58 protein-coding genes, 1 pseudogene and 2 riboswitches (1 of these 61 only partly in view) are annotated in these 54,234 nt (G+C 70.3%); of the genes and pseudogenes, 18 read left to right on the plus strand and 41 right to left on the minus strand.

Features of this window, described 5'->3' with window-relative positions; all coding sequences use genetic code 11:
• The 7 genes from AB4Z01_RS18105 to AB4Z01_RS18135 form a co-directional block, all read right to left on the minus strand.
• A partial coding sequence (locus AB4Z01_RS18105; protein WP_441696002.1) for a DUF6481 family protein occupies window positions 1–124 on the minus strand: 124 nt, incomplete at its 3' end.
• Window positions 125–249: 125 nt separating this feature from the next.
• A complete protein-coding gene (locus AB4Z01_RS18110; RefSeq protein ID WP_441695939.1) occupies window positions 250–852 on the minus strand; it encodes a YdeI/OmpD-associated family protein in 603 nt (200 codons plus the stop codon).
• A gap of 16 nt (window positions 853–868) precedes the next feature.
• Window positions 869–2,719, minus strand: a complete 1,851-nt coding sequence (gene mutL, locus AB4Z01_RS18115) for a DNA mismatch repair endonuclease MutL (protein ID WP_441695940.1) — start codon at window positions 2,717–2,719, stop codon at window positions 869–871.
• 61 nt (window positions 2,720–2,780) lie between these two features.
• A complete protein-coding gene (locus AB4Z01_RS18120; RefSeq protein ID WP_441695941.1) occupies window positions 2,781–3,506 on the minus strand; it encodes an anti-sigma factor in 726 nt (241 codons plus the stop codon).
• Complete coding sequence (locus AB4Z01_RS18125) at window positions 3,503–4,060, minus strand: sigma-70 family RNA polymerase sigma factor (protein WP_441695942.1); 558 nt, start codon at window positions 4,058–4,060, stop codon at window positions 3,503–3,505. The genes AB4Z01_RS18120 and AB4Z01_RS18125 overlap by 4 nt, the downstream gene beginning before the upstream one ends.
• A gap of 107 nt (window positions 4,061–4,167) precedes the next feature.
• A complete protein-coding gene (locus AB4Z01_RS18130) occupies window positions 4,168–4,725 on the minus strand; it encodes a fasciclin domain-containing protein (protein ID WP_441695943.1) in 558 nt (185 codons plus the stop codon).
• Between the two features lie 105 nt (window positions 4,726–4,830).
• Entirely contained in the window at window positions 4,831–5,535 is a 705-nt protein-coding gene (locus AB4Z01_RS18135) for an SDR family NAD(P)-dependent oxidoreductase (RefSeq protein WP_441695944.1), read from the minus strand.
• Window positions 5,536–5,895: 360 nt separating this feature from the next.
• Here AB4Z01_RS18135 and AB4Z01_RS18140 point away from each other — a divergent pair, with 360 nt between their 5' ends.
• The 3 genes from AB4Z01_RS18140 to AB4Z01_RS18150 all read left to right on the plus strand — a co-directional run bounded on the left by AB4Z01_RS18140 (window position 5,896) and on the right by AB4Z01_RS18150 (window position 7,293).
• Window positions 5,896–6,546 carry a helix-turn-helix domain-containing protein gene (locus AB4Z01_RS18140; RefSeq protein WP_441695945.1) on the plus strand — a complete coding sequence of 217 codons (651 nt, stop codon included), beginning with the start codon at window positions 5,896–5,898 and terminating at the stop codon, window positions 6,544–6,546.
• Window positions 6,547–6,699: 153 nt separating this feature from the next.
• Entirely contained in the window at window positions 6,700–6,969 is a 270-nt protein-coding gene (locus AB4Z01_RS18145) for a hypothetical protein (protein ID WP_441695946.1), read from the plus strand.
• 6 nt (window positions 6,970–6,975) lie between these two features.
• Complete coding sequence (locus tag AB4Z01_RS18150; RefSeq protein WP_441695947.1) at window positions 6,976–7,293, plus strand: hypothetical protein; 318 nt, start codon at window positions 6,976–6,978, stop codon at window positions 7,291–7,293.
• On the opposite strand, the gene AB4Z01_RS18155 is transcribed toward AB4Z01_RS18150, so the two are convergent.
• The 7 genes from AB4Z01_RS18155 to ileS form a co-directional block, all read right to left on the minus strand.
• Entirely contained in the window at window positions 7,266–8,078 is an 813-nt protein-coding gene (locus tag AB4Z01_RS18155; RefSeq protein ID WP_441695948.1) for an MBL fold metallo-hydrolase, read from the minus strand. The two genes, AB4Z01_RS18150 and AB4Z01_RS18155, sit on opposite strands and share 28 nt — an antisense overlap.
• Window positions 8,079–8,109: 31 nt before the next feature.
• The gene (locus tag AB4Z01_RS18160) at window positions 8,110–8,253 is read right to left on the minus strand and encodes a hypothetical protein (RefSeq protein WP_441695949.1); all 144 of its coding nucleotides are present in this window, start codon (window positions 8,251–8,253) and stop codon (window positions 8,110–8,112) included.
• 63 nt (window positions 8,254–8,316) lie between these two features.
• Entirely contained in the window at window positions 8,317–9,123 is an 807-nt protein-coding gene (tam, locus tag AB4Z01_RS18165; RefSeq protein ID WP_441695950.1) for a trans-aconitate 2-methyltransferase, read from the minus strand.
• 115 nt (window positions 9,124–9,238) lie between these two features.
• Entirely contained in the window at window positions 9,239–10,879 is a 1,641-nt protein-coding gene (pgi, locus tag AB4Z01_RS18170; RefSeq protein WP_441695951.1) for a glucose-6-phosphate isomerase, read from the minus strand.
• Between the two features lie 76 nt (window positions 10,880–10,955).
• Window positions 10,956–11,597: a DUF3035 domain-containing protein gene (locus AB4Z01_RS18175; RefSeq protein ID WP_441695952.1), complete on the minus strand. Its 642-nt coding sequence runs from the start codon at window positions 11,595–11,597 to the stop codon at window positions 10,956–10,958.
• Complete coding sequence (gene lspA, locus AB4Z01_RS18180) at window positions 11,594–12,130, minus strand: signal peptidase II (RefSeq protein WP_441695953.1); 537 nt, start codon at window positions 12,128–12,130, stop codon at window positions 11,594–11,596. Before lspA ends, AB4Z01_RS18175 begins: the two co-directional genes overlap by 4 nt.
• Window positions 12,127–15,015 carry an isoleucine--tRNA ligase gene (gene ileS, locus AB4Z01_RS18185; protein ID WP_441695954.1) on the minus strand — a complete coding sequence of 963 codons (2,889 nt, stop codon included), beginning with the start codon at window positions 15,013–15,015 and terminating at the stop codon, window positions 12,127–12,129. The genes lspA and ileS overlap by 4 nt, the downstream gene beginning before the upstream one ends.
• A 284-nt stretch (window positions 15,016–15,299) precedes the next feature.
• Between ileS and AB4Z01_RS18190 the strand changes: the two genes are divergently transcribed.
• Together AB4Z01_RS18190 and AB4Z01_RS18195 are read left to right on the plus strand one after the other, a co-directional pair.
• Window positions 15,300–15,569, plus strand: coding sequence for a CopG family ribbon-helix-helix protein (locus AB4Z01_RS18190; RefSeq protein WP_441695955.1), 270 nt, complete (start codon window positions 15,300–15,302; stop codon window positions 15,567–15,569).
• Window positions 15,566–15,874 (plus strand): type II toxin-antitoxin system RelE/ParE family toxin, encoded by a 309-nt coding sequence (locus AB4Z01_RS18195; protein WP_441695956.1) that lies wholly within the window; start codon window positions 15,566–15,568, stop codon window positions 15,872–15,874. The genes AB4Z01_RS18190 and AB4Z01_RS18195 overlap by 4 nt, the downstream gene beginning before the upstream one ends.
• Before the next feature lie 12 nt (window positions 15,875–15,886).
• Here the strand turns inward: AB4Z01_RS18195 and AB4Z01_RS18200 are convergent, their stop codons facing one another.
• From AB4Z01_RS18200 to AB4Z01_RS18230, 7 genes and pseudogenes are all read right to left on the minus strand, one after another.
• Window positions 15,887–16,075: a riboflavin kinase gene (locus AB4Z01_RS18200; RefSeq protein ID WP_441695957.1), complete on the minus strand. Its 189-nt coding sequence runs from the start codon at window positions 16,073–16,075 to the stop codon at window positions 15,887–15,889.
• Window positions 16,076–16,088: 13 nt separating this feature from the next.
• On the minus strand, window positions 16,089–18,353 hold the full coding sequence (locus AB4Z01_RS18205) for a hypothetical protein (protein WP_441695958.1): 2,265 nt from the start codon (window positions 18,351–18,353) through the stop codon (window positions 16,089–16,091).
• Between the two features lie 96 nt (window positions 18,354–18,449).
• Window positions 18,450–18,839 (minus strand): M10 family metallopeptidase C-terminal domain-containing protein, encoded by a 390-nt coding sequence (locus AB4Z01_RS18210; RefSeq protein WP_441695959.1) that lies wholly within the window; start codon window positions 18,837–18,839, stop codon window positions 18,450–18,452.
• 199 nt (window positions 18,840–19,038) lie between these two features.
• A pseudogene (locus AB4Z01_RS18215) lies at window positions 19,039–20,271 on the minus strand (calcium-binding protein); the annotation flags it as partial.
• Window positions 20,175–21,113: a bifunctional riboflavin kinase/FAD synthetase gene (locus AB4Z01_RS18220; protein ID WP_441695960.1), complete on the minus strand. Its 939-nt coding sequence runs from the start codon at window positions 21,111–21,113 to the stop codon at window positions 20,175–20,177. The pseudogene AB4Z01_RS18215 and the gene AB4Z01_RS18220, both read right to left, overlap by 97 nt.
• 95 nt (window positions 21,114–21,208) lie before the next feature.
• Window positions 21,209–21,832, minus strand: a complete 624-nt coding sequence (locus AB4Z01_RS18225; protein WP_441695961.1) for a hypothetical protein — start codon at window positions 21,830–21,832, stop codon at window positions 21,209–21,211.
• Entirely contained in the window at window positions 21,829–22,377 is a 549-nt protein-coding gene (locus tag AB4Z01_RS18230; protein WP_441695962.1) for a hypothetical protein, read from the minus strand. The genes AB4Z01_RS18225 and AB4Z01_RS18230 overlap by 4 nt, the downstream gene beginning before the upstream one ends.
• 220 nt (window positions 22,378–22,597) lie before the next feature.
• Between AB4Z01_RS18230 and AB4Z01_RS18235 the strand changes: the two genes are divergently transcribed.
• The 3 genes from AB4Z01_RS18235 to AB4Z01_RS18245 all read left to right on the plus strand — a co-directional run bounded on the left by AB4Z01_RS18235 (window position 22,598) and on the right by AB4Z01_RS18245 (window position 25,450).
• Window positions 22,598–23,680, plus strand: coding sequence for an MGH1-like glycoside hydrolase domain-containing protein (locus AB4Z01_RS18235; RefSeq protein WP_441695963.1), 1,083 nt, complete (start codon window positions 22,598–22,600; stop codon window positions 23,678–23,680).
• Between the two features lie 15 nt (window positions 23,681–23,695).
• Entirely contained in the window at window positions 23,696–24,730 is a 1,035-nt protein-coding gene (locus AB4Z01_RS18240) for a LacI family DNA-binding transcriptional regulator (protein WP_441695964.1), read from the plus strand.
• Window positions 24,731–24,823: 93 nt separating this feature from the next.
• Window positions 24,824–25,450: a hypothetical protein gene (locus AB4Z01_RS18245; protein ID WP_441695965.1), complete on the plus strand. Its 627-nt coding sequence runs from the start codon at window positions 24,824–24,826 to the stop codon at window positions 25,448–25,450.
• A gap of 444 nt (window positions 25,451–25,894) precedes the next feature.
• Here the strand turns inward: AB4Z01_RS18245 and folK are convergent, their stop codons facing one another.
• Entirely contained in the window at window positions 25,895–26,389 is a 495-nt protein-coding gene (gene folK / locus AB4Z01_RS18250; RefSeq protein ID WP_441695966.1) for a 2-amino-4-hydroxy-6-hydroxymethyldihydropteridine diphosphokinase, read from the minus strand.
• A 159-nt stretch (window positions 26,390–26,548) separates the two neighbouring features.
• Between folK and AB4Z01_RS18255 the strand changes: the two genes are divergently transcribed.
• The 3 genes from AB4Z01_RS18255 (at window position 26,549) to AB4Z01_RS18265 (ending at window position 29,495) form a co-directional block, all read left to right on the plus strand.
• Window positions 26,549–27,403, plus strand: coding sequence for a bifunctional 5,10-methylenetetrahydrofolate dehydrogenase/5,10-methenyltetrahydrofolate cyclohydrolase (locus AB4Z01_RS18255; protein ID WP_441695967.1), 855 nt, complete (start codon window positions 26,549–26,551; stop codon window positions 27,401–27,403).
• Entirely contained in the window at window positions 27,403–28,041 is a 639-nt protein-coding gene (locus AB4Z01_RS18260; RefSeq protein ID WP_441695968.1) for a cyclodeaminase/cyclohydrolase family protein, read from the plus strand. Before AB4Z01_RS18255 ends, AB4Z01_RS18260 begins: the two co-directional genes overlap by 1 nt.
• 461 nt (window positions 28,042–28,502) lie before the next feature.
• Window positions 28,503–29,495, plus strand: a complete 993-nt coding sequence (locus AB4Z01_RS18265) for an OmpA family protein (RefSeq protein ID WP_441695969.1) — start codon at window positions 28,503–28,505, stop codon at window positions 29,493–29,495.
• A gap of 189 nt (window positions 29,496–29,684) precedes the next feature.
• On the opposite strand, the gene cysQ is transcribed toward AB4Z01_RS18265, so the two are convergent.
• The 4 genes from cysQ to AB4Z01_RS18285 form a co-directional block, all read right to left on the minus strand.
• Entirely contained in the window at window positions 29,685–30,461 is a 777-nt protein-coding gene (gene cysQ, locus AB4Z01_RS18270) for a 3'(2'),5'-bisphosphate nucleotidase CysQ (protein ID WP_441695970.1), read from the minus strand.
• Window positions 30,461–31,834 carry an aminotransferase gene (locus AB4Z01_RS18275; RefSeq protein ID WP_441695971.1) on the minus strand — a complete coding sequence of 458 codons (1,374 nt, stop codon included), beginning with the start codon at window positions 31,832–31,834 and terminating at the stop codon, window positions 30,461–30,463. Before AB4Z01_RS18275 ends, cysQ begins: the two co-directional genes overlap by 1 nt.
• A 115-nt stretch (window positions 31,835–31,949) precedes the next feature.
• Window positions 31,950–33,089: an acyltransferase family protein gene (locus AB4Z01_RS18280; protein WP_441695972.1), complete on the minus strand. Its 1,140-nt coding sequence runs from the start codon at window positions 33,087–33,089 to the stop codon at window positions 31,950–31,952.
• Window positions 33,090–33,292: 203 nt separating this feature from the next.
• Window positions 33,293–34,147: a MurR/RpiR family transcriptional regulator gene (locus AB4Z01_RS18285; protein ID WP_441695973.1), complete on the minus strand. Its 855-nt coding sequence runs from the start codon at window positions 34,145–34,147 to the stop codon at window positions 33,293–33,295.
• 172 nt (window positions 34,148–34,319) lie between these two features.
• Here AB4Z01_RS18285 and AB4Z01_RS18290 point away from each other — a divergent pair, with 172 nt between their 5' ends.
• The 4 genes from AB4Z01_RS18290 (at window position 34,320) to AB4Z01_RS18305 (ending at window position 38,624) form a co-directional block, all read left to right on the plus strand.
• Window positions 34,320–35,213, plus strand: coding sequence for a BadF/BadG/BcrA/BcrD ATPase family protein (locus AB4Z01_RS18290; RefSeq protein ID WP_441695974.1), 894 nt, complete (start codon window positions 34,320–34,322; stop codon window positions 35,211–35,213).
• Entirely contained in the window at window positions 35,210–36,313 is a 1,104-nt protein-coding gene (gene nagA, locus AB4Z01_RS18295) for an N-acetylglucosamine-6-phosphate deacetylase (protein WP_441695975.1), read from the plus strand. The genes AB4Z01_RS18290 and nagA overlap by 4 nt, the downstream gene beginning before the upstream one ends.
• On the plus strand, window positions 36,294–37,316 hold the full coding sequence (locus AB4Z01_RS18300; protein WP_441695976.1) for an SIS domain-containing protein: 1,023 nt from the start codon (window positions 36,294–36,296) through the stop codon (window positions 37,314–37,316). Before nagA ends, AB4Z01_RS18300 begins: the two co-directional genes overlap by 20 nt.
• A gap of 195 nt (window positions 37,317–37,511) precedes the next feature.
• Window positions 37,512–38,624 carry a branched-chain amino acid ABC transporter substrate-binding protein gene (locus tag AB4Z01_RS18305; RefSeq protein ID WP_441695977.1) on the plus strand — a complete coding sequence of 371 codons (1,113 nt, stop codon included), beginning with the start codon at window positions 37,512–37,514 and terminating at the stop codon, window positions 38,622–38,624.
• A 50-nt stretch (window positions 38,625–38,674) separates the two neighbouring features.
• Here AB4Z01_RS18305 and AB4Z01_RS18310 read toward each other — a convergent pair whose 3' ends face one another.
• The 7 genes from AB4Z01_RS18310 to AB4Z01_RS18340 all read right to left on the minus strand — a co-directional run bounded on the left by AB4Z01_RS18310 (window position 38,675) and on the right by AB4Z01_RS18340 (window position 43,803).
• Complete coding sequence (locus AB4Z01_RS18310; RefSeq protein ID WP_441695978.1) at window positions 38,675–39,166, minus strand: DUF3280 domain-containing protein; 492 nt, start codon at window positions 39,164–39,166, stop codon at window positions 38,675–38,677.
• 135 nt (window positions 39,167–39,301) lie between these two features.
• Complete coding sequence (rplS, locus tag AB4Z01_RS18315) at window positions 39,302–39,706, minus strand: 50S ribosomal protein L19 (protein WP_441695979.1); 405 nt, start codon at window positions 39,704–39,706, stop codon at window positions 39,302–39,304.
• Window positions 39,703–40,515 (minus strand): tRNA (guanosine(37)-N1)-methyltransferase TrmD, encoded by an 813-nt coding sequence (gene trmD / locus AB4Z01_RS18320; protein ID WP_441695980.1) that lies wholly within the window; start codon window positions 40,513–40,515, stop codon window positions 39,703–39,705. The genes rplS and trmD overlap by 4 nt, the downstream gene beginning before the upstream one ends.
• A 1-nt stretch (window position 40,516) precedes the next feature.
• Window positions 40,517–41,080, minus strand: coding sequence for a ribosome maturation factor RimM (rimM, locus tag AB4Z01_RS18325; RefSeq protein WP_441695981.1), 564 nt, complete (start codon window positions 41,078–41,080; stop codon window positions 40,517–40,519).
• 144 nt (window positions 41,081–41,224) lie between these two features.
• A complete protein-coding gene (gene rpsP / locus AB4Z01_RS18330; protein WP_441695982.1) occupies window positions 41,225–41,593 on the minus strand; it encodes a 30S ribosomal protein S16 in 369 nt (122 codons plus the stop codon).
• A gap of 61 nt (window positions 41,594–41,654) precedes the next feature.
• Window positions 41,655–43,052 (minus strand): signal recognition particle protein, encoded by a 1,398-nt coding sequence (gene ffh / locus AB4Z01_RS18335; RefSeq protein ID WP_441695983.1) that lies wholly within the window; start codon window positions 43,050–43,052, stop codon window positions 41,655–41,657.
• A gap of 169 nt (window positions 43,053–43,221) precedes the next feature.
• Window positions 43,222–43,803: a GNAT family N-acetyltransferase gene (locus tag AB4Z01_RS18340; protein WP_441695984.1), complete on the minus strand. Its 582-nt coding sequence runs from the start codon at window positions 43,801–43,803 to the stop codon at window positions 43,222–43,224.
• A gap of 87 nt (window positions 43,804–43,890) precedes the next feature.
• Window positions 43,891–44,087, minus strand: a riboswitch (cobalamin riboswitch).
• A 96-nt stretch (window positions 44,088–44,183) separates the two neighbouring features.
• Between AB4Z01_RS18340 and dapF the strand changes: the two genes are divergently transcribed.
• Complete coding sequence (gene dapF / locus AB4Z01_RS18345) at window positions 44,184–45,023, plus strand: diaminopimelate epimerase (protein WP_441695985.1); 840 nt, start codon at window positions 44,184–44,186, stop codon at window positions 45,021–45,023.
• A 24-nt stretch (window positions 45,024–45,047) separates the two neighbouring features.
• Here the strand turns inward: dapF and AB4Z01_RS18350 are convergent, their stop codons facing one another.
• The 8 genes from AB4Z01_RS18350 to AB4Z01_RS18385 all read right to left on the minus strand — a co-directional run bounded on the left by AB4Z01_RS18350 (window position 45,048) and on the right by AB4Z01_RS18385 (window position 52,083).
• Window positions 45,048–47,072: a calcium-binding protein gene (locus AB4Z01_RS18350; protein WP_441695986.1), complete on the minus strand. Its 2,025-nt coding sequence runs from the start codon at window positions 47,070–47,072 to the stop codon at window positions 45,048–45,050.
• Between the two features lie 168 nt (window positions 47,073–47,240).
• Entirely contained in the window at window positions 47,241–48,383 is a 1,143-nt protein-coding gene (locus tag AB4Z01_RS18355; protein ID WP_441695987.1) for a hypothetical protein, read from the minus strand.
• A 67-nt stretch (window positions 48,384–48,450) separates the two neighbouring features.
• Window positions 48,451–49,077: a thiamine phosphate synthase gene (locus tag AB4Z01_RS18360; RefSeq protein WP_441695988.1), complete on the minus strand. Its 627-nt coding sequence runs from the start codon at window positions 49,075–49,077 to the stop codon at window positions 48,451–48,453.
• Between the two features lie 7 nt (window positions 49,078–49,084).
• Window positions 49,085–49,855, minus strand: coding sequence for a thiazole synthase (locus AB4Z01_RS18365; RefSeq protein WP_441695989.1), 771 nt, complete (start codon window positions 49,853–49,855; stop codon window positions 49,085–49,087).
• 12 nt (window positions 49,856–49,867) lie between these two features.
• Window positions 49,868–50,059, minus strand: coding sequence for a sulfur carrier protein ThiS (gene thiS / locus AB4Z01_RS18370; RefSeq protein WP_441695990.1), 192 nt, complete (start codon window positions 50,057–50,059; stop codon window positions 49,868–49,870).
• Window positions 50,060–50,079: 20 nt separating this feature from the next.
• On the minus strand, window positions 50,080–51,282 hold the full coding sequence (gene thiO / locus AB4Z01_RS18375) for a glycine oxidase ThiO (RefSeq protein WP_441695991.1): 1,203 nt from the start codon (window positions 51,280–51,282) through the stop codon (window positions 50,080–50,082).
• Window positions 51,273–51,371, minus strand: a riboswitch (TPP riboswitch). Its footprint overlaps the gene before it by 10 nt.
• 65 nt (window positions 51,372–51,436) lie before the next feature.
• A complete protein-coding gene (locus tag AB4Z01_RS18380) occupies window positions 51,437–51,841 on the minus strand; it encodes a type II toxin-antitoxin system VapC family toxin (RefSeq protein WP_441695992.1) in 405 nt (134 codons plus the stop codon).
• Window positions 51,838–52,083, minus strand: coding sequence for a type II toxin-antitoxin system Phd/YefM family antitoxin (locus tag AB4Z01_RS18385; RefSeq protein WP_441695993.1), 246 nt, complete (start codon window positions 52,081–52,083; stop codon window positions 51,838–51,840). The genes AB4Z01_RS18380 and AB4Z01_RS18385 overlap by 4 nt, the downstream gene beginning before the upstream one ends.
• 164 nt (window positions 52,084–52,247) lie before the next feature.
• Between AB4Z01_RS18385 and ftsY the strand changes: the two genes are divergently transcribed.
• Together ftsY and AB4Z01_RS18395 are read left to right on the plus strand one after the other, a co-directional pair.
• Window positions 52,248–53,207, plus strand: a complete 960-nt coding sequence (gene ftsY, locus AB4Z01_RS18390) for a signal recognition particle-docking protein FtsY (protein WP_441695994.1) — start codon at window positions 52,248–52,250, stop codon at window positions 53,205–53,207.
• Window positions 53,204–54,234: the 5' portion of an AMP nucleosidase gene (locus AB4Z01_RS18395; protein ID WP_441695995.1), read on the plus strand. The gene runs 433 nt beyond the window's last position; the window shows 1,031 of its 1,464 coding nt (coding positions 1–1,031); its start codon is at window positions 53,204–53,206; the stop codon falls past the right edge of the window. The genes ftsY and AB4Z01_RS18395 overlap by 4 nt, the downstream gene beginning before the upstream one ends.

Here is a 54,234-nt window from a genome sequence, read left to right on the forward strand (position 1 = left end):
TGTCCGGCGAGACCTTGGCGCGGAACCGCTCCAGAGCGGCTTTCTTCGCATCCTGAGCGCTGCTCAGCCGGTCCCCGAATCCCTTTTCCTTATAACTGCTCATCGTTCCGTCGACTCGTTGCATGTATCCCCGATTCACCGGCGGGGGATGAATGCCTCCCGCGCGGACGCACTAGATATGCTTCCTCGGCGGCGGTGCCAACAGCCGTTCCGGCATGCCGGTCACGCGGCAAGCCGACGGCGCCGACCTCAATCGCCGTGAATCCGTTCGCCGCGCGCGAGCATGGCGACGAAATCGGCGACCCGGCGGGCGCGGGTCCCGGCCCTCTTCGCGGTCTGCACACGGTACAGCACGGCGTAGCGGTTGCGCGAGTCGAGCGTGGCAAAAAACGCGGCCGCCACGGGATTTTGATCGAGCGCCGCCTGCAGGTCGTCCGGCACGCCGCGGTGGCGGCTGAGGCCGTAGGCCGCCTCCCACCGCCCGTCGCGCCGCGCCGCCTCGACCGCGCCGAGGCCGGCCGGCGCCATCCGCCCGGCGGCGATCAGCGTCTCGACCTTCTCGCGATTGCGCTGCGACCAGGCGCTGCGCGGCCCGCGCGGCGTGAATTTCTGCAGCCAGGCCGCGGCGTCGCCGCCCTGCTTGCGGCCGTCGATCCAGCCATGGCAGAGGGCGATGTCCAGCGCCTGCTCGTAGGTCACCGAGGGCGTGCCGGAGCCGACCCTGGCGATGGTGAGCCAGACACCGCGGGAAGACTCGTGATTCGCCGCCAGCCAGGTTTCCCAGGAAACGGCGTCGGTGAAGCGTAGGAGCGGCAGGCCCTGGTGTTCGCCCAGCTGTTCGCAACCGGTCATGGTCTCGTGATCAGCCTCACCGCCGCTGGAACAGCTTCTCGATGTCGGCGAGCTTGAGCTCGACATAGGTCGGCCGGCCGTGGTTGCACTGGCCGGCATTGGGGGTGACCTCCATGCTGCGCAGCAGGGCGTCCATCTCCGCCGCGTTGAGGCGACGGCCGGCGCGGACGCTGCCATGGCAGGCCATGGTGGCGCAGACATGGGCCAGACGCTCGGTCAGCGGCCTTGCGTCGTCCCATTCCGCCAGGGCGTCGGCGAGATCCTGCATCAGGCCCGGCACGTCGGCCTGGCCGAGCAGCGCCGGCACGCCGCGCACCACCACGGCGCCGGGGCCGAAGGGCTCGAGCTCCAGCCCCAGCTCCGCCAGCTCCGCCTGCCGCGCGCCGAGGCGGTCGACCGAGGCCTCGTTCAGCTCCACCACCTGCGGCAGCAGCAGGCCCTGGCTCCTGACCGTGCCGGACAGCAGCTCGGCCTTCATCCGCTCATAGACGATGCGCTCATGCGCCGCGTGCTGGTCGACGATGACCAGCCCGTCGCCGGTCTGGGCGACAATGTAGGTCGCATGGACCTGCGCCCGGGCGGCGCCGAGCGGATGGTCCGGCGCCGGCTCCGCCACCTCCGCTTCCGCCCGCGCGGAAGGCCGGGCGAGGTCGGTGGCGATCGGCGCCTGCCAGGCGGCGGCCGCCTCGGCCAGGCCGGAGGGCGGGCGCACCGGACCGCGGCTCTGGAACCAGGAGGTCTGGCCGCTGAACCGGGACAGCGGGGCCTGCATCGGCGCCGGCCCGTCCAGCCCGCCCCGGGTCGCGAAGGCCGCCAGGGCGTCGGCGCCGACGCTGGTCGAGGCGCGATGGCCGGCGGCGGCGATGGCATGGCGCAGGGTGCTGACGATCAGCCCGCGCACCAGCGCCGGGTCGCGGAACCGCACCTCGGCCTTGGTCGGATGGACATTGACGTCGACCTCCTCCGGCGGCAGCTCGAGATACAGCGCCAGCACCGGGTGGCGGTCGCGCGGCAGCACATCGGCATAGGCGCCGCGGATGGCGCCGAGCAGCAGCCGATCCCGCACCGGCCGGCCGTTGACGAACAGGTACTGCGCCTGGGCGGTGCCGCGGTTCAGTGTCGGCAGCGACGCATGGCCGGTCAGGCGCACCGCCTCGCGCAACGCCTCGATCGGCAGGGCGTTCTCGGCGAAGTCGCCGCCCAGCACGGCGCCGACGCGGGAAAGGCGCGCATCGAACAGCTCGCCCTGCGCCGCCTCCAGCCGCAGCAGGGTGCGGCTGGCGTCGGCGACGGTGAAGCTGAGGGTGGGATGCGCCATGGCCAGGCGCTCGACCATGTCGACCGCGGCCTGGGTCTCGGCCCGCTCGCCCTTCAGGAACTTCAGCCGCGCCGGGGTGGCGTAGAACAGGTCCCGCACCTCGACCCTTGTGCCCTGGTTCAGCGCCGCCGGCACCGGCGCCGCCACCGCCCCGCCTTCGACCGACAGGCTCCACCCTTCCGCGGCGTTCCGCGGGCGGCTGGCGATGGACAGGCGCGACACCGCCCCGATCGACGGCAGCGCCTCGCCGCGGAACCCCAGGGTCGAGATCCGCACCAGGTCGTCGTCGGGCAGCTTGGAGGTGGCGTGGCGCTCGATCGCCAGCACCAGCTCCTCCGGGTCCATGCCGGCGCCGTCGTCGACGACCGAGATCAGGCTGCGGCCGCCGTCGCGCAGCGCCACGTCGATGCGGCGGGCACCGGCATCGATGGCGTTCTCCACCAGCTCCTTCACCGCCGCGGCCGGGCGTTCGATCACCTCGCCGGCGGCGATCTGGTTCACCAGCGTCGGCGGCAGGCGGCGGATGGTGCGGAGGGACTCGACAGTCATGGCGCCCATCGTAGGACCGGACGGCGCCGGAGGGAATCGCCCGCGAACGGGGACAGCCCTGTCAGGACGGATCGTCGATCAGCGTGCCGGAATACACCACCGGCCCGGTCGGGGCGCCGGTGGGCGAGCCGCCGGCCGGCTCGACGCTGACCGCCAGGGTGCTGCCGGTCAGGGCGGAGCCGCGCAGCGCCTCGGGGATGGCCAGGCGCTTCCGGTCGGCGGCGTCGATCAGGCCGAGCGAGCGCGGTGCGGCGCCGGCGGCGACGAACCAGAGCTCGAGGCTGCGGTCGGCCGGCACCTCGGCCCGCACCGGCCGGACCTGGACCACGCCGGCGCGGGTGTCGACCCGGACGATCAGCGCCGGCAGGTCGCCGCCGCGATTGACCACCGCGACATAGCTGTCCGGGCGAGCGGGAATATCGGCGCGGGGCAGCAGCAGGAAGGCCGCGAGGCCGGCCGCCAGGGCGCCAGCCGCCAGGGCCGCGCTGCGCCACCAGGCGCGGGACCGGAGCAGGCGCGCTTCCGCCGAGAGCCGCAGCACGGCCGGGCCCGCCGGCTTGGGCGGCGCCTCAGGACCGATCGCACGCTCCAGCGCCGCCCAGACCTGGGGGCCGGGCTCGACCGGCGGCACCTGCGCCGCCAGCCCGACCAGGCGCCGCTCCCAGGCCGTGACCTCGGCCTTGAGCGACGGATCGGCCGCCAAGTCCCGCTCGAACGCGGCGCGCTCCTCGGGCGGCAGGGTCCCGAGGACGTATTCGGCGATCCGGGCCTCCTGCTCCTCGGTCACGGTCCGGCTCCATCCATGCAGTGGCGCAGGGCGGCCAGCCCGCGATGCAGCCAGGTCTTGATGGTGTTGACCGGCCGGTCGAAGCGGGCCGCCAGCTCCTCGCGCGAATAACCCTCGTAATAGGCCAGCAGCACGCAGCTGCGGTGGCTGTCGTCCAGCAGGCCGAGACAATGGCCGAGCTGGCGCAGATCGGTGAAGCCGGCGGCCCCGGCCCGCGGGTCGGGGATCGATTCGAGCCAGTCGCGGCCGTCCTCGTCGGGCTCGACCAGCACCTCGCGGCGCTGCCGGGCGACGTCGATGGCGCGGTTGCGGGCGATCGCCGCCATCCAGCCCAGCGGCGAGCCGGTGCCCGCCGAGAAGGATGCGGCGCCGCGCCAGATGCGGAGATAGGCATCCTGCAGCACCTCTTCCGCCGTCGCCCGGTTGCGCAGGATGCGGAGCACGATGCCGAACAGCAGCGGCGACGTCCGGTCGTAGACGGCCTTGAACGCGCGCCGGTCCCCGCGGCCGGTCGCCTGCAGCATCCGGATCAACTCCTCGTCCTCGGCCGGCATCGGTCCCCGCATCATGGATGCCGGGACTGTAGCAGCAGAGCCCCGGCAGACGGACGCGAATTCGCTGGGTGGGGGCGCCGCGGCCGCGACGCCCCCCTCGCCAGCCACTACGGCATCAGCACGGTGTCGACGACGTGGATCACGCCGTTCGACTGCAGCACGTCGGGGATCGTCACCCAGGCGGTGGCGCCCTTGGCGTCGACCAGCTCGAACCGCTCGTGCTTCCATTCGACGGTCAGGTCTTCGCCCTCGACCGTCTTCAGCATGGCCTTGCCGTGGCCAGCCTTGACCGCCGCCGCCAGGTCGGCCGCAGTCAGCCGCCCGGGCACGACGTGATAGGTCAGGATCGTGGTCAGCATCGCCTTGTTCTCGGGCATCACCAGGGTCTCGACCGTGCCCTTGGGCAGCTTGCCGAAGGCGGCGTTGGTCGGGGCGAAGACGGTGAACGGGCCGGCGCCGTTCAGGGTGTCGACCAGCCCGGCCGCCTTGACCGCCGCGACCAGGGTGGTGTGGTCCTTCGAATTGACCGCGTTCTCGACGATGGTCTTGCTCGGGTACATCGCCGCGCCGCCGACCATCACGGTGGCTTCCGCGAGGGCCGGCCCGGCCGCGGCGAGGAACAGGCAGGCGCCGATGGCGCTGGAGGCAAATCGCACGACACGCATCTCGGGTTCTCCCACTCTGGTTGCGTCGCCGGATGACCGGGACGGGGAGCCCTTACGAGGCACATGCCGGGAAAGTTTCAGGATCGGGCCGGAAAAAGATTCCTCCTACCAGGGAAAGGTGCCCAGCTCCGGCTCGCCATAAAAGACCGGCCGGTCCGGCCGGATGCGGTCGACCCAGCCGGCCAGCCGCGCCGCCGCCTCCGGCGCCTCGAGATCGGCGTCGGCACTGGCCATCCTGGTGCGGATCCGGCCGGGATGGACGGCGTAGACGGCCAGGCCGCACGGCCCGAATTCGCGGGCGAGGCAGGCCGTCAGCATGTTCTGCGCCGCCTTGGAGATGCGGGTGGCGTAGGCGATGCCGAGATGGTCGAAATCGCCGGCCGCGACCCGGCCGATCGAGCCGAGCCGGCTGCTGACATTGACGATGGCCGGCCGCTCCGCCGCCAGCAGCGCGTCGATCGCCGCCTGGCTGATGCGCAGCGCCGCCAGGCAGTGGACGTCGAGCGCCTGCTGCACATCCTCGATCCGGATGCCGGCCAGCTGCGCGCCACGGCCGGACATGCCGGCGTTGTTGTAGAGGATGTCCACCGCCGGCGCCCGCTCCGCCAGCACCTGGCGCAGCTGGTCGGCGCAGGCCTGGTCGGTGATGTCGCCGCGGACCAGGATGCCGTCCGGCCCGGCCGCCGCCGTGAAATCAGCCGCGTCGCTGCGGACCACGCCGATCACGGTGTCGCCGCGGGCGGCGTACCACCGCGTCAGCTCCAACCCCAACCCCGCCCCGGCGCCGGTGATCACGATCCTGCGAGCCATGCGTCGTCCCTTATGTCCGATGTAGCGGGCAGGATGCGGCGAAGCGGCCGGAGGGGCAAGCACGTCGACACCGAATTAACGTGTTTAATTTGTATGAACTGCAAATAACACCGCCGCGATATTGACTTTGCCTCCGCAATAACAGATATGACAGTCAGCGGAGGTTGCCATGCCCTTGCCTGCCCGTACATCCAACGTCGTCGACCTTGCCCAGTACCGCGCCCAGCGCGCACGGACGGCCGCGCCTGCGGTCGACCCGACACAGGCGATGGCTTTTCCGGTAATGTGGGTGTGGATGCCGCTGCTGCCGACCTTGCCCGTCGCTTGGCCGACGCAGCCGGCAGGCTGATGAGGATGACCTTGGCCGGGACCGACGCCGACGAGCCCGCCACCGACAAGACCGCCGCCAAGCCTCCCGACGAGGCGAACGGCGCCGACACGGCCCATGACCTGTCGCTGGCCCTCGGCCAGAATCTGCGCCGGCTGAGGACCCGCCAGGGCCTGTCGCTGGAGCGCTTCGCCCAGAAATCCGGAGTCAGCCGGGCCATGCTCGGCCAGATCGAGAACGGCCGCTCGGTCCCCACCATCGGCGTGGTCTGGAAAGTGGCGAAGGCGCTGGACGTGCCCTTCTCCAGCCTGCTGACCGGGCGCGAGGCGCCCGGCACCACGGTGCTGCGGGCGCGCTACGCCAAGGTGCTGACCTCGAATGACGGCAGCTTCGTCTCCCGTGCGCTGTTCCCCTATGAGGGCGAGCGCAAGGTCGAGTTCTACGAGCTGCTGCTGGCGCCGTACCGGCAGGAGGATGCCGAGGCGCATGCGCCGGGCACCACCGAGAACCTGGTGGTGGCGCAGGGCGAGGTCGAGATCACGGTCGGGGCCGAGCGCCACCGGCTGGGCGCCGGCGACGCCATCCTGTTCGAAGCCGACGTGCCGCACAGCTACCGCAACCCCGGCGCCGACAAGGCGGTCATGTACCTGGTGATGACCTATATCGAGTCGGTCGGGTCCTGATGAATCGCTGGCTGCCGGTCAGGGTGGCAGCATGACTGGCCGGAATCGTTAGGGCGGCCGCACCGAAGCGCGCGCCGCCCTTGTTCCCGGACGTGTGACCGGATCGGCGCGGCCGAAGCCGCGCCGGCAGCAGATCAGGCCGCCTTCTCCGGCATGCACACCATCATCGGCATGCCGCCGCAGCTCATCATCATCGGCATGCTGCCCATCATCGCCATCATCCGGCGGCAGGCCTCGGTGAACATCTCCATGCTCATGCCGTCCATCGGCATCATCTCGCAGGTCATGCCGGTCGGGGTCATCTCGCAGGTCATCTTGCACATCATGACCGGCATCATCCCCATCGGCATCATCTGGGGCATCATGCCCGGCATCATGCCGTTCATCATGTTCGGCATCATGCCCATCATCGGCATCATCTGAGGCATCATGCCCTGCATCATCTGCGGCATCATGTTCATCATCTGGGGCATCATGTTCATCATGCCGGACATCATATTCGGCATCATGCCCATCATCGGGTTCATCGGCATGGCCTGGGTGGTCGAGGACGTCATGGATCGCGCTCCGCGGCGAAGGGTTCGGCGTGGCGCGACCATTTCGCAGCCGCGGAATCGGCGCAAGGCGCGTCCGGGCGCCCGCGGCACTTTCCTCCGCCGCATCGGACGGGCCGCCGCTATGGTGGAGGCTCCGGTCGATTTGACGGTCGGCCCTCCGATTTATTGGAGGCCGATCGCCCGGATGTAGCGCTCGGCCGAGCGCAGCACGGCGCCGCGGGCATCCGCCCTGACCTGCCGGCCGACGAAGGCGCCATACAGCCGGTCGAACTCGTACGGCGCCACGGCATCGGCGATGCGCCGCACCGCCGGGGCCGGCAGCGGGATCAGGTTCGGGTAGCTGTACATGAAGGACACCCAGCGCCGGTCCGGCAGGCCCTGGATGGTGTCGCCGCTGAGCAGCACGCCGCGCCCCTCCGCCCCCGCCGCCCAATGCAGCACCGAAGCACCGGCGAAGTGGCCGCCGCAGCGGATCACGGTCAGGCCGTCGGCCAGCGCCAGGGTCTCGCCCGACCAGAACGACAGCGCCGGGTCGGGCCGCTGCACCCATTCCCGGTCATCGAAATGGAGATGGACCGGGCAGCCGAAGGCCTGCGCCCATTCCACCATCGTGGTGTGGTAGTGCGGGTGCGAGATGGCGATGGCGCGGAGGCCGCCCAGCGCCCGGATCGCCGACACCGTGGCGTCGTCGAGCAGCGCCACGCAGTCCCACATCGCCACGCCGCCCCCGGGCAGCCGGATCAGGAAGGCGCGCTCGCCGATGCCGAATTCCGGCTCGACCAGGACCTGGTCGAGGCCGGGCTCGATCGCCGTGAAGACGGTGCGGTGATCCCGCCGCAACTCCTCCAGCGTCAGCCAGCTCTGTCCGGATTCGGGCACATATTGCCGCTCGTCCTCGCAGATCGGGCAGGCCGCGGGCGGCGCCGGGCTGTCGGGATATTGGGTGCCGCAGGTGCGGCAGAGATGGAAAGCCATGCCGCGATCCTGTCACCGGATCGCGGCGGCATCAATCGTGGCCGCTGCTGCCCGCGCCGAGGCTGGAGCCTCCGCCGCCACGCGAGGCCGGCTTGACCTCGATGCCCTGGCAGGCGGCGAGCAGGAGCAGGGCGCTGAGCAGCGATCCGATCGCGGCGAGATGGGTGATCGACATGGCGGCCTCCATCGTCGTGGTCTGTCCCTGCCATGTGGTGCCCCGCCGCGACGCGGGGAAGGCTTAGCGCGGCCGGCGGGCGACGACAAAAAGCCGCGGGAAGGCCAGCAGCAGCTTGCCGTCCGCCTTCGGCCGGTAAGCCTCGGCGATGCGGCGTGTGTAATCCGCCAGGAAGCCGGCGCGCTGGTCCTCGCCCAGCGGGTCGATGAAGGGCCGGAGGCCGGTGCCGCGCACCCAGTCGACGATCGCCTCCGCGGACGCCATCGGGTGCTGGTAGGCGGTGCGCCAGACATCGGTCTCGGCCGCGAGCGGCGCCAGCAGGTCGTAATAGGAATCGAGCGGCAGGATCCTGGTGCGCACCAGCGCGGCCTCGCCGATCGTCTCTTTCCACGGCCCCTCGCCCGCCACGGCGCGCATCAGCCGGTGCGTCGGCTCCTCGCGGTTGTCGGGCATCTGCACCGCCAGCACGCCGCCGGGCGCCAGCAGGCCGAACAGCCGCGGCACCAGCGCCTCGTGCCCCGGCAGCCATTGCAGCGTCGCGTTGGCGTAGATCAGGTCGGGCGCTTGCGGCGGCTGCCATTCGGCGACGTCATGCCGCTCGAAGCGGCAGCCTGGCAGGCGGGCGCGGGCGTCGGCCAGCATCGCCTCGGAGCTGTCGATGCCGGTGACCTCCGCCCCCGGAAAGCGTTCGACCAGCAGCTCGGTCGAATTGCCCGGGCCGCAGCCGAGGTCGTAGATCACCAGCGGACGGCCGGCCCCAGTCGAGTCGATGGCCGGCGGGTCGAGCTCGACCCGGGCCAGCAGGTCGCGGGCCGGGCGCGTGCGCTCGTCCTCGTAGCGGCGGTAGAGGGCTGGGTTCCAGTCGGCCATGGCGTGTCCTCGGCTCGCGGGCGGGTACCCTAGAGATGAGCCGAGGCTGCCATCATGTCCAATAGGGTGATTCCGGCCGATCCATATGCGTACGATATGGATCGGCCGGCGAAGCTCACGTCCAATCGCGGATCGCGGCGAGCAGGCCGAGGGTCGAGCTGTCATGCGCCCCCGGCGCCGTCTCGCCCAGCAACTCGGGCAGGATCGCCTTGGCCAGCTGCTTGCCCAGCTCCACCCCCCACTGATCGAAGGAGTAGATGTTCCAGATGGTGCCCTGGACGAAGATCTTGTGCTCGTACAGCGCGACCAGCAGGCCCAGCGTGTAGGGATCGACCGTCCGCACCAGGATGGTGTTTGACGGGTGGTTGCCCTCGAACACCTTGAACGGCAGCAACGCCTCCAGCGCCGCGCCGGACAGGCCCGATTTGGTCAGCTCAGCCCGCACCTGGTCCGGCGTCTTGCCGACCATCAGCGCCTCGGTCTGCGCCAGCACGTTGGACAGCAGGATCGGGTGGTGGTCGTCGACCGGGTTGTGGCTCTCCACCGGCGCGATGAAGTCGCAGGGGATGACCTTCGTCCCCTGGTGGATCAGCTGGTAGAAGGAGTGCTGGCCGTTGGTGCCGGGCTCGCCGAAGATCACCGGCCCGGTCTGGTAGTCGACCCGGTGCCCCTGGCGGTCGACCGACTTGCCGTTCGACTCCATGTCGGCCTGCTGCAGATAGGCCGGCAGCCGGTGCAGATACTGGTCGTAGGGCAGCACGGCATGGGTCTGCGCGTCCCAGAAATTGACGTACCAGATGCCGAGGATGCCCAGCATCGCCGGCAGGTTCTGCTCCAGCGGGGCCGAGCGGAAATGCGCGTCCATGGCGCGGCCGCCGGCCAGGAAGCGCTCGAACGCGTCGGCGCCGATGCCGATCATCACCGGCAGGCCGATCGCCGACCACACCGAGTAGCGGCCGCCGACCCAGTCCCAGAAGCCGAACATGTTGGCGGTGTCGATGCCGAACTTCGACACCTCGGCCGCATTGGTCGACAGCGCCGCGAAATGCCTGGCGATCGCCGCCTCCGGCGCGCCGGACTTCAGGAACCAGCGCCGCGCGGTGTGGGCGTTGGTCAGCGTCTCCTGCGTCGTGAAGGTCTTCGACGCGATCAGGAACAGGCTGGTCTCGGGGTCGATCCGCTTCAGCGTCTCGGCGATATGGGTGCCGTCGACATTGGAGACGAAGTGCAGCGTGATACGCGGGTGCTGGTACGGGCGCAGCGCCTCGGACACCATCACCGGGCCGAGGTCGGAGCCGCCGATGCCGATGTTGATCACGTCGGTGATCGGCTTGCCGGTGTGGCCGGTCCAGCTGCCGTCGCGCACCGCGTCGGAGAATTCGCGCATGTGCTTCAGCACAGCCGCCACCTCGGGCAGCACGTTCTGGCCGTCGACGGCGACCGAGCCGGACAGCTCGGCCCGCAGCGCGGTGTGCAGCACGGCGCGGTGCTCGGTGCCGTTGATCAGGTCGCCGGCGAACATGCGGTCGCGCCAGCCCTCGACGTCCTGCTGCCGGGCCAGGGCGAAGAGGAGGCCCAGCGTCTCCTCGGTCACCCGGTTCTTGGAATAGTCGAGCAGCACGTCGCCGAGGCGCAGCGAGAAGCGGTCGAAGCGCTTCGGGTCGGCGGCGAAGAGGTCGCGCATATGCACGCCCTCCATCGTCTTGCGGTGCGCTTCGAGCGCGGTCCAGGCGGGCGAGCGGGTCAGATCGGACATGGGCGGGCGCCTCCGGTGCGGCAGCGTGTCGGATCGAAAAGGGCCGGCAGCGGCCGGCCCGTGGAACTCACAATCCTCAGAAGCTCGGGACGAGGCCCTCGAGCGGCGCCTTGCGCTTGCGGATGATGATCGGCGTGTCGCCGCTGCTCAACGGCTTGCCGGTCTCGGCATTGGTGTTGAGGCGCGCCGATTCCTTGTAGGGGTCGACCACGGTGCCGGGCAGCGGCTTCGAGTTCCAGAACATCAGCCGGTCGACGAGGCCGTCCTCGCTGGCCGCGATCTGCGATGTCTCCTGGTCGACGGTCGAGCGGATGTCCGGCTGCGCCTGCCCGGCCTTGGCCAGCACGGCGGAGGCGCCGGGCCCGACCGCGGTCGGGCCGCCCTGGCCGCGCGTCACCTTCTGGCCCTGGCCGAACAGGATCGCCTCGGCCTGCTCGCGCGGCTGGGCCTCCTGCGGCCGCGGCGCGCCCGGCGTCGGCGCCGGCAGCTCGTCCATCGAGGTCGGCATGGCCAGCGGCGCGCGGGGCATGACCGCGAATTCGTCCGGAGTCGACCGGTCGTAGCCGATCATCTCCTGCACGGTCTGGTTGCTCTCGCCGCAGCCGGCGATGGCCAGGGTGGCGACGACCAGGCCGGTCAGCGTGACCAGCCGGCCCCGCCGCGCCCGGCCGGGCTGGGAAGGGGAGGTGGACTGGAGAAAACGAGACTGCCCGCTCACGATCTGTCCCTCTGCTGCGCCGTCACCGGATGCGTGCGCCGGCCGAACAGGCTGTCGGCGATCAGCAGCATCACCCCGATGCTGATCGCGCTGTCGGCCACGTTGAACACCCAGAAGGAATACTCCCCGGCGTGAAAATGCAAGAAATCGGCGACGGCGCCGAAGCGCAGCCGGTCGATCACATTCCCGATCGCCCCGCCGATGATCAGCCCGACGCCGAAGGCGACGAGGCCGCGATCGTTGCGCGCGAGCCACACCAGAAGGCCCGCGACGACGGCAACCGCGACCGCCGACAGCCCCCAGCGCACCAGCGGCGCGTCGCCGGCGAGGAGACCGAAGCTGATTCCATAGTTCCAGACCATGGCAAAATCGAGGAAGCCGGTGATCCGGATCGGCGGCGCCCAGCTGGCGGTGGTGATCGGCTCGGCCAGCCCGAACACGCCCTTCAGCACCCACCATTTGCTGATCTGGTCGGCGATCAGGATCAGCACGGCGATGACCAGGCCGCGCCGGAACAGCGGCGCATCGGTCATGCCGGGGCCCCGGAGCCCGCCGCGTCCACCGCGTCGGCGCAGCGGTTGCACAGGTCCGGATGGGCGGCCACCGTGCCGACCTCCGGCAGGACCCGCCAGCAACGGTCGCAGCGGCTGCCGTCGGCGGCCGCGACGACCACGCCCACGCCCGGCACATCGGCCAGGGTGAAGGCGCCCCCCGGCACCGCGCCGGTCTCGACCGTCAGGCCCGAGGTGATGCAGGTCTCGGCGAAGTCGAGGCTGCGCAGCAGCTCGGCCTCGGCCGCGCCGGCATGCACCACCGGATGGGCCTGCAGCGAGGAGCCGATGCGCTTGGCCGCGCGCTCCACCTCGATAGCGCCGGTGACCACGCGGCGCAGGTCGCGCAGCCGGGCCCAGCGTGTTGCCAGGGCGTCGTCGCACCACGCCTCCGGCACCTCCGGGAAGGTGTGGAGATGAACGCTGACCTCCGGCCCGTCGCCATGCCGGGCCAGCCAGGCCTCCTCCGCCGTGAAGCAGAGGATCGGCGCCAGCCACACCGTCAGGTGGTCGAACAGGATGTCGAGCACCGTGCGCACGGCGCGGCGGCGCGGATCGTCCGGCCGGTCGCAATACAGCGAGTCCTTGCGGATGTCGAAATAGAAGGCCGACAGGTCGACGGCGCAGAAATTGTGCAGCGCCGTCGACAGGGTGTGGAAGTCATAGGCCTCGATCGCCCGGCGGATCGTGCCGTCCAGCTCCCACAGCCGGTGCAGCACCCAGCGCTCCAGCTCCGGCAGCTCGGCGGCCGGCAAGCGCTCGCTGTCCTGGAAGCCGTCGAGGGCGCCCAGCAGATAGCGCAGCGTGTTGCGCAGCCGGCGATAGGCATCGGCCTGGTATTTCAGGATCTCCTTGCCGACGCGCATATCCTCGGAATAATCGGTCGAGACCACCCAGAGGCGCAGGATGTCGGCGCCGGACTGATCGACCACCGTCTGCGGCGCCACCACGTTGCCGAGCGACTTCGACATCTTCCGGCTCTGCTCGTCGAGCACGAAGCCATGGGTCAGCACCGCGTCGTAGGGTGCCCGGCCGCGCGTACCGCAGCTTTCCAGCAGCGAGGAGTGGAACCAGCCGCGATGCTGGTCCGAGCCCTCGAGATAGAGGTCGGCCGGCCATTTCAGATCCGGCCGCTGCTCCAGCACGAAGGCGTGGGTCGAGCCGGATTCGAACCAGACGTCGACGATGTCGAGGACCTGCTCGTAATCCTCGGCCTTGAAGGTGTTGCCGAGGAAGAACTGGGCATCGTGCTTGTACCAGGCGTCGGCGCCTTCGAGCTCGAAGGCCGCGGCGATGCGCTGGCACACCGCGGTGTCGCGCAGCGGCTCGCCGGTCGCCTTGTCGACGAAGATCGCGATCGGCACGCCCCAGGCGCGCTGGCGGCTGATCACCCAGTCCGGCCGGCTCTCGATCATCGAGGACAGGCGGTTGTAGCCCTGCTCCGGCACGAAGCGGGTCTGCTTCAGCGCCGCCAGCGCCGTCTCGCGCAGCCCGTTCGTCTCCATCGAGATGAACCATTGCGGCGTGGCGCGGAAGATCAGCGGCGCCTTGGACCGCCAGCTGTGCGGGTAGGAGTGGCGGATCTGGCCACGGGCCAGCAGGCCGCCGGCGGCCTCGACCGCCGCGGTGACGACCTTGTTGGCGTCGCCCTTCTTGCCGTCCGGCCGATAGATCACATGGCCGGCGAACAGCGGCACGCTGACATGGTAGCTGCCGTCCTCGGTCACCGTCTCGGTGGCGGGGATGCCGTGGGCGCGGCCGAGGTCGAAATCGTCGGCGCCGTGGCTGGGCGCGGTGTGGACCAGGCCGGTGCCGGCATCGACCGTGACATGGCCGCCGGGCAGGAACGGCACCTCGAACTCATAGCCCTGCCCCGCCAGCGGGTGGCGGGCGACGGTGCCGGCGAAGTCCGAGCCCGGGAACTTGTCGATCGCGGTCCAGCCGGTGACGGCGATGTCCTTCGCCACCGCCTCGGCCAGCGCCGTGGCCAGCACCAGGGTCTCTCCCGGCCTGGCCAGGCTGCCCTCGGCCACGGTGTCGACCTTGTAGACGCCGTATTCGAAATCCGGGCCATAGGCGATGGCGCGGTTGGCCGGCAGGGTCCACGGCGTGGTGGTCCAGGCCACCGCCGCGGCGCCGTCGAGCGACGGCCGCGACGCCTTGGCCACCGGGAAGCGCACCCAGACCATGTCCGAGGTGATGTCCTGGTACTCGACCTCGGCCTCGGCCAGAGCGGTCTTCTCGACCACCGACCACAGCACCGGCTTCAGCCCGCGATACAGCCCGCCATTCATCAGGAACTTGTGGATCTCGCGGACGATCTGCGCCTCGGCCGGGTCGGTCATGGTCAGGTACGGGTCGGCCCAGTCGCCCATCACGCCGAGGCGCTGGAACTGCTCCGACTGCACCCCGACCCAATGCTTGGCGAAGGCGCGGCATTCCTCGCGGAACTGCAGCACCGGCACCGCGTCCTTGTCCTGGCCGGCCTTGCGGTACTTCTCCTCGATCTTCCACTCGATCGGCAGGCCGTGGCAGTCCCAGCCCGGGACATAGACCGAATCCCGGCCCAGCATCTGGCGGGTGCGGACGACGATGTCCTTCAGGATCTTGTTGACCGCATGGCCGATATGGATGTCGCCATTGGCGTAGGGCGGGCCGTCATGCAGCACGAACTTCTCACGGCCCTTCGAAGCGGCGCGGATCCGGCCGAGCAGGTCGTTCTGCGCCCAGCGGGCCAGCAGCTCCGGCTCCTTCTGCGGCAGGCCGCCACGCATCGGGAAGTCCGTCTTCGGCAGGAAGACGGTGGATCGGTAGTCGGGCGCGGCCGGGGCGGCGGCGCCCGGTGTCTCGGCAGGCTGGACGGTCATGACATGAAGGCTCGTGGATCCACGCGGGGGTCAATACCCGCTTTGACGATCGGATGCCAGCCGGACGACCCGACGGGCCGTGGAGCGGCATGATGCGAGGGGTGCGCGCGGCGCGGTGACCCGACCCCCGTCAGGGGGCCGGGCGGATAATTCGGAACAGGGCGGCCGGCTTGCGCATGGACCCCATCGTACCGGACCGGCGCCCGGGGTCAAGGCGCGCAACCGCCTGGAGAGTACGCCGAGGGTGTGCCAGGATGTGTACGTGTCAACACAGAGGTTGTGCGATGACCGCCACCACCACGATGACGATTCGGATCAGGTCCGATGTAAAAGAAAAGCTCGAACGGATCGCGGTCGGCACGCGGCGGAGCAAGTCGTTCCTCGCTGGCGAAGCGGTTGCAGCCTATGTCGATCGCGAGCTCGAAATCATCGAGGGCATCAAGCGTRGCATGGCCGAAGCAGAGGCCGGACGGATCGTGCCGCACGATGAGGCTATGGCTGAAATCTATGCCGCCATCGAGGCGGCCGAGGCGAAGCGTTCAGGCAAATCGTGAAGCGGCCTGTCGGCTGGTCGCGCGAAGCTCTGGACGACATCAAAGGTCAGGTTGCATTCATCGCGCGGAATAATCCCCTGGCCGCAAGGCGGATCGCCGATCGCCTTCGAGATGCGGGCGAAGCTCTTGGCAACCTCGCTACGGGCCGGCCTGGCCGCGTGACCGGCACCTACGAGACATCGGTGAGCCGCCTCCCCTATATCATCGCCTATGAGCTGCGGCCGATTGCTGGCCGGGAGAGCGTCGTCATTCTGCGCGTGATCCACACAGCGCGGGACTGGCCGGCGGAAGAATGGCCGAACTGACCTGGTAGCGCCCTACCGCGCCAGCGCCTGCCGCGCGGCCTCGCAGTCGCGGTCGATCTGGGCGACCAGGGCCTCGAGCGAGTCGAACTTCTCCTCGCCGCGCAGCCATTCCACCAGCTGCACCCGCAGACGGCGGTGGTAGAGGTCGCCGGAGAAGTCGAACAGATAGGCCTCGAGCAGCGGCGTCTCGGTCCGCCACATCGGCCCGGTGCGATCACAGCACGAAGTCGCCGGCAACCAGGCCGATGGCGCCGTTGAGCTGGATGTGGAAGTCGGAGACGCCGTCGCCATTGACGTCGCCGGCAATGGTGGTGACCCCGCCGGCGACGGCATAGCGCAGCTGGCCGGCGACGCCCGAATAGAGGGCGCTGCCGATGAAGCTGAAGGCCTGGTGGCCGGCGGCGCCGGTGTCGGCGTCGATCGCCGACAGGTCGACCTTGTCCCCCTGGCCGCGGCTGAAATCGGCGATCCGATCGGCCCCGGCGCCGACCGCGCTGTCGGCCGCGTCGAGATAGACGAAGCGGTCGGCCCCGGTGCCGCCGGTGAGCGCGTCCTTGCCGCCGGCCCCGGTGAGGACGTCGTTGCCGGCCCAGCCCTGCAGCACATTGGCGCCGCCGGTCCCGACCAGGATGTCGTCGCCCTGGTTGCTGCCGGTGAGGTTCTCGATGCCGGTCAGCGTGTCGCCGGCGGCATCGCCGCCGCTGGCCGTGCCCGCCGCCAGGTCGACCGCGACCCCGGCCGAGCCGATGTAGTAGCTGGCGGTGTCGAGGCCGCTGCCACCGTCCAACTGGTCGGCCCCGGCGCCGCCGGACAGGGTGTCGGCGCCGGCGCCACCCGCGAGGATGTCGTTGCCGGCGATGCCGTAGAAGATGTTGTCGGTGCCGCTGCCGGTCAGCCTGTCGGCCAGGTTCGACCCGGTCAGGCCCTCGATGTTGATCAGGAGGTCGTCCAGGGCGTCGCCCGCGAGACCGAGGCCGACCTGCAGGTCGACCATCACGCCGGCGGAGCTTGCGGTGTACAGGACCCTGTCGAAGCCCGCGCCGCCATCGAAGTCATCGGCCGCGGCGCTGCCCTCGAGGATGTCGTCGCCCGCACCGCCCGACAATGCGCTGCTTCCGCTGCCGCCCTTCAGCACGTCGTTGTGGTCCGACCCGATCAGGTTTTCGATGCTGATGAAGCTGTCACCCGCGGCGTCGCCGCCCGTTCCAATCCCGGCGACAAGATCCACCTGCACCCCCGCGGCCGAATGGGCGTAGGACGCGGTGTCGATCCCGGCGCCGCCGTAGAGCGCGTCCGCCCCGGCGCCCCCTTCCAGCGTGTTGCTGCCGGAATCGCCGCCCAAAGTGTCGGCGAAGCCGCTGCCGCGCAGGCTCTCAAAGCCCGTCAGCGCATCGCCCTCGGCATCGCCGCCGGCGCCCATTCCACTGGCGAGGCCGACCGTGACGCCGGCGGCGGAATGCTCATAGCTGGCGGTGTCGACGCCGGCACGCCCATCCAGGACGTCGGCGCCGGCGCCACCCTCCAGCTGGTTCGCCCCGGCATCGCCGCGCATGGAGTCGTTGAAGCCCGACCCCAGAGCGTTCTCGATCTGCACATACGTGTCGCCCGCGGCCTCGCCGGCGGTTCCGCCGGTGACGAGGTCTACAGCGACCCGCGCGGCGGCGAGCGAATAGTCGACCGTATCCACGCCATCGCTGCCGGACAGGGTATCGGCGCCCGTACCGCCCACGAGCAGGTCGTCGCCGGCCCCGCCGGACAGGCTGTCGGCGCCGCCGCCGCCCCTGAGCACATCGTCGCCGGCGACGCCATTCAAGGCTTCGCCCTGGCTGCCGCCGATCAGGACGTCGTCATATGCCGAGGCGAAGACGGCTTCGATACTCTGCAGCACATCGCCCTCGGCATCGCCGCCGATCCCCGTGCCGGCGGTCAGGTTCACGGTCACGCCGGACGGAGAATCGGTGTAGAGGACGGTGCTGCCGTAATAGCCGCCCCCGGGGGCGCCAATGAGGGTGTCGGCCCCGGCGCCGCCCTGCATCCTGCCGCCGCCCAAGCCCAGGGTCAGGATGTCGTGTCCGGCGCCGCCCGTGAGGAGGCTGTTGCTTACGTTGGAGGCTCCTGTCAGGACATCGTCGAAGGCCGAGCCGACCACCCCGTCGAAGTAGATGTCGTACTTGTCGCCCTGGGCATCGCCGCCGGAGGCCACGCGGGTTGTCAGGTTGACGGTGACGCCGGCGCTGGAGCCGGCATAGGACAGGTGGTCAATGCTGTAGCGGCCGCCGTGCATCACATCGGCTCCGGCCCCTCCCTCGAGCAAGCCTCCGCCGTCATTCCCGAGGATGTCGTCTCCGGCGCCGCCGAACAGATCGTTCGCACCCGTGCCGCCAGAGAGGATGTCGTTACCGCCCAGCCCGAAGATCTGGTCGTCGCCGCTGGTGCCGAACAGGGAATCGTTGCCATTGGTGCCGATAATCGTGGCCATCGCTGAATTCTCCCCGGAATGCGGATCAAAAACCGACTCGAAATATTGCCGCGGATTGTAGCAGGCCGGACGGCGGTGCCGCCCGGCCCGGTGCGATCACAGCACGAAGTCGCCGGCGACGAGGCCGATGGCGCCGGTGAGCCGGATGTTGAAGTCCGAGACGCCGTCGCCGTCGACATCGCCGCCGATGACGGTGACGGCACCATCGGAGAGGAAACGCAGCTGCCCGGCGACGCCGGTATAGGCGGCGGTGCCGATGAAGCTGAAGGCCTGGTTGCCGGCGACGCCGGTGTCGGCGTCGATCGCCGACAGGTCGATCCGGTCGCCCTGGCCGTGGCTGAAATCGGCGATCACATCGGCGTTCACCCCGACCGCACTGTCGAACACGCTGCCATAGATGAAGCGGTCGGCCCCGGCGCCGCCGAGGAGCGTGTCCTTGGCGCCGGCCCCGGTGAGGGCGTCGTCGCCGCCCCAGCCCCGCAGCACATTGGCGCCAGCATCCCCGGCCAGGATGTCTTTGGCCAGGTTGCTCCCGGACAGGCCCTCGATGCTGGTCAGCGTGTCGCCCTGGGCATCGCCGCCGCTGGCCGTGCCGGTCGTCAGGTTGACCGCGACCCCGGAAATGCGCGTAGTAGCTGGCGATGTCGCTGCCGCTGCCGCCGTCGATCTGGTCAGCCCCGTACTCGCCGGACAGGATGTCGGCACCGCCGCGGCCCGACAGGACATCAATGCCGGCGGAGCTGTGAAAGATGTTGTCCGCGTCGCTGCCGAGCAGCGTGTCGGCATAGGGGCTCCCGGTGAGGCCCTCGATGCTGATGAGGGTATCGCCCTTGACGCCGACCACGGTGCCAACGCCGAGCTGCAGGTCGGCCACCACCTGGCCGTCGGTGTACAGAACCGTGTCGAAACCGGCACCACCATCGAAGACGTCGCCGTGGGTCAGGTCGCCCCGGTTAACCTTGAGGGTATCGTCGCCTGCCCCGCCCGACAGCGTGCTGCTGACCAGGCCGGCTTTCAGTATGTCGTCATGGTCCGACCCGATCAGGTTCTCGATGCCGCTGAGGGAGTCGCCCGCGGCGTCGCCCCCGGTTGCGGTTCCGTGGGCGAGATCGACCTGCACCCCCGCGGCCGAATGGGCGTAGGAGGCGGTGTCGATCCCGGCGCCGCCGTGGAGCGCGTCCGCCCCGGCCATTCCTTCCAGCGTGTTGCTGCCGCCATCGCCGGCCAGGGTGTCGGCGAAGGCGCTGCCCCACAGGTTCTCGAAGGCAGTCAGCACATCGCCCTGGGCATCGCCGCCGGACGCGGCCCCGGTGGCGAGGCTGACCGTGACACCGGCGGCAGAATGCGCATAGCTGGCAGTGTCGATGCCGCTGCGTCCGTCTAGGGTGTCCGCGCCTGCACCGCCCTCCAGCACATCCGCTCCGTCCGGCGAGAAATTACCCGGATCGGTGCCCACCATAATATCGTTGAAATTCGTCCCGATCGTAATTTCGATATAGTACAGGTCGTCGCCTGCGGCATCACCCCTGGATCCGGCTTCACCAGAGATGGAAATCGGGCCGGCGGACAACGAATAGTCGACCGTGTCCACACCGTCCATGCCGTTGAGACGATCAGCTCCGGCGCTGCCGTACAGATGGTCATCGCCATCCCACCCGTAAACCTGATCGTCGGCACCGGTGCCGAACAGGACATCATCACCACTGGTGCCATTTATGTCGGCCATCGCTGAATTCTCCCCGAAATGCGGAATAAAAACCGACTCGAACCATTGCCGCCGATTGTAGCAAGCCGAAGGCGATGCCGCAGGGGAGAGGCGCGCTACCGGGCCAGCACCTGCCGGGCGGCCTCGCAGTCGCGGTCGATCTGGGCGACCAGGGCCTCGAGCGAGTCGAACTTCTCCTCGCCGCGCAGCCATTCCACCAGCTGCACCCGCAGGTGGCGGTGGTAGAGGTCGCCGGAGAAGTCGAACAGATAGGCCTCCAGCAGCGGCGCCTCGGTCCGCCACATCGGCCGGATGCCGAGATTGGCGACGCCGTCATGCCACGTCAGCGGCCCGCCCTCGTCCACGGCGCAGCGCACGGCGTAGATGCCGTAGGCCGGGCGCAGGAAGTCGCCGAGCTCGACATTGGCGGTCGGGAAGCCCAGCTCGCGGCCGCGCTTGTCGCCATGCTCGACCCGGCCCTCGATCTCCCAGGCCCGGCCCAGGATCTCGGCGGCGCCATGGGTGTCGCCGGCGGCCAGCAGCTCGCGCGCCCGGCTGGAGGAGTAGAGGCCGCCGGTCTCGTCCGAGGCCTGGGTGACGATGGTGACGCCGAAGCCGAGCCGCCGGCCGAAGCCGGTCAGCGTCTCCGGCGTGCCGGCGCGGCGGTGGCCGAAGCAGAAATCATAGCCGACCACGACGTGACGGGCGCCGAGCGACCGGACCAGCACGGTCTCGATGAAATCCTCGGCCGAGCGGGCAGCGAAGGCCTGGTCGAAATGCAGCACCACATGCAGGTCGACGCCCAGCGCCTCCAGCAGCCGCGCCTTGATCCGGAACGGGGTCAGCCGGAACGGCGGGTCGTCGGGGCGGAACAGGCTGCGCGGATGCGGCTCGAAGCTGAGCACGCAGACCGGCACGCCGAGCCGCCGCGCCTCGGCCTGGGCCGCCGCGACCACGGTCTGGTGGCCGCGATGCACGCCGTCGAAATTGCCGATGGCGACCACCGTGCCGCGCGCCGCTGCCGGCAGGTTTTCGGTGTGGCGGAAGATCTGCATGGGCCTCGTCCCGGCCCGGCCGGTCGTGCCGGGCCCGTTGGATATAGCGAGGACCGGCGCTGCCAGCCAGGGGGCAGGCTTGCGCAAGCCGGCGGCTAGGACGGCGTCGCGCCCGTCCGGCGCCGGCCGGGCAGCAGCAGCGCGGTCGGCGCCAGGCGGCGCTGCACCAGATAGATCGGCCCGGCCGGCATGTTGTCGGTGACCACCAGATGCAGCGTTACCGTGCCGCCGGGCGGAACCGTGCCGCCCTCGAACACAAGACCGTCATGCGGCTCGTCGACAACCCGGCCGGAGGCGAAGCCCTCGGCCCAGATCGACCGTGTCACATGCGGCCCCTGGGCGAAGGACAGGCCGTCATCATAGGTGCTGCCCTCGCCGCGCTGCCGCTCCAGCTCCACCGGAAAGTCCTGCCAGGTCTGGTTGGTGTCGTTGCGCACCACCTTGGTCAGGGCGAAGCCGGTGAGATGGGCGGTGGCGATGCGGTTGCCGAAGCCGGTGGTCAGCCCGGTGATGGTCAGCGCCGCCTCGCCATTGCCGGTGATCCGCTCGACCACCACGAAGGGATCGTCGAGCCGACCGGTCCCGCTGGCGGATTCGAGCACGAAGCCGCCCTCGGCATCGCTGAACACCAGCCCCGCGGCCGAGACCTCGCCCGCCTGCGCCGCGCCCGCAAGTCCCAGGCCCAGCAGCAGGCCGGCCAGCGCCGCGCGGCGCCTCATGGCCCGGCCCGGGCGACGCGCCGCGGCGGCGGCAGGGACGCGGTCGGCTGGACCCGCCGCTGCACCACATAGAAATGCGCCGACGGCGTGTTGTCGGTGACCACGACGCGCAGCACCACCGTCGCGCCGGGCGCCACCGTGCCGTCGTGAAACAGCACCATGTCGCGCGGCTCGTCATACATCTGGGCCGCGGTGAAGCGGTCGGCGCGGATGCCGCGCACCGCGTCGGGCGCCTGGGCGAAGGACAGGCCGTCGCCATAGGGGCTCTGGTCGCCGCGCTGCTCCTGCAGCTCGACCGGGAAGTCGCGCCAAGTCTCCGCGGTGTCGTTGTGCACCACCTTGACCAGGGCGAAGCCGGCCAGATGCGCGGTGCCGACCCGGTTGCCGAAGGCCGGCGTCAGCCCGGTGACGGTGAGCGCCGCCTCACCCTTGCCGGTGATCCGCTCGACCACCACGAAAGGGTCGTCCAGCCGCCCTGTCCCGGTCGCGGATTCGAGCACGAAGCCGCCTTCCGCGTCGCTGAAGGTGATCCCCGCGACCGTCATCTCTGCCGCGTTGGCGGCCACCCCCCATGCCGCCAGGACGATGACGGGGGCGCATAACGCCGAGCGCCTCATGCCGGTCAGTGTGGCCGTCCGCCGCCTCGCGGTAAAGGGGCTCGCGACAAAGGCCGATCGCCGCGATTTGCTTTTATGTTTATTTATCATAAAGCTTTAGATAATGACTCGCCGCCGTTGCCGGCCCGCCGAAACCGACCGCGAGCCTATGACTGCAGAGCTGACCGAAGCCGCCATCGCCGTCCTCCGGGCCAATGACCGGGGCAGCCATACCGTGCCGACCGCCGCCAGCCCGGCCGCGGCGCAGCGGAACTGGGATTCCGGCCTGGCCGCGATCGGCCTCGCCCAGTTCGACGAGGACCGCGCCTGGACCGAGATCGAGACCCTGCTGAGCGGGCAGAAGCCGGACGGCATGGTGCCGCACATCCTGGTCCATCGCGGCGACGCCGGCGATGTCCCGGACGGCGGGCCGGCCCTCACCCACCCGCCGGTCGCAACCACCGCCACCCGCCATCTGTTCGAGCGCTTCGGGGTGCGGCGGTCGCGCCCCCGCCTGCGGGGCCTGGCGCCGAAGCTGCTGGCCTGGCACCGCTGGTTCGCCGCGGCGCGGGACCCCGAGGGCACCGGGCTGGCGGCGATCATCGATCCCGAGGAGAGCGCGATGGCGGGCAGCCCGGCCTGGGGCGCCGCGCCGGCCCCGTTCCGGGTCGCCGACATCGGCTTCAACGCCATGCTGCAGCGCGCCAACCGCGACCTGCGCTTCCTGCTCGACATGGTCGACGACCGCGCCGGCATGGCCGAGGTCGACCGCATCATCTCCACGACCCGGGCGGCGCTGGAAGCCTGCTGGGTCAGGGCCGACGGCGCCTATCATTCGCGCGACGCCGGCAGCGGCCGCCCGATCGGCCGGCCCGGCATCGGCGGCCTGCTGCCGCTCTACGCCGATCCGGCCCTGGCGACGCGGCACCCGGCCCTGCCGGCCCGGCTGGAGCATTGGCTGGGCCGGGCCGCCGTCGCGGTGCCGAGCGTCGAGCCCGGCCAGCCCGAATTCGATCCCGGGCGCCCCTGGCGCGGCGCGGTCTCGCTGCCGGTCAACTGGATGCTCTATGACGGGATCAAGCGCGCCGGCCGGCACGACCTGGCGGCGCGCATCCGCCGCGACAGCATGGCCGTTGCCGCTCGCAGCGGCTTCCGCGAATACTTCGACCCGATCACCGGCGAGGGGCTCGGCGGCACCGACGCCTCCTCGACCGCAGCCATGGTGCTGCTGTTCGCCGGCCTTGAGGACTGACCACGGGACGGGCGCATGGCGGATCGCAAACGGGTGGGTATCGTCGAACTCGCCCGATCGCTCGGACTGTCGACCTACACCGTCTCCCGCGCGCTCAACGGCCACAGCGACGTCGCCGACGACACCCGCAAGCGGGTGGTGGCGGCGGCGGCCGAGGTCGGCTACATGCCGAACGCGCTCGGCCGCACCCTGCGCCGCGGCCGGACCGACGCGGTCGGCTTCCTGCTGACGCCGTCACCCGCCGGCCTGGTCGACAGCTATTTCCTGCCGCTGCTGACCGGCATCGACGCGGTGCTGGCCCCGGCGGGCTATGCCGTGCTGGTCGCCGGCGCCGCGCCGGACTGCCAGGAGCTCGAGGTGCTGCGCCGGCTGGTCGAAGGCCGGCGGGTCGACGCGGTGATCCTGACCCGGGTGCGGGTCGACGATCCGCGCGCCGACTATCTGCGCCGGCTGGACTTCCCCTTCGCCATGCTCGGCCGCGACAGCGAGCGGCCGGAGACGCCCTTCGTCGACGCCGACCATCGGGCCAGCGGCCGGGCCGCCACCGCCTGGCTGGCCGCCCGCGGCCATCGCCGCATCGGCCTGATCAACACGCCGGCCCAGGTCAATGCCAGCCGGCAGCGGCTGATCGGATGGCAGGACGGGCTGGCCGAGGCCGGGCTGGCCGCCGACCCGGCCTGGCACCGCTGCGGCGACTACACCGCCGAGACCGGCCGGCGCCAGGCCCAGGCGCTGCTGGAATTGTCGCCGCGGCCGACGGCGATCCTGTGCGGCAATGACGAGATGGCGTTCGGCGCCGCCGAGGCGGTGCGCGCCGCCGGCCTGCTGGTCGGCGTCGACGTCTCGATCATCGGCTGCGACGACATCCCGATCGCGGCGCTGGCCAACCCGCCGCTGACCACCTTCCGCACCTCGCAGCGCCCTTTCGGCGAATGTCTGGCCCAACAGGTCCTGGCGCTGCTGCGCGGCGAGACGCCGCCGTCGCAGCTGGGCGTGCCGGAGCTGGTCGAGCGCGGCTCGGCCGGGCCGGCGCCGCCCGAGGCCGGCTAGATCGGAGTGAGCCAGGGCCGGATCGGGGGTCATTCCCGCTGTAAACACATTGTGCAATTGTATTAATCGGCGACCACGTTCATGCTATGTTCCATGAACAAGGCGCAGACCGATTCGGCCCCCGAGGCCTCGGCCGCTCCGCAGGAGGAGCGGGCGGCGGATCTGTGCGTGGTGGCGGAGCTGGTCGAGATCCAGATGTCGATCGCCCGGGCGACGCAGCAGGAGGCGCTGTCGGCGCCGCAGCCCGGGGTCGATTACTGCCAGCGGATCGCCACCGTCTCGCGCGCCGTGCGGCTGACCCTGCTGCTCAAGGACAAGCTGTCGCGTCAGGCCGCCGAGCGGCGCAAGGCCGCGGCGCAGCGCGAGGCGGCGCAGGAGGACTGGCACGCGCTGCGGGTCCGGCTGGCGATGATGTCGGCCGCCTCTGAGGTGTCCGAGGACGAGGAGGAGGCCGACCGCCGCGCCGACGAGGTCTGCGAGCGGCTGGAGCGGCCGGAGGTGGCGGAGCTGGTGGAAGCCAGCCGGGCCGAGGTCGCGGTGGCGGCGCTGTGCCGGCGCTGGGGCTACCCGGTGCAGGTGAAGCAGTGGCTGGAGATGGCCGACGAGGCCCTGGAGGAGCTGGGCTTCATTCCGCCGGAGGACGGCGAGGATGATCCCGAGGATCCGCCCGAGCCCCGCTCGGCTGCTCCCGGCCGCCGCAAGCCGCCGGACACGGGGTGACCGCGTAGGTTGGGTTCGCGTCTTCGCGAACCCAACATGTCGCCGCCATCGCGGCCCCCCGATCCTGTTGGGTTCGCTGCCGCGAACCCAACCTACGACACCGATTTGCGCAGCCTTCCACTCCCCCTCCCCTTGCGGGAGGGGGTTGGGGGAGGGGTCTGCGCGCGTCCGCGCGCCGCCGCCGTCCGCTTTCCCAAACAAAACCTCGTCATCCCCGCGAAAGCGGGGATCTCGTCACGCCGATAGAGATTCCCGCTTTCGCGGGAATGACGGCAAAAGGATGGATTGCTGCTCTGAAAACGTCTCGCCCTGCGGAAGAGGCCAGAGGCGCTTGCACCTTCGGGTGAGAAGGTTTTGTCGAAGCTCGACCCGGGACCTGCGAGAGGGTCGATGCGAAGAGGGTCCACATTGGCCCCTGTCCGAAGGCGCCGACGTGACCTGACTCTAATCCACCCGCAGATCGTCGCGCCGGACCACGTCGCGCAGCGGCCCCAGCGCTTGCAGCAGCGCTGCCACGCTGCGGCCTTCGCCCGGATGGATCCAGCCGGCGGCGACGTCGGCGGCCGGGGCCAGGACGAAGCCGCGCTCCGCCATCCGCGGATGCGGCACCACCAGCTCCGCCCGGTCGACGACGCGATCGCCGTACAGCAACAGGTCGAGATCGATCAGCCGCGGCCCGTTCGGGCGGCTGGGGACCCGGCCGATCTCCGCCTCCGCCGCCTTCAGCCGCGCCAGCAGCGCCTCGGGCGAAAGCGCGGTGCGGGCGGCGACGCACATGTTGAGGAAGGCGCCCTGGTCGGTGTCGTACATCGGCGCCGTCTCATAGACGGCGGAGACCGCGTCGACCGTCGTCTCGCGGCGCAGCCAGGCGATCGCCCGGCGCAGATTGGCCTCGCGGTCGCCGAGATTGGTGCCGAGCGCGAACAGGACGGGGATCATGGCTTGCTCCGGGATCGCGTTTCGCCGCGAATCGGCCGATCGGTGTCGCGGCCCCTGTGGCGCGAGGCGGCGGCGTTATGGCCTTGTCCGGCGGAAATGTCGAGCCGGGCGGCGCCGCGATGGTGTATGCCGGGCCGGACGCCTGAACGGGACCTCGCCATGGCTGAAGCCGCCGCCCTGCTGGGCAAGCCGATCGCGGAGCGGATCCGATCGCGGATGCTGGCGGAGACGCCGCCGGGCCTCCACCCCTGCCTGGCCGTGGTGGTGGCCAGCGACGACGCCGCGGTCGCCCGCTATGCCGCCGCCAAGCAGCGCACCGCCGACGCGCTGGGCCTCGGCTTCCGGGTCGAGACGGTCGATCCGGCCGGGGGCCAGGCGCTGCTCGACGCCCGCATCGCCACGCTGTCGACCGATCCCGCGGTGCACGGCATCCTGCTGGAGCTGCCCCTGGGCGCCGGGTTGGATGTCGAGATCGCGATCCGGCAGCTCGACCCGCTGAAGGATGTCGACGGGCTGACGCCCCACAATCTCGGCCTGATCGCCGCCGGGCGGGAGGCCGACGCGCTGCTGCCGGCCACTCCGGCCGCCTGCATCCGGCTGGCCGAGACCGCAGCCGACCTAAAGGGCGCCCGCGCCGTGGTGGTCGGCCGCGGCCGCGCCGTCGGCCGGGCCCTGGCGCCGATGCTGGTCAACCGCGACGCCACGGTCACGGTGTGCCACAGCCGCACCCGCGACCTGTCCGCCGCGGTCGCCGCCGCCGACATCGTCTTCGTCGCCGCCGGCCGGCCCGGGCTGGTCGCCGGGGCGATGGTCCGGCCAGGCCAGGTGGTGGTCGATGCCGGCATCTCGGTGGTCGACGGCCGGGTGGTCGGCGATGTCGATGCCGACAGCGTCCGCCCGGTCGTCGCGGCGCTGACGCCGGTGCCGGGCGGCGTCGGGCCGCTGACCGCGACCCTGATCTTTGCCAATCTGCTGCAGGCGGTCGAACTGCAGCGCCGTGCCGGGAGGCTCTGATGACGACCGAAGCCGAAGACAGCCTGTGGCGCTGGCCGCTGGCCACCTTCCGCGACACCCTGGCCAGCGATTCGCCGACCCCCGGCGGCGGTTCGGCGGCGATGGTGTCGGCGACGCTCGGCCTCGGCCTGGTGGTGATGGCGCTGCGCATCACCGCCAACAAGACGGCCGACCGGAGCTTCCTGGACACTCTGATCCTGTCGGGCGAGCGGCTGATCGCCGAGCTGTCGGCCCATGCCGAGGCCGACATCGCCGTGTTCGACGGCTATATCGCGGCGCTGAAGCTGCCGAAGGCGACCGAGGACGAGAAGGCGGCCCGCCGCGACGCACTGCGGCAGGCGACCATCGCCGCCACCGAGATCCCGCTGAACGCGGCCCAGACCGCGCTGGAGGGGATAGACCTGGCCAACCAGGCGGCCACGCTGGCGGCGACCCAGATCGTCAGCGATGTCGGCGCCGGGGCGGCGACGCTGCGCGGCGCGGTCGAGGCGGTGCTCTATGCCGTCGACGTCAATCTGCGCGGCCTCGACGACTCCGCCCGCCGCCAGGTCTATGCCGACAGCCGCGACCGGCTGCTGGCCGCCGCCGAGCAGCGCGCCGGGGGCATCGCCCGGCTGGTGCGCGACCGGCTGCGTTGAGACCGGGCGATTCACGGGACTCGGGTGGTTTCTCCGGCGCTCTGATTCGGCGCGACTCCGCCGTCCCGGCCCGCCGATGCGGCTGCAGCGACGATCCAGCCACAGATCTCAATCTAACGGCTTGGATTTGCTTATGAATCTCCAGATCACCCGAAATGCGGGGCGATTCCAGGGGCGTTGCGGCGCTGTTACATTCGCGCCGCCCCTCGGGCTTCGATGGTTTTCCGTTTCCAAAATCCGAACAATCAGTTAACCCCGGTCGCGAATGGCCATGCAGGACGGTGGTGCATCCCTGCAACACTGCGCGCAATTCGCAACAGCATGGTCCATTTCAATTGCGGTCTACGCCCGACCATCGTAAATCCAAAGGGAGCGGTCTGGTCGCAGCCCTTGAAGGAAGCGGGGGACGAGACCTCGGTTGAACCGTGATCAGCGAGGTATTGGATATGAAGAAGAACTTGATGTACGCCGTCGGCGCGGCCGCCCTGCTCGTTGCAGCCCCGGCGATGGCGCAGGAGTATCAGGCCACCGGTCTCTATGTTGGTGCTGGCGCCGGCGTCAACATCCGCCAGAATGACGACTGGAGCGTCAAGAACACCAACATCGACGGCCGGTCGCGCTATGACATCGGCCCGGCCGGCGACATCTACCTCGGCTACGACTGGGGTTCGTTCCGTGCGGACGCCGAAGTCAGCCTGCGCACCAACGATATCAAGGACGTCAAGGTTGGCGGCCAGACCATCGCCAAGAATGGCCACCTCCGCACCATCGGCATCATGGCCAATGGCTACTACGACTTCGACTTCGGGTCGCCGTTCGTGCCGTACATCGGCGCCGGTGTCGGTGTTGCCCTGCTGAACTCCGAGATCAAGGCCAACGGCAACACGTTCAACGACTTCAACACCCAGTTCGCCTATCAGGGCATCGCGGGTGTGGCGTACAACTTCCAGCCGAACATCGCCTTCAATCTCGAGTATCGTTACTTCGGCAACACCAAGCCGACCTTCGACGATCAGGGCGTCAAGCTGAAGTACGACGCCAGCAACAACCACACCATCCTGCTGGGCGTGCGCTACACCTTCGCCCCGGCCCCGGCCGCGCAGGAAGTGGTCGAGACGACGCAGGCCCGCAGCTACCTGGTGTTCTTCGACTTCGACAGCTCGCGTCTGACCCCGGAAGCCAAGCAGATCGTGGCCTCGGCCGCTGCTGACGCCCTCCAGGGCAAGACCACCCGCATCGACGTCACCGGCCACACCGACCGTTCGGGTTCGGACCGGTACAACCAGGCCCTGTCGGTGCGTCGCGCCGAGTCGGTCCGTCGCGAGCTGGTCGCGGACGGCGTTGCCGACAGCCTGATCGTCACCCGCGGCGTCGGCGAGTCCGATCCGCTGGTCCCGACCGCCGACGGTGTGCGCGAGCCGCAGAACCGCCGCGTCGAGATCGTCCTGAACTAAGACGGTCGTTAAAGATCCCATCGGGAGATTGGGGCGTCCTTCGGGGCGCCCCTTTCTTCATCCGGGGTCCGGCAAAATCTCCACTCCTTCGTCATCCCCGCGAAAGCGGGGATCTCATCATGCCCAAACCGGATAGAGGTTCCCGCTTTCGCGGGAATGACGATTGAAGGAAGGTCCGCAGGGACGCTGTCAGCCCGTCGCAGCCGCGCGCGCGACGAAGCCGGCATTGGCGAAGCCGGGCTTGGCATAGGCCAGCGGATGGCCGGACACATCGTCGATGCCGCCGCCGGCGGCGCGCAGCACCGCATCGGCCGCCGCGGTGTCCCATTCCATGGTCGGGCCGAAGCGGAGATAGAGATCCGCCTCCCCCGCCGCGATCAGCACGATCTTCAGCGAGCTGCCGAGGATTCGCCGCTCGGCGACATGGCGGCCCTGCAGCGCGTCGTCCAGCCGGGAATCGTCGCGATGCGACCGGCTGGTCAGCACCACCAGCCCCTCCGCCGGCGCTGGCCGCACGGCGATCCGCCGGGGCGCCTCGTCGCCCCGCTGCTGCCATGCCTCGCCGCCGGCCGCCCAGAAGCGGCGGTCGAAGGCCGGAGCCTCGACCACGCCGAGCACCGGCAGGCCGTTCACCACCAAGCCGATATTGACGGTGAATTCGCCGTTGCGGCGCAGGAACTCCTTGGTGCCGTCGACCGGGTCGACCAGCCAGAAGCGGTCGGCCGCCGCCGGGATTCCGTGGGCGGCGCAATGCTCCTCCGCCACCACCGGCACGCCGGGCAGCAGGGCACGCAGCCCAGRCAGGATCAGCGCCTCGGCGGCGTGGTCGGCGGCGGTGACCGGGCTGCCGTCCTCCTTGCGCAGGCTGGCGCCGTCGAAGCTGTTGTAGATCTCCATCACCACCCGGCCGGCGCGGCGGGCGAGATCGACGACAGCCTCGACCGGCGGCAGCGCATCGGCCGCCATCACGCGGCCTCGCGCAGCGCCGACCAAGTCTCGTCCAGCGCCAGGCTGAAGCGGTGCAGCATCTCGGCCACACCGGCCTCGTCGATGATCATCGGCGGGCAGAAGCCGATGACGTCGCCCGGCATGGCGCGGGTCAGCAGGCCATGCGCCTGGGCCCGGCGGACCAGCCCGGCGCCGATGCCACGGGCCTTGTCGAAATTGGTCCGGGCGGCCTTGTCGGCCACCAGCTCGGCCCCGGCGATCAGGCCGAGGCCGCGCACCTCGCCGACCAGCGGATGCCCGGCATAACCCCGCAGCCCCTCCTGCAGCGCCGCGCCGACCCGGCGGACGCGGTCGACAATCTCCATCTCGTGGTAGATCTTCAGCGTCTCCAGCGCCACCGCCGCAGCCACCGGATGGCCGCCATAGGTGTTGCCGTGGCCGAACATGCCGTGCTTGTCGCTGCCCGCCACCAGCGCCTCGTAGACCGGGCCGGAGACCAGCGTCGCCGCGATCGGCAGGAAGCCGGCCGACAGCTGCTTGGCCACGGTCATGATGTCCGGCCGGATGCCGAAGCTGTCGCAGCCGAACCAGTTGCCGGTGCGGGCGAAGCCGCAGATCACCTCATCGGCGATGAACAGGATGTCGTGCCGGCGCAGCACCTCCTGCACCTTCTCGAAATAGGTGCGCGGCGGCACGATCACGCCGCCCGCGCCCATCACCGGCTCGGCGATGAAGGCGGCCACCGTCTCCGGCCCTTCGGCCTGGATCGTCGCCTCCAGCTGCGCGGCCAGGCGGGTGGCGTAGTCCTCCTCGCTCTCGCCCGGCTCGGCGCCATGATAGTGGTGCGGCGTATCGACATGCACCACCCGGCCGACCGGCAGGTCGAAGCCGTCCTGGGCATAGGCCAGGCCGGTCAGGCTGCCCGCCATCACGGTGACGCCGTGATAGCCCTTGCGGCGGGCGATGATCTTCTTCTTCTCCGGCCGGCCCAGCGCGTTGTTGACGTACCAGACGATCTTGACCGCCAGGTCGTTGGCCTCGGAGCCGGAATTGACGAACAGCGCCCGCTCCAGCGGCTTCGGCGCGATCGCCATCAGCGCCTCGGCCAGGTCGACCAGCACGTCCGGCACCTTGCCGCCGAAGGCGTGGTAGAAGGGCAGCTGCCGCATCTGCCGCGTCGCCGCCTCGACCAGCCGCTCCTGATCGAAGCCGAGCCCGGCGCACCACAGGCCGGCCAGCCCCTCGATGTATTCGCGCCCTTCCTCGTCATAGACGTGGATGCCCTTGCCGCGGCTGATCACCATCGGCCCGGCCTCGCGATGGGCGCTGAGGTTGGTGTAGGGGTGCAGCAGGTAGGCGACGTCCCGCGCGGCGGTGGAATTGGGGATCACGGGCGGCGTCCTCCGGCTGTTCCTTGGTCTCCGCCATGGTTACCGAAAGGTAAGGCATCCGTCCCGGGCGTTTCGCGCATGGCAGGGGGAAGGCGCGGGGACGCCACGGCGGCCGCTAGGGAGGGCTGCCGCCCGGCGAGATCGCCAAATCCGTCGCCGCCGGCAGACGCGGCGAGACCAGCCGCAGCGTCTCGGCAACCCGGCGGATCACAACCGCGGCCGCCGAGACGCGGCGCAACGCCGGCAGTTCAACCGCCATCCAGGACAGGTAGGCCATCGGCAGAGTGACAAGCACCATCAGTGGAAAGAGCTGCGGCCACAGCAGCCCGGGCCAGAGGCTGGCCAGGATCTGGCCGAGTGGCCAGTGCCAGATATAGGCGGCATAGGACAGCTCCCCAACCCGGCCATAGCCGAGGATCCAGCCTTTCGGCACCAGAGCGAGCCAAAGCGCGCCCATGGCGCAGGTCAGGATCGAGGTCAGCTCCGCCCACGCCGTGCCCCGCACCAGCACGGTCAGGCCGCCGAACGCTGCGACCAGCCAGAGGGACAGCGGAATCCAGCGGCGGTAATGATAAAGCGCGACGCCGATCATGAAGCTGATGCCGAAGCCGGCCATGGCGTCGACGGGGACGATCAGGCGCGCGTTCGTGCCGAAGGTGACAGCGAGATAGAGGCCGGCAACGGCGGTCAATGTCAGTGGCAGTCGCCGCGGGTGCAGCCATCCGGCAGCCCACAGCAGCGCCAGCACAATATAGCAGAGGATCTCGTAGAGCAGCGTCCACAACGACGGATTGACCAGGATCGGGTACGGAGCGGTCTCGAACACGCCAGGCAGGTCGGGCACGAACAGCCCGCTTGCGGCCTTCGGCAAGAAGAGCCACGTGTCCAGCCGGCTGAAATAGCCAAGGACCGGCAGATTGGTCATGAGCGGCCCGATCACGAAGACCATGATGGCGGAAAACAGCAGCAGCGGCGGGAAGATCCGCATTGCCCGGGCCGCGGCATAAGCGCTGAGCGAGGCCCGCTTGTCCAGGCTCATCGCCACCATGATGCCGCTGAACAGGAAGAACAGCCTCAGCGCGTTCTTGCCCATCAGGATCAGTGCCGCCACGAACGCAGGATCGTACTGTTGATAGTAGGGTTTCAGACCGCTGATCTCGATCGAATGGACGAAGATGATGAACAGCGCACCGATCATGCGGCACAGATGGAAGTTGTTCTGACGCGACTCCATCGCCTGGTGCAGTGTCCGCAAACGGGCCTCCATGGCGTCCGGCGCCGCTGCTGCGGACGACCGACATCGCATCGACCTTCTTCTGCAGGCGACATGGCCCCGCCCCGCAGCCATGCGCGTCGACATACGTGGCTGGTCGATCGAGCATCCGGCACGACACGATTATCGATCAAGGCGGCCACAAGGCGAGCAGGGCTACCCGAAGGACGGAGGGCCCGGCTATTTCAGCCCTCCTGCGCCTCGTGCCGGCGGCCGAGCGCGACGGCGAGGGTCAGGGCCAGGCAGGGCGTGGCCGAGAGCGAGCGGAAGGCGTCGATCTCGCCCTCATGCACCACGAAGCAGGCATCGGCGATCGGGTAGACCGGGCTGAGGTCGCTGTCGGTGATGGCGACGATCGGCACCCCGGCGGCGCGGGCCCGGCGCACCACCTCCTGCACGTCCGGCGCGTAGCTGCGGAAGGTCACGACGAAGAGGGCATCGCCCGGGCGGATCGCGCGCGACTGCTCTGCCAGCATGCCGCCGAAATTGTCGAGCAGATGCACCGGCCGGTCGAGCTGGGCCAGCAGATAGGACAGGTAGACCGCGATCGGGAAGGACCGGCGCTGGGCGGCCAGATGGATGCAGTCGGCCCGCGCCAGGATGTCGACCGCCCGGGCGAACACCGCCGGGTCGACGTCGCCGCGCAGCCGCTCCAGCGCGCCGACCGAGATGTCGATGAAGGCATTGAGCGGGCCGGACGAGGTCTCCGCGCCGCCGAAGCGGGCGTCGAGCGTGCGGATGCGCGCCTCATAGCTCGGCATCCGCTCCACCAGCTGGGCCCGGAACAGGCGCTGCATCTCGGAGAAGCCGTCGAAGCCCAGCGCCTGGGCGAAGCGGACCAGGGCCGAGGGCTGGACCTCGGCCTTGGCGGCGATCACCGCCACCGTCTCCAGCGCGATCACGTCGGGATGGGCCAGGGCGAATTCGGCGATGGTCTTCAGCCGCTTGCTCAGCGCCGGGTAGCGGGCGGCGATGGCGCCGCGCAGCGCCTCGAAGCTGTCCGGCGCTGGTTCGACCGTTGCCGCTTCCGTCCCTGCCATGTGGCCGTTCCAAACGTTCCAACTCTTGGAACAGTAATCTCGAAATCGCGCGCGAGGGAACCGCCATTCGCTGTGGCCCGGCCGCCGCACGGGTGGTATAGACCATCTGGCGCAATGACGCTGACGGCGCGGCTTGCTAGCGTCGCCGCGCGACAGCATCCAGGACCAGGGCATGGCGATCCGCATCCTTATCGGCGTCGATGGCGGCGCGACCGGCACCAGGCTCCGCGCCGTCGACCCGGACGGACGCATGCTGGGCGAGGGCACGGCTGGCCCGTCCAGCCTGACTCTCGGCGTCGACGGCGCCTGGGCCCAGATCCGCATTGCGCTGGCCGCCGCCGGTGTCGCCGAGGCGGACTATGGCGCCGCCGTGCTCGCCTGCGGCCTGGCCGGCACCGGCCGGCCGGACAAGCGCGCCGAGTTTCGTGCCAAGGCCCCCGGTTTCGCCCGACTGCGCCTGTGTTCCGACGCCCATGCCACCATGCTGGGCGCCCATGGCGGGCAGCCCGGCGCCGCGATCGCGCTGGGCACCGGCACGGTCGGTGGCTCCCTCACCGCGGACGGCACCACCCGGCAGGTCGGCGGCTGGGGCTTCCCGGTCGGCGACGAGGGCAGCGGCGCCTGGCTGGGCTTGAAGGCGCTGGGCGAGGCGCTGCAGCTGCTGGACGGCCGCGACGTCGACCCGCCCGGCGGCTCGGCCCTGCACCGGGCGATGTTCGAGACCTGCGGCGCCACCGGGCCGGAGCTGCTGTCCTGGACCTATCAGGCGCCGTCGACCAAATACGCCACGCTGGCGCCGATCGTGGTCCGGCTGGCGCAGCAGGGCGACCCCGCCGCGGTGCGGCTGATGCGGGCCGCCGGGCGCGAGGTCGACCGGCTGGCCCGCGCCCTCGACCCCGACGGCACCCTGCCCTTCTGCGCCGGCGGCAGCCTGGCGGTACCGCTGCGGCCGTATATGGATCCGGCGATCGTCGTCCGGCTGCGGCCGCCGCAGGGCGACGCCCGCGACGGCGCCGTGCTGCTGGCCCGGTCCCTGGCCCCCGGCGAAGCCTGGAGCGACGCATGACCATGAGTCTCGAAGGCCGCATCCTGACACCCGGCGGCTGGGTCGCCGGCCGGCTGCGCTTCGACAGCCATATCCGCAGCGTCGAACCGGTCGACGGCCTGGATGACGGCCCGATGATCCTGCCCGGCTTCATCGACCTGCACTGCCATGGCGGCGGTGGCGCCGACGCGATGGAGGGCGAGGCCTCGATCCGCACCCTGGCCCGCACCCATGCCCGGCACGGCACCACCTCGCTCCTGGCCACCACGATGACCTCGCCGGTCGAGGAGATCGAGACGGCGCTGGACGGCGCCGGCCGGGTCGTCGCGGGGCGGCGGCCGGACGAGGCGCGGGTGCTGGGCGTGCATCTGGAAGGCCCGTTCATCAGCCCGGACCGGCTGGGCGCCCAGCCGCCCTACGCCATCCCGGCCGATCTCGCGCGCATGGCGGATTTCTGCGACCGCGCCGACATCCGCGTGGTCACCTGGGCGCCGGAGGCCGACCCCGACGGCAGCCTGCAGGCCTTCCTGGCGGCGCGCGATATCCGGGTGCAGCTGGGCCATTCCTCCTGCGACTACGAGACCGCGGCCGAGGCGTTCTCGCGCGGGGTCGACGGCGTCACCCACATGTTCAACGCCATGACGGTGCTGCACCACCGCGCTCCGGGGATCGTCGGCGCCGCCCTGGCCCATGCCGAGCATGCCGAGTTGATCCCTGACCTGCTGCATGTCCATCCCGGCGCCATCCGGGCGGCACTGCGGGCGATCCCGTCGCTCTACGCCGTCACCGACGCCACCGCCGCCTCGGGCATGCCGGACGGCGACTACCGGCTGGGCCGGCACACGGTGCGGAAATGCGGCAATGGCGTGCGGCTGGACGACGGCACCCTGGCCGGCAGCTGCCTGACCATGGACCAGGCCTTCGCCAACCTCGTCGCCATCGGCCTGACGCCGGAGGAGGCGTCGCGCCGCACCTCGACCGTGGCCGCCGATTATCTCGGCCTGGCCGATCGCGGCCGCCTGGCGCCCGGCGCCTGGGCGGACATCGTCGTTCTCGACGCCGGCCTGCGGGTCACCAGCGTCCATGTCGAAGGAGAGTCGATTGACCTCGATCATGCTTGAGGAGGCGCGCGAGGCCCCCGCCCGCATCGCCGACCTGCTGGCCGCCGACGCGGATCTGGTCCGCGACCTTGCCGCCCGGCTGCGCGCCGACCGGCCGCGCTTCGCCGTGACCATCGCCCGCGGCAGCTCCGACCATGCCGCGACCTACGCCGCCTATCTGCTGGGCAGCCGGCTGGGCGTGGTCACCGCCTCGCTGCCGCCGTCGCTGGAGACGCTGGGCCATTCCGACCTCGACCTGAAGGGCAGCCTAGCCATCGCCGTGTCGCAGTCCGGCCGCAGCCCGGACCTGGTGACGCCGGTGCGGCGGGCGCGAGAGCGCGGGGCTCTGACCGTCGCCATCCTCAATTCGGCCGACAGCCCGGCCGCCGAGGCGGCGGAAATCGTCCTGGACCAGCATGCCGGGCGCGAGCGCGCCGTGGCCGCGACCAAATCCTATATCGCCAGCCTGGTGGTCCCGGCCCGGCTGGTCGCCGAATGGGCCGAGGATGCGGAACTGAAGGCGGCGCTGCAGCGGCTGCCGGAGGCGCTGGAAAAGGCCGTGCGCAGCGACTGGTCGCCGGCCATCGAGGCGCTCGTGAAGGCCGATCGAATGATGGTCGCCGGGCGCGGCCTGAACCTGGCGATCGCCCAGGAGAGCGCGCTGAAGTTCAAGGAGACCTGCATCCTGCAGGCCGAGGCGATGAGCGCGGCCGAGATCATGCACGGGCCGAAGGCACTGGTCGAAGCCGGATACCCGGTGCTGGCCTACGCCCCGAACGACGGTGGGCGCGACAGCGTGCTGAAGATGGCGGCCGAGTTCCGCGGCCTGGGCGCCAATGTCCTGCTGGCCGGCGCGCCGGGGGTGGAGGGCGCCACCCTGCCGCTGCCGCCGCCGCTGCACCCGGCGCTGGACCCGATCCTGGCGATCGGCGCCTTCTACCCCTTCGTTGCCGCCCTGTCGGTGGCCCGTGGCTTGTCGCCCGACGCGCCGCGCAACCTGAGCAAGGTGACCGAGACGGTCTGATTCGGCACAGCCCGCCCGAACACGTCGGCCGGGATATTTTCCTGATGGAACGGCCCGGCCGGCCGATCGAAACGAAACCGGGACGGGCCGAAACGCCGGTTCCGCAACAAACGAATTCCCGCCGGGCCTGCAATCGCTTTACCCTCAGCCCAAAGTGCGGGCATCCGGCCCGCCGAATGGAGAGGGGAGATTCGCATGAGCAGATTCCGCAGCGGAACGATGGCCTCGGCCCTGGCCCTGGCCACCGTCTTCGCCGGATCGGCCGCCTGGGCCGACGTCACCATCGGAGCCGCCTTCGTGCTGAGCGGCGGCAACGCGCCCTACGGGCTGCAGGAGCGGCGCGGCGTCGAGGCGGCGGTCGAGGCGATCAACGCCGCCGGGGGGGTCAATGGCGAGAAGATCRTGGTCGAGTTCGGCGACGATGCCGGCGACCCGCGCCAGGCCGTGCAGGTCGCCAACGACCTGGTCAACAAGAAGGTGGTCGCGGTCGTCGGCCACACCCTGTCGGGTGCCACGGTCGCTGCCGCCCCGATCTATGACGAGGAGGGGATCATCATGATCACCCCCTCGGCCACCGCGGTGGACCTGACCGAGAAGGGCTACAAGACCGTGTTCCGCACGGTGGTCCGCGACGACCAGCAGGGCAATGTCGCCGGCGCCTATATCGCCGACAAGTTCAAGGACAAGAAGATCGCCTTCGTCCAGGACTCGACCACCTACGGCAAGGGCCTGGCCGACGCCACCAAGGCGGCGGTCAACGCCGCCGGGGTGAAGGAAACGGCCTATGAGACGATCACGCCGGGCGAGCTCGACTACTCGGCCACGATCTCGAAGCTGAAGTCGCAGAACATCGACGTGGTCTATTACGGCGGCCTGTACAACGAGGCCGGCCTGCTGCTGCGGCAGATGCGCGACCAGGGGCTGAAGGCGCAGTTCATCTCCGGCGACGGCCTCTATGCCCAGGACTTCTGGTCGATCGTCGGCCCGGCCGGGGAAGGCGTGCTGCTGACCATCGACAACCCACCCGAGACCAACCCGGCGGCGAAGGACGTGGTCGCGGCGCTGAAGGCCAAGAGCATCGACCCGGCCGGCTACACCCTCTACGCCTATGCCGCGGTCCAGGTCTGGGCCGAGGCGGCGAAGAAGGCCGGCTCGAACGATCCGGCGAAGGTCGCGGCGGCGCTGCATGACGGCACCGACTACAAGACCGTGATCGGCGACATCGCCTATGACGCCAAGGGCGACCGCACCAAGTCCGGCTACGCCCTGTTCAAGCGCGTCGGCACCGCCGTCGAGCCGGTGAAGTAAGTCTACGGATCAGATGAGGCGGGGGCCGGCCCAGCGCCGGCCCCTTTTTTTCATGGCGACTGCCGCAGCAGCCGCTCATCGACCAGGAAGTCGACGCCGCGCAGCCAGGCCGCGTCGGTGTCGCCGCGGATCTGGCCCTGGACATGGGCGACGTACTGGCCGGTGCGCAGGTCGGCGACCCGGATATCCATGGTCGAGATCAGGGTCGAGACCTTGTGGACGGAGGCCAGCACCGCCAGCTCCGCCCCGCTCTCCCGGGCGACATCCAGCCAGCAGCCGCCGCAGCTGTAGCGAGGCGCCGTCGCCGCGACCTTCGGCGCCAGCGGGGTCAGGTCGACCGGCCGGTAGCGGCCGGACTGCTCCAGCTTGCGGGCCAGCTGATCGGTGGCCAGGGCGATCCGCGCGTCATGGCCGGGCGAGGCGACCTCGCCGCTGGTGTCGGCCAGCTCGAACGGAAACACCGCCGTCGGCACCGGCATCTGCGCTGCGGCCGAGCCGGCAAGCAGGATCGCGAAGAGCGGCAGACAACGCAACCCGACCATCTTCAGCCCCCGTTGCGACCGGATCGAGCCTAGGCCGGGACTAGCCTGTGCGAAACGCGACTTAAGATGGAGCCGCTCACACAGAAGGGCCGGCGCAGTACGCCGGCCCTCGATCCAGTCCATCCCGAAGAAGGATCAGCCCTGGGCCTTGGTGGCCTGGGCCTTGGCGTCCTGGGGCTTGTTGTCCCGGCGCTCGGTGATGCGCGCGGCCTTGCCGCGGCGGTCGCGCAGATAGTACAGCTTGGCGCGGCGGACGGCGCCGCGGCGGACGACCTCGATCGAGTCGATGCGCGGGCTGTACAGCGGGAAGACGCGCTCGACGCCCTCGCCATAGCTGATCTTGCGGACGGTGAAGTGGCTGTTCAGGCCGGCATTCTTGCGGCCGATGCAGACGCCCTCATAGGCCTGGACGCGCTCGCGCGTGCCTTCGATGACCTTGACGTTGACCTTGACCGTATCGCCGGGCTGGAAGTCCGGGATCTTGCGGTCGGCGGTCAGCTTGTCGACCTGTTCCTGCTCGATCGTCTGAATGATGTTCATGGCTCTAGTCCTTCTTGTTCCTTGGTGTCTCTACGCCGGTCTCGGCCCGGGCGCTTTCGGACGTGGCTCTCGCCGCCTTCGGCCCTTTCGGGGTTCACGGCGAGATATCGCTGCCAGAGGTCCGGGCGTCGCTCCCGGGTGATGCTTTCCGCCTGTTCCAGCCGCCAGCGCCGCACCTTCGCGTGATCGCCGGAGACCAGGATCTCCGGCACCGCGCGCGATGCGCCGTCGGCGCCTGTCCACAGGGCCGGCCGGGTGTAATGCGGGTACTCCAGGAGACCCGCCCCGAACTCGGCCCCGAAACTCTCCTCCCCGGCGCTCTCCGCGTTGCCCATGACGCCGGGGAGCAAGCGCACCACGGCATCGATCAGGGCCAGCGCGGCGATCTCGCCGCCGGACAGGATGAAATCGCCCAGGCTGACCTCCTCCGCCCCCTGGGCGTCGAGAAGCCGCTGGTCGACCCCCTCGTACCGGCCGCAGAGCAGGACGATCGCCGGCTCCGCCGCCAGCTCCCGCACCAGCGCCTGATCGAGCAGCCGGCCACGGGGGCTCAGATAGATCAGCCGCTCCCCCGGGCGGCGGACCGCCTGCACGGCGACGTCCAGAACCTGGGGAAGCATGACCATGCCGGCGCCGCCCCCGAAGGGGGCGTCGTCGACCGAGCGGTGCTTATCGCGCGCGAAGCCGCGAATGTCCACCGATTCCAGCGCCCAGTCGCCGCGCGCCAGCGCCCTGCCGGCCAGGGACTGGCCGAGCGGGCCCGGAAACATCTCCGGAAACAGCGTCAGGATGCGGGCGGTCCAAGGCATCTCAGGCCCCAGTCCCCGCGTCGTCATCCTCACCCTCTTCCGGCGGCCGCTCCGCCGGCTCCAGCAAGCCGGCCGGCGGATCGATCACGACACGGCAGCCGGCGATGTCGACCACCGGCACGGCGGCCCGGGTGAAGGGCACCATCACGGCGCTGCCTCCAGCCCGCGCGATCTCCAGCATCTCGCCGGCGCCGAAATCGAACACGGCGCGGACCATGCCGAAGCTCGACCCGTCGGCCAGCACCGCCGCCAGGCCGATCAGGTCGGCGTGGTAGAACTCGTCCTCCTCGGCCTCCGGCAGGGCGGCGCGGTCGACATAGAGCCGCAGCCCGCGCAGCGCGTCGGCCGCGTCGCGGTCGGCGACGCCCTCGATCCGCGCGATCCACTGGTCCTTGGCCCAGGACAGCAGCTGCAGGGCGAGCTGCCGCGCCCCGGTCTCGTCCGAGACCGGGCCATAGGCGGTCAGGTCCTCCGGGGCGGCGGTGAAGGGCTTGACCTTCACCAGGCCGCGGACGCCGTGCGCCCCGGTGATCTGGCCGACGCAGACTTTGGAGGATGAGGACATGCTGGATGGACCGGCAAACGCCCCCGGCGTCTCCCATTCCTCGTCATTCCCGCGGAAGCGGGAATCTCATCGGCATAGAGGCCGGCGGGAGATCCCCGCTTTCGCGGGGATGACGGAAAAAGGAGTGACCTAGGGCTATGCCGATCAGGCCTCGGCCGGAGCCTCGGCGGCCTTGGCCGCGGCTTCGGCCGCAGCCTTGGCGCGCTCCTGGGCCTTCGCCTTCGGCGCCGACTTCTTCGGCGTCTCGGGATAGGTCGGCATCGGCGCCAGCTCGGCCTGGCCGAGGAACTTGGCCACCCGGTCCGTCGGCTGGGCGCCGACCGACAGCCAATGCTTGATCCGGTCGGCCTTCAGCACCAGGCGCTCCGGATGATCCTTCGCCAGCATCGGGTTGTAGGTGCCGACCTTCTCGACGAAGCGGCCGTCGCGCGGGCTGCGCGTGTCGGCGATCACGATCGAGTAGAACGGGCGCTTCTTGGCGCCGCCGCGGGTCAGGCGGATCTTGACGGACATTACGGTACTCTCCTCAGGTCAAACTCAACGTTACTCACGAAAGGCGGCCGGGGACCGCCCCTCACATCTTGAAGCCGGGCGGCAGCATGCCGGGCGGCAGCTTGGGCATGCCGCGCATCATCCCGGCCTTCCCCAGCTTCTTCATCCGCTTCATCATGTCGGCCATCTGCTGATGCTGTTTCAGCAGCTTGTTCACATCCTGCACCGTGCTGCCGGAACCGGCGGCGATGCGGATCTTGCGCTTGGCGTGGATGATCTTGGGGTTGCGGCGCTCGACCGGCGTCATCGACGAGATGATCGCCTCCTGCCGCTTGATCATCTTGTCGTCCATGCCGGCGGTCTTCATCTGGTCCTTGATCTTGCCGACGCCGGGCAGCATGCCCATCAGCCCCTGCAAGCCGCCCATCTTGCGCATCTGGCGCAGCTGGGAAGCCAGGTCCTCGAGGTCGAACTCGCCCTTCTGGATCTTGGCCGCGAGCTTCTCGGCATCCTCCTTCTCGATCGTCTGCGCCGCGCGCTCGACCAGGCTGACGACGTCGCCCATGCCGAGGATGCGGTTGGCGATGCGGTCGGGATGGAACAGCTCCAGCGCGTCCATCTTTTCGCCGACGCCGATCAGCTTGATCGGCTGGCCGGTGACGGCGCGCATCGACAGGGCGGCGCCGCCGCGGCTGTCGCCGTCGACCCGGGTCAGGACGATGCCGGTGACGCCGACCCGCTCATGGAAGGTGCGGGCGACGTTGACCGCGTCCTGGCCGGTCATGGCGTCGGCCACCAGCAGGGTCTCGGTCGGCTTGGTGGCGTCGCGGATCGCCACCACCTCGGCCATCAGTTCCTCGTCGATGGCGAGGCGGCCGGCGGTGTCGAGCAGGACGACGTCGAAGCCCTCGAGCCGGCCGCGCTCCATGGCGCGGCGGGCGATGGCCAGCGGCTCCTGCCCCGGAACGATCGGCAGGGTGGTGACGCCGATCTGCTCGCCCAGGATCTTCAGCTGCTCCTGCGCGGCCGGGCGCCGCGTGTCGAGCGACGCCATCAGGACCTTGCGGTTGTCGCGGTCCTTCAGGCGCAGGGCGAGCTTGCCGGTGGTGGTGGTCTTGCCCGAGCCCTGCAGGCCGACCATCAGCACCGGCACCGGCGGCACGGCGATCAGGTTGATCGGGGTCGCGGCGTTGAGGTCGGGCGCCTCGCCGGGCGTGCCGCCCAGCATCTCGATCAGGCAGTCATGGACGATCTTGATGACCTGCTGGCCGGGGGTGACCGAGCGCAGCACCTCCGCCCCGACCGCGCGCTCGCGCGCCTTGTCGACGAAGTCCTTGACCACCGGCAGGGCGACATCGGCCTCGAGCAGCGCCACGCGCACCTCGCGCAAGGCGGCGCCGACATCGGCCTCCGACAGCGCGCCGCGCTTGCGAAGCCGGTCGAAGATGTCGCCGAGACGGCCGCTCAGACCTTCGAACATGATCGCCCCGAATCCCGTGGCACAAACAATCCCGTGACCCCAAACGGAAAAGCGCCAGTGCGCGACACTCGCGAACTGGCGGCACCCCTTGGGGTCTCGCTGCGGGCCGATCCCGCAACGGTCGGTCTTTTAGGCGGATGGGACCGCGGAGTCAATGCGGCCCGTCCGGTCAGTCCTTCTCCCGGCGCAGCACCAGGATGAAGCCGTCCTCGCCCGGCAGGCCGCGGCCGGCCTCGGAGGGCACGGCGCCCTCGGCTGTCGAGGGCGGCGGCTCGCTGCGGTCGAGGAAGGCTTCCATCGCCGCGACCGGCCAGCGCCAGATCGTCTTGTCCTCCGGCGCCGCGCCGATGCCGGCATAGAGCCGGCGGGCACCGGTATTGTCCGACGCCATCTCCCAGCGCACCCGCATCGCCTGGGATACGCCGACATCGGCCAGGGCCCGCATCAGCTGCCGGCCGACCCCGCGGCCGCGTGCCCGTTCGCGGACATAGACGTCGTCGATCCGGATGAAATCGCCGCCCGTCCAGATCGAGTAGTCGATGGTGTAGCTGAGATAGCCGACCACGCCGCTGCCGTCCTCGGCGATCAGGCCGCGGAAGCGCGGCGGCACCTCGGCCAGCGCCTCGTCGAGATCGGCGCGCTGCGCCGTCATCGCCGCCAGGTCGCCGGTGAACGCCGCCAGCTCGCGCAGCATGTCGAGCAGCATCGGCACATCGCCGGTCACCAGCGATCGCACGGTCAGATCGGACACCACAGCATCTCCCGCCTTCGGCAGGGGGTCGCGGGAGGGAGCCGGCCGGACAGGCCAACGCGCCGCCCGGGGACACCCCGCCCCGTCACACGCACACATCCGACGGCAGGTCTCCTGGCTCGCAGGTCGCCGCCGCGCGCGCCCTTCCCGGATGAGCCGGTGGCTTTGGGCGCGGGCTCGCCGCCTACAGTTGCGGGGGCAGCGCCGGCCTTGCCCCGATCAGGGCTCACCGGCTTCCCTTTTTCACCCCGGTCTCCCGGGGCACCGTCGCCCGCCATGCTAGCCGCCGGCCCTCGCCCTGTCGATCACGCAGGGCTCGGCCCTCGCGCATGGAGGCCGATCGATGCCATATGAGAGCGGGAGAGACTGGGGAGCAGGCGATGGACGGGCTGCCGTTCTGGAAGATGCACGGGCTGGGCAACGACTTCGTGGTGCTGGACGCGCGCGAGCGGCCGATCGCGATCGAGCCCGACCAGGCGCGGCGCATCGCCGACCGGCACCGCGGCGTCGGCTTCGACCAGCTGCTGGTGATCGAGCCGGCGCAGACCGAAGGCGCCGACGTGTTCATGCGCATCCTCAATGCCGACGGCACCGAATCCGGCGCCTGCGGCAACGGCACGCGCTGCGTCGCCGCGCTGGTGATGGCGGACGGCGGCGCCGAGACGCTGGTGGTGGAGACGGTCACCGGCCTGCTGGAGTGCCGCAAGGCGCCCGAAGGCGGCGTCACCGTCGACATGGGCCCGGCCCGGCTGGGCTGGCAGGACATCCCGCTGGCGCATGAGGCCGACACGCTGCACCTGCCGGTGTCGTCCGGCGCGCTGTCGGATGCGGTCGGCGTGTCGATGGGCAACCCGCACGCCGTGTTCTTCGTGCCGGACGCCGAGAAGGTGCAGATCGACGGCGTCGGCCCGGTGCTGGAGCACGACCCGCTGTTCCCCGAGCGGGCCAATATCGGCGTGGTCCAGATGCTGGCCCGCGACCGGCTGCGCTACCGGGTGTGGGAGCGCGGCGTCGGCGTCACCCAGGCCTGCGGCAGCGGCGCCTGCGCCGCCGCCGTGGCCGCCGTGCGCCGCGGCCTGGCCGAGCGCACCGCCTGGGTCGAGCTGGACGGCGGCACGCTGCTGATCGAATGGCGCGAGAGCGACGGCCATGTGCTGATGACCGGCCCGGCCGAGACCAGCTTCGCCGGCATCCTGTCGCGCGACCTGCTGGACGGCTGACCCAGGGCCAGCCGCCCGCGCGGGTCAGAGCACGAAGTCGCCGACCACAGGTGACAGGATGCCGGTGAGGGCGATGGCGAAATCCGCTACCTTGTCGCCGTTGACGTCACCCGAGACGATGGTCTGGCCGGCGTCGGTCCAGGTGTGGAGCTGCCCGGCGACGCCGGTGAACGACCCGGTGCCGAGATAGGTGAAGGCCTGGTCCCCGGCCGCCCCGGTGTTGGCGTCGATCAGCGACAGGTCGATCCGGTCGCCCTGGGAGTGGCTGAAATCGGTGATCAGGTCGCGGCCCGACGCGGTCGACGGGCTCTCGCTGGTGGTGACGAAGATGAAGCTGTCGGCCCCGGCGCCGCCGGTCAGCTGGTCCATGGCGCTGCCGCCATGGAGCAGATCGTTGCCGGCGCCGCCGTCGAGCAGGTCGTGCCCCGCTGCGCCGTCGATCGAATCATTGCCGTTATAGCCGTTCAGCAGGTTGACGCCGTTGTTGCCGACCAGGCTGTCGGCGCCCTGGCTGCCATTGACGTTCTCGATCGCGACAAAGGTGTCACCCTGGGCGTCGCCGCCGGTGCCGGTGCCGGTCAGCAGGCTGACATTCACCCCGACCGCGCTGTCCCAATAGCTGACGAGGTCCAGGCCGGCGCCGCCGTCCAGGATGTCGACGCCGGCGCCGCCGCGGAGGGTGTCGTTGCCACCCCAGCCTTGCAGGGTGTTGGCGTTGCTGTCGCCGGTGAGGTTGTCGCCGGCTTGGTTGCTGCCCGTCAGGTTCTCGATGCCGACCAGGATGTCGCCTTGCGCGTCACCCCCCGTGACGGTGCCGGCCGCCAGGCTGATCGCGACCGCGGCTGCGCTGGTGTAGTAGCTCGCCGTGTCCGAGCCGGCGCTGCCGTCGAGCCTGTCGGCGCCCGCCCCGCCCCGCAGGGTATCGGCGCCTCCCGATCCATTCAGAAAATCATCGCCATTGCTGCCGATCAGCAGGTCGGCGAAGTTGGTGCCGATGACCTTCTCGATCGAGACATAGGTGCGGCCGTATTCGCCGACACCATTCAGAAGATCGACCGTCACTCCAGAGCCGCTGTAAGTGAGGCTGACGGTGTCGAGGCCCGCTCCGCCATCGATCGCGTCAGCCCCACCAATGGTCATGATCAGATCGTCGCCGCCGTTGCCGTTCAGAATGTTGGCGCCGTAGTCATCGAGGATGACATCGTTTCCCTGGCTGCCATCGACATTTTCAATGGATGTGAGGGTGCCGAGAGCGGGGGCATACAGCAGATTGACTGATACCCCCACGGTGTTGTCGTCGTAGCTGACGGTGTCCGAGCCCGCGCCACCATTCAAATCCCTTTGCTCATCACCGGTTCCAGGCCTCAGCACATCGTCGCCGTCACCACCATTCAGCGTGTCGGCACCGGGCCCACCGTTCAGGACATCGTCGCCATTGCCACCATTCAGCGTGTCGGCACCGACCCCGCCGTTCAGGACATCGCCTCCGGCATCGCCATTCAGCATATCGGCGCCGTCCCCTCCGGTCAGGATATCAGCGTCATCACCGCCATTGAGCGTGTCGTCGCCGCCGCCTCCGTTCAGGGCATCGTTTCCGGCGTCCCCTGCCAGCACGTTGGCATCCGAAGTGCCGGTCAGCACATCGCCCATCGAGCTGCCGGTCAGGTTCTCCACCGAGGTCAGAGTGTCACCCTGGGCATCGCCGCCCACGCCCGTGCCGATCGACAGATCGACGGTCACCCCGGCACCGCTGCCGGCATAGCTAGCGGTGTCGGTGCCGGCGCCGCCGTTCAGGCTGTCCGCCCCGGCGCCCCCGACCAGGAGGTCGTTGCCGTCGCCGCCGGACAGCGAATCGGTCCCCGCATCGCCATAGAGCCAGTCGTCATTGCCCAGCCCGGAGAGCGTGTCGTTCCCGCCCAGGCCGTGCAGATCGTCCTGCCAATAGTTGGGGTCGATGACCGGGTCGTTCGGCGGCGGCTGCGGCACCAGGATCTCCCCGGTCATCGTATCGTTCCCGGCCGTGCCGAAACGCGGTGTGGCGATTGCCATAATTCCAGTCCTCCCGAATCCTGCGTATCGAAACGAGGTGCGATGAACCGAACAAAACAACGGCCCGGTCCGCTCCGAGGGGTCCTGGAGCCGAATGCCGAGCACGATCGCACAATAGAATTAAGGATAAATTATAACCGCCTCCGGTCCTCTGTCGAGATCCCCATCCTAGGAAAGTCGGACGGCGAGGCAGGCGCGGCAGCCCCACCACAGGCCGTAGACCAGGCCGAGCAGCAGCAGACGGAGCCAGTAGACCAGGGCGAAGACCAGGCTGATCGCGCCGAACAGCACGGTGGCGGTCAGGTCGGCGAGGCGCCGCGACCAGCGGACCGTCGCCTTCACCGTGGTCAGCGCGCCCCGCTTCAGCACCGTGAACACGGCCAGGGTGCGGTCTCCCATCACCGCCGACACCTCGTCGATGCGCCGCAGGTCCGGCACGTCGTCGACATAGCGCAGCAGCTCGACCGATTGCGCCGGGCCGACCCGGTCGGCGACCCGGCCGGCGGCGGTGACGGCCTCGTCCAGCCCGTCCAGCCGGTCGCGGCGGATCGCGGTGGCGAAGACCGCACCGGGCCGCATCATCGTGTCCCGCCACCCGGCCTCCCGCACCTGCCGGCGCAGCGCCGGAAAATCGACCACATCGGCGACCATTCGGCCGAGGCGCTCGGCGAAGCGGGCCGACAGCCGGCCGGTCCGCCGGGCGATCTTGAAGGCCGACACCGCGCCGCGCGGCAGGGCCATAGCTCCGCCGGAGCCATAGGTTGCCGCGGTCAGGGTCAGCCCGATGCCCGACAGGCCCAGCGCCAGCTCGTCCACCGGCTCGCTGTTGCCGAAATGCCAGAGCTCGCGGCCGATGTCGCGCAGGTCGCCGACGAAGGTCATGTCGGCGGCGAAGGCGCCGGCCAGGCCGGAGAGGCCCTGGCCCTCCCCGGTCACTGCCCCCGCCACCGCCTGGCGCGTGGCCCGGACCGCGGTGCTCGCCGTCGAGGTCTCGTCCTCATACCGCGCCCGCCATTCCGGACTGACGGGATAGCCCGTCATCTCGGCCACTCTCAGCCAGACCGCGGCCCCGTCGATGTCGTCCTCGGCGAAGGCCTGGGCGAGTTCGGCGTCGATCTGCCCGGGCGAGGTCCCGGCCCGGGTCCAGGCGGTCAGCGTGGCCTCGACCTCCTGCGCCTCCGGCGTCCGGCCCAGCTCGGCCTGGACAAGATCGATCAGCGGGCCGGCGGCGCGCAGGGCGAAGACCAGCCCGACCAGCCCGGGGACCGTGATCAGGACGAATTCCAGGACGCGCAGCGGTCGCAGCTTCATGGAAGCGGGGTTCCCATCCGGTCCCGACCTATAGCACGCCGAACGGGTCTCGCGGCCGGCGACCCGATCAGGCTCGGCCGGCGCCGAGCGCCGTGAGGTGCTCGCGGATCGTGGCGATGGGATCGCCGGCCCGCATCACCCCGCCCATCACGGCGGCGCCGGCGAAGCCGCCGGCCATCAGGCCSGGCAGCAGGTCGGGCCCGACCCCACCGAGCGCGATCACCTGGCCGGGATGCCGTTGCGCAATCGCTCCCGCCTCGGCCAGGGACAGGGTCGGCTCATAGCCCGGCTTGCTGGCGGTCGGCGCCAGCGGGCCGAGGGTGACGTAGTCGGTCCCGGCGGCGATGGCCGCATCGACCTCGCCACCCGAATGGCAGGAGATGCCAATCAGAGCCGCGGGTCCGAGCCGTTGCCGGGCCGCGTCCAGGTCGCCGCCGGCGGCGAGGTGCAGTCCGTCGGCCTCGGACGCCGCCTCCGGATCGGCATGGACGGTGACGATTGCCCCGGCCGGCCGGCCCAGGGCGACCAGCCGCCGCAGCAGGGCCAGGCGTTCCGCCGCCGGCAGGTCCTTCTCGCGCAGGCTGACCCAGCGGCAGCCTGCGGCCAGCGCGTCCGCCACCACGCCTTCGACCGGCCGCGCCGCCTGGCACCGATCGGTGATCAGCAGCAGCGGCGGCGACGGCAGGCGGGTCATGAGCCCATCACGTGCCGATCAGGCCGAGCTGCGGGCTGGAGGGGTCGGCTAGCCGGCGCTTCGGGATTCGGCCGGCGCGGGAGGCCAGGCGCCCGCCCTCGACCCCTGCGGCCATGGCCCGGGCCATGCGCACCGGGTCGCGTGCCTTGGCCACGGCGGTCGACAGCAGCACGGCGGAGCAGCCGAGCTCCATCGCCAGCGCCGCGTCCGAGGCGGTGCCGATGCCGGCATCCAGCACCACCGGCACCTGCAGCCGGCTGCAGATCATCTCGATCGCATGCGGGTTGGAGATGCCGAGGCCGGAGCCGATCGGCGAGCCGAGCGGCATCACCGCGGCGCAGCCGGCATCGGCCAGGCGCATGCAGGTGACGAGGTCGTCGTTGCAATAGGGCAGCACCACGAAGCCGTCGCGCACCAGCTCCGCCGCCGCCTCGACCAGCTGGGCGACATCCGGGTACTGGGTCTCGCGGTCGCCGATCAGCTCGAGCTTCAGCCAATTGGTGCCCAGCGCCTCACGCGCCAGCTGGGCGGTCAGGATCGCATCCCGCCTGGTCATGCAGCCGGCGGTGTTGGGCAAGAGGCGCCAGCGGTCGCCGATCAGGTCGACCAGGCTTTCGGCATAGCCTTCGAGGCTGATCCGGCGGATCGAGGCGGTGACGACCTCGGCCCCCGAGGCCTCGATCGAGTCCAGCATCAGCTGCCGGTTGGCATAGCCGGCGGAGCCAATGAACAGGCGTGAGCGCAGCGCCACGCCGGCGATGATGAAGGGGTCTTGCATGGCCTGTACTCCTCAGCCGCCCTGGAACGGGCGGACGATCTCGACCCGATCACCGGCCGCAAGGCGACGCTCCGGCCAGCGGGCCCGCGGCAGCACGGCGTCGTTGAGCGCCACGGCGGTGCCGCGCGCCGCCGGGTCGATGCCCTTGGCCAGCAGCAGGTCGAGCACGCTGACTCCGGCCGCCGGTTCGGTCTCTCCGTTCACATTCACGCTCCCCGGCACGCTCATTGCGCGGCCTCCGCGATGCGGGTGAAGCGGTCGATGCGGAACGGCTCCGCCGCCTCCGGCAGCCTGCCGTCGAGGACGGTGCCGGCGATGGCCTCGACCGTCGCCGGCAGCAGGAGGATGCCGTTGCGGTGATGGCCGGTGGCGAGGACCAGCCCCTCGATCGCCGAAGGGCCGAGCACCGGTGCGTCGTCGCGGCTGCCGGGGCGCAGCCCGGCCCAGCTCTCGATCACCGGCAGTTCCTCGATCCCCGGCAGCGCCCGCCAGGCGGCGTCAAGCAGCGACAGCATGCCGCCGGCGGTGACGGTGGTGTCGAAGCCGCGCTCCTCCACCGTGGCGCCGATGATCAGCCTGCCGTCGAGCCGCGGCACCAAATAGGCCTTGCCGGCCCACAGCACATGGCGCAGCAGCGGCGCCGCCGGGTCCATCTGCAGCGCCAGCATCTGGCCCTTCACCGGCCGCACCGGCGGCAGCGCCTCGCGCGGGATGCCGGGGATGCCACCCGACCAGGCGCCGGCGGCCAGCACCACGACATCGGCCGGCCGCGCCTCGCCAGCGACCATCACGCCGGCGGCCCGGCCGCAATCGGTGATCACGGCCTCGACCTCCGCGTGGTCGTGCAGCCCGCCGCCGGCGCGGCGCAGCGCCTCCACCAGGGCCGGCACCAGCCAGCGGTTGTCGACTTGGTGGTCGGCCGGGCTGTGCACGGCGGCGGCGAGGCCCGGGCGCAGCATCGGCTCTCGCTGCAGCAGCTCGGCGCCGGTCAGCCAGCGCAGCTCGATGCCCAGCTTGCTCTGGTAATCGGCGGAGAAGCGCAGCTCGGCCGCGTCATCGCGAGTCAGGGCCACGGCCAGTGTGCCCTCGTTGCGATAGCCGATCGGCAGATCGGACGCCGCCTCGACCTCGCGGGCAAAGCCGGGCCACTGCTCCTGGGCGTGGCGGCACAGGCCGAACAGCGCCTCCTCCCCCGGCTCGGCCTCGAGCCCGGCGGCGAGCATGCCGGCGGCGGCCCAGCTGGCCTCGCGCCCGACCGGCCCGCGGTCATAGACATCGACCGGGCAGCCGGCGCGGGCCAGGCGCCAGCCGATGGCCAGGCCGTTGACCCCGGCACCGATGATCGCGACGCGAGGTCGTGCGCCGCGCAACGGCGTCGGGCCGAAGGACTCGGCCTGCAAAAAAGACGGAATCGGAACGCCGGTCATCTCAGGCTCCCTCCGCTGGCATGATCCAGGTCAGGTTCGATGGGTATGATCTCAGCCCGCCGTAACGGTGGGCACCCCAGCCGATGTCGCCATTTCAGTCCCGGAGGCGGGCCGGTTGCAAGCCCTTTTCGCTGCCGCCTGCTGTCGCGCCTCGCTAAACGCGCAGCACCGGACCGGGATATGCAGCCAGCTTGGCGTCTGCCGTCAGCAGAGTTATGCCCTCGACTGTCGTCTGGGCCATGAGAAGCCGATCGAACGGATCTCGGTGATGATCGGGCAGCCCGATGACGGCTGCGGCATGCGCGCCGGTGACTTGCAATTCCGTGTAGCCGTTGTCCAGGAGGCCGCGCCGTAACAATTGGGGATCGACCGCAAAGTCAGTTCGACCCCGGCCCGTTTTGATCGCCACCTCCCAGATGCTGACGGCGCTGAAGATCATCTCATTTACCGGATCGCTGATCAGCGCCACCGCGGCGGCCGGCAGTCCGCCAACCCGCTGGACCGCCCCGGAGAAGTCCGCGGCCCAGAGCAGGAGATGCGTATCCAGCAGATACTTCATTCCTTGCCGTAGAACAGGGCCGCGATCTCGTCCTCATACATACGATCGAAATCGGCGGGAACCCTGATCTGCCCGGCCAAGAAACCCAGGCGCTTGACCTGGCGTGGAGCCGGAGCGTCGATCGCGACAACCTTCACCATCGGCTTGCCGCCCTTGGCAATGACAAAGGACTCACCTTTGGCGGCCTGTTCGACCAACCGGGAGAGATGCGTCTTGGCAGCGTGGATATTGTAGATCTGCATGCCGACCTCCGTAGGTTAGTCCACTGAGCTTAGTTTACTATGAATCACTGTCTCCGGAAGTAGCGCAGCCCTGCCGCGGCGCGTCGACGCCCTTCGCATCCGGCGGCCCTGACCCGCGCGGCGCCGACTTACGGAGGTCACATGCGGCGTGTTAAGAAGCGGCCATGACAGAACAGATGAATGACGGCGGCGCAGGGGCGCCGAAAAAAGGGTGGTTCACCCGACTGAAGGAGGGGCTGTCGCGCTCCTCCGCCAAGCTGAGCGAAGGCATCAGCAGCATCTTCACCAAGCGCAAGCTGGACGATGCGACGCTGGAGGAGCTTGAGGAGCTGCTGATCCAGGCCGATCTCGGCCCGGCCACCGCCGCCAAGCTGACCGCCGAGCTGTCCCGCACCCGCTTCGGCAAGGAGGTATCGGACGATGAGGTGCGGCGCGCCCTGGCCGACCATGTGGCGCAGATCCTGCGCCCGGTGGCGAAGCCGCTGACCCTGTCGCCAGGGCGCAAGCCGCAGGTGGTGCTGGTGGTCGGGGTCAACGGCACCGGCAAGACCACCACCATCGGCAAGCTGGCCAAGCAGTGGCGCGAGGAGGGCCGGTCGGTGATGATCGCGGCCGGCGACACCTTCCGCGCCGCCGCGGTGCATCAGCTGCAGGTCTGGGGCGAGCGCTCCGGCTGCCCCGTGGTCACCGCCAACCCGGGCGCCGACGCCGCCGGCCTGTCCTTCGACGCGCTGACCCGGGCGAAGGCCGAGGGGCGCGACGTGCTGCTGATCGACACCGCCGGCCGGCTGCAGAACAAGGACAATCTGATGGCCGAGCTGGCCAAGATCATCCGTGTGCTGAAGAAGATCGACCCGACGGCGCCGCACGACGTGCTGCTGGTGCTGGATTCCACCACCGGCCAGAACGCGCACAACCAGGTCGAGGTGTTCCGCGAGCTGGTCTCGGTGACGGGCCTGATCCTGACCAAGCTGGACGGCAGCGCCCGCGGCGGCGTGCTGGTGGCGCTGGCCGAGCGCTTCGGCCTGCCGGTGCACGCGATCGGCGTCGGCGAGAGCATCGACGACCTGCGGCCCTTCGACCCCGAGCAGTTCGGCCGGTCGCTGATGGGAGTCGAGTCATGAGCAAGACCCCTCAGACCTTCGCTCCCAAGCAGTTCCACGACGCGGCCGAGGCGGTGGCCCGGCTGCACGCGATCTACGACGCCAACACCGGCCTGCTGCGCGACGCTTTCCGCGCCTATTCCCGTGGCGAGGAGCCGGCGAGCCGGGTGCGCGCGTGCTATCCCTACCTGTCGGTCACGGTGCAGGATTTCAGCCGGGCCGATACCCGCCTGGCCTATGGCTTCGTCGACCGGCCGGGCACCTTCACCAGCACCATCACGCGGCCGTCGCTGTTCCACCGCTACCTGACCGAGCAGATCGGCCAGATCATCCAGAACCACCATGTGCCGGTCGAGGTCGGGGTCAGCGACACGCCGATTCCGATCCACTTCGCCTTCCCGGACGGCATGCATGTCGAGGGCGACCTGACCCGCGAGCGCATGCTGCACATGCGGGCGGTGTTCGACCTGCCCGACCTGGCGATGATGGACGACAGCATCGTCAACGGCACCGCCCTGATCCGGCCGGGCGAGCCGCATCCGCTGGCCTTGTTCACGGCGCCGCGGGCGGACTACTCGCTGTTCCGGCTGAAGCACTACACCGCCACCGGCTGCGAGCATTTCCAGAACTTCGTCCTGTACACGAACTATCAGTTCTACATCGACGAGTTCATCCGCATCGCCTATGGGCTGATGCAGGGCGACGGCGGCGGCTACGACGCCTTCATCGAGCCGGGCGACCGCATCACCATGCCCGGCGGCCGGGCCCGCGGCACCCCGGCGGCGCGGCTGCCGCAGATGCCGGCCTATCACCTGACCCGGCCGGACCATTCCGGCATCACCATGGTCAATATCGGCGTCGGCCCGTCCAACGCCAAGACCATCACCGACCACATCGCGGTGCTGCGGCCGCATGCCTGGATCATGCTGGGCCATTGCGCCGGCCTGCGGAACACCCAGAAGCTGGGCGACTACGTCCTGGCCCATGGCTATGTCCGAGAGGACCATGTGCTGGACGCCGACCTGCCGGTCTGGGTGCCGGTGCCGGC

Source organism: Inquilinus sp. YAF38 (genome assembly GCF_052113205.1).
In the GTDB taxonomy this organism is placed as follows: Bacteria; Pseudomonadota; Alphaproteobacteria; order DSM-16000; family Inquilinaceae; genus Inquilinus.

Bases quoted from the DNA above. Each gene is read 5' to 3' on its own strand.
- AB4Z01_RS18110 (WP_441695939.1), bottom strand. From the start codon at position 852: ATGACCGGTTGCGAACAGCTGGGCGAACACCAGGGCCTGCCGCTCCTA.
- mutL (WP_441695940.1), bottom strand. From the start codon at position 2,719: ATGACTGTCGAGTCCCTCCGCACCATCCGCCGCCTGCCGCCGACGCTG.
- AB4Z01_RS18125 (WP_441695942.1), bottom strand. From the start codon at position 4,060: ATGCCGGCCGAGGACGAGGAGTTGATCCGGATGCTGCAGGCGACCGGC.
- AB4Z01_RS18130 (WP_441695943.1), bottom strand. From the start codon at position 4,725: ATGCGTGTCGTGCGATTTGCCTCCAGCGCCATCGGCGCCTGCCTGTTC.
- AB4Z01_RS18135 (WP_441695944.1), bottom strand. From the start codon at position 5,535: ATGGCTCGCAGGATCGTGATCACCGGCGCCGGGGCGGGGTTGGGGTTG.
- AB4Z01_RS18145 (WP_441695946.1), top strand. From the start codon at position 6,700: ATGCACACCATCATCGGCATGCCGCCGCAGCTCATCATCATCGGCATG.
- AB4Z01_RS18150 (WP_441695947.1), top strand. From the start codon at position 6,976: ATGCCCTGCATCATCTGCGGCATCATGTTCATCATCTGGGGCATCATG.
- AB4Z01_RS18155 (WP_441695948.1), bottom strand. From the start codon at position 8,078: ATGGCTTTCCATCTCTGCCGCACCTGCGGCACCCAATATCCCGACAGC.
- AB4Z01_RS18160 (WP_441695949.1), bottom strand. From the start codon at position 8,253: ATGTCGATCACCCATCTCGCCGCGATCGGATCGCTGCTCAGCGCCCTG.
- tam (WP_441695950.1), bottom strand. From the start codon at position 9,123: ATGGCCGACTGGAACCCAGCCCTCTACCGCCGCTACGAGGACGAGCGC.
- pgi (WP_441695951.1), bottom strand. From the start codon at position 10,879: ATGTCCGATCTGACCCGCTCGCCCGCCTGGACCGCGCTCGAAGCGCAC.
- lspA (WP_441695953.1), bottom strand. From the start codon at position 12,130: ATGACCGATGCGCCGCTGTTCCGGCGCGGCCTGGTCATCGCCGTGCTG.
- ileS (WP_441695954.1), bottom strand. From the start codon at position 15,015: ATGACCGTCCAGCCTGCCGAGACACCGGGCGCCGCCGCCCCGGCCGCG.
- AB4Z01_RS18200 (WP_441695957.1), bottom strand. From the start codon at position 16,075: ATGTGGCGGACCGAGACGCCGCTGCTCGAGGCCTATCTGTTCGACTTC.
- AB4Z01_RS18205 (WP_441695958.1), bottom strand. From the start codon at position 18,353: ATGGCCACGATTATCGGCACCAATGGCAACGATTCCCTGTTCGGCACC.
- AB4Z01_RS18220 (WP_441695960.1), bottom strand. From the start codon at position 21,113: ATGCAGATCTTCCGCCACACCGAAAACCTGCCGGCAGCGGCGCGCGGC.
- AB4Z01_RS18225 (WP_441695961.1), bottom strand. From the start codon at position 21,832: ATGAGGCGCCGCGCGGCGCTGGCCGGCCTGCTGCTGGGCCTGGGACTT.
- AB4Z01_RS18230 (WP_441695962.1), bottom strand. From the start codon at position 22,377: ATGACGGTCGCGGGGATCACCTTCAGCGACGCGGAAGGCGGCTTCGTG.
- AB4Z01_RS18235 (WP_441695963.1), top strand. From the start codon at position 22,598: ATGACTGCAGAGCTGACCGAAGCCGCCATCGCCGTCCTCCGGGCCAAT.
- AB4Z01_RS18240 (WP_441695964.1), top strand. From the start codon at position 23,696: ATGGCGGATCGCAAACGGGTGGGTATCGTCGAACTCGCCCGATCGCTC.
- AB4Z01_RS18245 (WP_441695965.1), top strand. From the start codon at position 24,824: ATGAACAAGGCGCAGACCGATTCGGCCCCCGAGGCCTCGGCCGCTCCG.
- folK (WP_441695966.1), bottom strand. From the start codon at position 26,389: ATGATCCCCGTCCTGTTCGCGCTCGGCACCAATCTCGGCGACCGCGAG.
- AB4Z01_RS18255 (WP_441695967.1), top strand. From the start codon at position 26,549: ATGGCTGAAGCCGCCGCCCTGCTGGGCAAGCCGATCGCGGAGCGGATC.
- AB4Z01_RS18260 (WP_441695968.1), top strand. From the start codon at position 27,403: ATGACGACCGAAGCCGAAGACAGCCTGTGGCGCTGGCCGCTGGCCACC.
- AB4Z01_RS18265 (WP_441695969.1), top strand. From the start codon at position 28,503: ATGTACGCCGTCGGCGCGGCCGCCCTGCTCGTTGCAGCCCCGGCGATG.
- AB4Z01_RS18285 (WP_441695973.1), bottom strand. From the start codon at position 34,147: ATGGCAGGGACGGAAGCGGCAACGGTCGAACCAGCGCCGGACAGCTTC.
- AB4Z01_RS18290 (WP_441695974.1), top strand. From the start codon at position 34,320: ATGGCGATCCGCATCCTTATCGGCGTCGATGGCGGCGCGACCGGCACC.
- nagA (WP_441695975.1), top strand. From the start codon at position 35,210: ATGACCATGAGTCTCGAAGGCCGCATCCTGACACCCGGCGGCTGGGTC.
- AB4Z01_RS18310 (WP_441695978.1), bottom strand. From the start codon at position 39,166: ATGGTCGGGTTGCGTTGTCTGCCGCTCTTCGCGATCCTGCTTGCCGGC.
- rplS (WP_441695979.1), bottom strand. From the start codon at position 39,706: ATGAACATCATTCAGACGATCGAGCAGGAACAGGTCGACAAGCTGACC.
- trmD (WP_441695980.1), bottom strand. From the start codon at position 40,515: ATGCCTTGGACCGCCCGCATCCTGACGCTGTTTCCGGAGATGTTTCCG.
- rimM (WP_441695981.1), bottom strand. From the start codon at position 41,080: ATGTCCTCATCCTCCAAAGTCTGCGTCGGCCAGATCACCGGGGCGCAC.
- rpsP (WP_441695982.1), bottom strand. From the start codon at position 41,593: ATGTCCGTCAAGATCCGCCTGACCCGCGGCGGCGCCAAGAAGCGCCCG.
- ffh (WP_441695983.1), bottom strand. From the start codon at position 43,052: ATGTTCGAAGGTCTGAGCGGCCGTCTCGGCGACATCTTCGACCGGCTT.
- dapF (WP_441695985.1), top strand. From the start codon at position 44,184: ATGGACGGGCTGCCGTTCTGGAAGATGCACGGGCTGGGCAACGACTTC.
- AB4Z01_RS18350 (WP_441695986.1), bottom strand. From the start codon at position 47,072: ATGGCAATCGCCACACCGCGTTTCGGCACGGCCGGGAACGATACGATG.
- AB4Z01_RS18355 (WP_441695987.1), bottom strand. From the start codon at position 48,383: ATGAAGCTGCGACCGCTGCGCGTCCTGGAATTCGTCCTGATCACGGTC.
- AB4Z01_RS18365 (WP_441695989.1), bottom strand. From the start codon at position 49,855: ATGCAAGACCCCTTCATCATCGCCGGCGTGGCGCTGCGCTCACGCCTG.
- thiO (WP_441695991.1), bottom strand. From the start codon at position 51,282: ATGACCGGCGTTCCGATTCCGTCTTTTTTGCAGGCCGAGTCCTTCGGC.
- AB4Z01_RS18380 (WP_441695992.1), bottom strand. From the start codon at position 51,841: ATGAAGTATCTGCTGGATACGCATCTCCTGCTCTGGGCCGCGGACTTC.
- AB4Z01_RS18385 (WP_441695993.1), bottom strand. From the start codon at position 52,083: ATGCAGATCTACAATATCCACGCTGCCAAGACGCATCTCTCCCGGTTG.
- ftsY (WP_441695994.1), top strand. From the start codon at position 52,248: ATGACAGAACAGATGAATGACGGCGGCGCAGGGGCGCCGAAAAAAGGG.